The organism is Parabacteroides sp. Marseille-P3160 (assembly GCF_900162725.1).
Taxonomy (GTDB): domain Bacteria; phylum Bacteroidota; class Bacteroidia; order Bacteroidales; family Tannerellaceae; genus Marseille-P3160.
In genome coordinates this window covers 3,755,856-3,813,526 of sequence record NZ_LT799418.1, presented here as the reverse complement: position 1 = coordinate 3,813,526, position 57,671 = coordinate 3,755,856, and the positions used below count along the sequence as shown (strand labels likewise).

The 57,671-nt window shown below is 41.7% G+C and carries 37 protein-coding genes (1 of these 37 only partly in view); 24 read left to right on the top strand and 13 right to left on the bottom strand.

Annotation, left to right across the window (positions count from 1 at the left end):
* From BQ8014_RS15290 to BQ8014_RS15270, 6 genes are all read right to left on the bottom strand, one after another.
* Nucleotides 1-1,171, bottom strand: partial view of a TonB-dependent receptor gene (locus BQ8014_RS15290; RefSeq protein ID WP_234998063.1) — the 5' end (the start) only. Its footprint begins 2,324 nt before the window's first position; only the first 1,171 of its 3,495 coding nucleotides appear in the window; the start codon lies at nucleotides 1,169-1,171; its stop codon lies off the left edge, out of view.
* 262 nt (nucleotides 1,172-1,433) lie between these two features.
* Nucleotides 1,434-2,408 carry a FecR family protein gene (locus BQ8014_RS15285; RefSeq protein WP_080905109.1) on the bottom strand — a complete coding sequence of 325 codons (975 nt, stop codon included), beginning with the start codon at nucleotides 2,406-2,408 and terminating at the stop codon, nucleotides 1,434-1,436.
* 61 nt (nucleotides 2,409-2,469) lie between these two features.
* The gene (locus tag BQ8014_RS15280) at nucleotides 2,470-3,009 is read right to left on the bottom strand and encodes an RNA polymerase sigma-70 factor (protein ID WP_080905108.1); all 540 of its coding nucleotides are present in this window, start codon (nucleotides 3,007-3,009) and stop codon (nucleotides 2,470-2,472) included.
* Between the two features lie 267 nt (nucleotides 3,010-3,276).
* Entirely contained in the window at nucleotides 3,277-3,405 is a 129-nt protein-coding gene (locus BQ8014_RS19885; RefSeq protein ID WP_255376313.1) for a hypothetical protein, read from the bottom strand.
* Between the two features lie 43 nt (nucleotides 3,406-3,448).
* The gene (locus BQ8014_RS15275) at nucleotides 3,449-4,510 is read right to left on the bottom strand and encodes an NAD(P)H-dependent flavin oxidoreductase (RefSeq protein ID WP_080905107.1); all 1,062 of its coding nucleotides are present in this window, start codon (nucleotides 4,508-4,510) and stop codon (nucleotides 3,449-3,451) included.
* A gap of 203 nt (nucleotides 4,511-4,713) precedes the next feature.
* Complete coding sequence (locus BQ8014_RS15270; RefSeq protein WP_080905998.1) at nucleotides 4,714-7,209, bottom strand: glycoside hydrolase family 9 protein; 2,496 nt, start codon at nucleotides 7,207-7,209, stop codon at nucleotides 4,714-4,716.
* 260 nt (nucleotides 7,210-7,469) lie between these two features.
* Here BQ8014_RS15270 and BQ8014_RS15265 point away from each other — a divergent pair, with 260 nt between their 5' ends.
* On the top strand, nucleotides 7,470-10,292 hold the full coding sequence (locus BQ8014_RS15265; protein WP_080905106.1) for an FAD-binding and (Fe-S)-binding domain-containing protein: 2,823 nt from the start codon (nucleotides 7,470-7,472) through the stop codon (nucleotides 10,290-10,292).
* Between the two features lie 447 nt (nucleotides 10,293-10,739).
* The gene (locus BQ8014_RS15260; protein WP_080905105.1) at nucleotides 10,740-12,272 is read left to right on the top strand and encodes a carbon-nitrogen hydrolase family protein; all 1,533 of its coding nucleotides are present in this window, start codon (nucleotides 10,740-10,742) and stop codon (nucleotides 12,270-12,272) included.
* 60 nt (nucleotides 12,273-12,332) lie between these two features.
* On the opposite strand, the gene BQ8014_RS15255 is transcribed toward BQ8014_RS15260, so the two are convergent.
* Together BQ8014_RS15255 and BQ8014_RS15250 are read right to left on the bottom strand one after the other, a co-directional pair.
* Entirely contained in the window at nucleotides 12,333-13,898 is a 1,566-nt protein-coding gene (locus tag BQ8014_RS15255; RefSeq protein ID WP_080905104.1) for a SusD/RagB family nutrient-binding outer membrane lipoprotein, read from the bottom strand.
* Nucleotides 13,899-13,942: 44 nt separating this feature from the next.
* On the bottom strand, nucleotides 13,943-17,299 hold the full coding sequence (locus BQ8014_RS15250) for a SusC/RagA family TonB-linked outer membrane protein (protein ID WP_080905103.1): 3,357 nt from the start codon (nucleotides 17,297-17,299) through the stop codon (nucleotides 13,943-13,945).
* A gap of 242 nt (nucleotides 17,300-17,541) precedes the next feature.
* Here BQ8014_RS15250 and BQ8014_RS15245 point away from each other — a divergent pair, with 242 nt between their 5' ends.
* From BQ8014_RS15245 to sufD, 9 genes are all read left to right on the top strand, one after another.
* The gene (locus BQ8014_RS15245; RefSeq protein WP_080905102.1) at nucleotides 17,542-17,949 is read left to right on the top strand and encodes a hypothetical protein; all 408 of its coding nucleotides are present in this window, start codon (nucleotides 17,542-17,544) and stop codon (nucleotides 17,947-17,949) included.
* On the top strand, nucleotides 17,936-21,547 hold the full coding sequence (locus BQ8014_RS15240) for a hybrid sensor histidine kinase/response regulator transcription factor (protein WP_160150102.1): 3,612 nt from the start codon (nucleotides 17,936-17,938) through the stop codon (nucleotides 21,545-21,547). The genes BQ8014_RS15245 and BQ8014_RS15240 overlap by 14 nt, the downstream gene beginning before the upstream one ends.
* Before the next feature lie 265 nt (nucleotides 21,548-21,812).
* Nucleotides 21,813-22,280 carry a ribosome assembly cofactor RimP gene (rimP, locus tag BQ8014_RS15235; RefSeq protein ID WP_080905100.1) on the top strand — a complete coding sequence of 156 codons (468 nt, stop codon included), beginning with the start codon at nucleotides 21,813-21,815 and terminating at the stop codon, nucleotides 22,278-22,280.
* Between the two features lie 3 nt (nucleotides 22,281-22,283).
* On the top strand, nucleotides 22,284-23,570 hold the full coding sequence (gene nusA / locus BQ8014_RS15230) for a transcription termination factor NusA (RefSeq protein WP_080905099.1): 1,287 nt from the start codon (nucleotides 22,284-22,286) through the stop codon (nucleotides 23,568-23,570).
* Between the two features lie 20 nt (nucleotides 23,571-23,590).
* The gene (gene infB / locus BQ8014_RS15225; RefSeq protein WP_080905098.1) at nucleotides 23,591-26,611 is read left to right on the top strand and encodes a translation initiation factor IF-2; all 3,021 of its coding nucleotides are present in this window, start codon (nucleotides 23,591-23,593) and stop codon (nucleotides 26,609-26,611) included.
* 9 nt (nucleotides 26,612-26,620) lie between these two features.
* Entirely contained in the window at nucleotides 26,621-27,112 is a 492-nt protein-coding gene (locus BQ8014_RS15220) for a CvpA family protein (protein ID WP_080905097.1), read from the top strand.
* Between the two features lie 21 nt (nucleotides 27,113-27,133).
* Nucleotides 27,134-28,579 carry a Fe-S cluster assembly protein SufB gene (gene sufB, locus BQ8014_RS15215; protein ID WP_080905096.1) on the top strand — a complete coding sequence of 482 codons (1,446 nt, stop codon included), beginning with the start codon at nucleotides 27,134-27,136 and terminating at the stop codon, nucleotides 28,577-28,579.
* A gap of 16 nt (nucleotides 28,580-28,595) precedes the next feature.
* A complete protein-coding gene (sufC, locus tag BQ8014_RS15210; protein WP_080905095.1) occupies nucleotides 28,596-29,351 on the top strand; it encodes a Fe-S cluster assembly ATPase SufC in 756 nt (251 codons plus the stop codon).
* Between the two features lies 1 nt (nucleotide 29,352).
* Nucleotides 29,353-30,699 carry a Fe-S cluster assembly protein SufD gene (gene sufD, locus BQ8014_RS15205; protein WP_080905094.1) on the top strand — a complete coding sequence of 449 codons (1,347 nt, stop codon included), beginning with the start codon at nucleotides 29,353-29,355 and terminating at the stop codon, nucleotides 30,697-30,699.
* A 135-nt stretch (nucleotides 30,700-30,834) separates the two neighbouring features.
* Here the strand turns inward: sufD and BQ8014_RS15200 are convergent, their stop codons facing one another.
* The 3 genes from BQ8014_RS15200 to BQ8014_RS15190 are packed head-to-tail and all read right to left on the bottom strand — an operon-like array spanning nucleotide 30,835 to nucleotide 33,041.
* Nucleotides 30,835-31,368 carry an IbrB-like domain-containing protein gene (locus BQ8014_RS15200; protein WP_080905093.1) on the bottom strand — a complete coding sequence of 178 codons (534 nt, stop codon included), beginning with the start codon at nucleotides 31,366-31,368 and terminating at the stop codon, nucleotides 30,835-30,837.
* Nucleotides 31,361-32,650: a DUF3440 domain-containing protein gene (locus tag BQ8014_RS15195; RefSeq protein ID WP_080905092.1), complete on the bottom strand. Its 1,290-nt coding sequence runs from the start codon at nucleotides 32,648-32,650 to the stop codon at nucleotides 31,361-31,363. Before BQ8014_RS15195 ends, BQ8014_RS15200 begins: the two co-directional genes overlap by 8 nt.
* Nucleotides 32,631-33,041: a hypothetical protein gene (locus BQ8014_RS15190; RefSeq protein WP_080905091.1), complete on the bottom strand. Its 411-nt coding sequence runs from the start codon at nucleotides 33,039-33,041 to the stop codon at nucleotides 32,631-32,633. The genes BQ8014_RS15195 and BQ8014_RS15190 overlap by 20 nt, the downstream gene beginning before the upstream one ends.
* 111 nt (nucleotides 33,042-33,152) lie before the next feature.
* Here BQ8014_RS15190 and BQ8014_RS15185 point away from each other — a divergent pair, with 111 nt between their 5' ends.
* The gene (locus BQ8014_RS15185; protein ID WP_080905090.1) at nucleotides 33,153-33,710 is read left to right on the top strand and encodes an RNA polymerase sigma-70 factor; all 558 of its coding nucleotides are present in this window, start codon (nucleotides 33,153-33,155) and stop codon (nucleotides 33,708-33,710) included.
* 62 nt (nucleotides 33,711-33,772) lie between these two features.
* Here the strand turns inward: BQ8014_RS15185 and BQ8014_RS15180 are convergent, their stop codons facing one another.
* Complete coding sequence (locus tag BQ8014_RS15180; RefSeq protein ID WP_080905089.1) at nucleotides 33,773-34,798, bottom strand: phosphotriesterase family protein; 1,026 nt, start codon at nucleotides 34,796-34,798, stop codon at nucleotides 33,773-33,775.
* A 188-nt stretch (nucleotides 34,799-34,986) separates the two neighbouring features.
* On the opposite strand from BQ8014_RS15180, the gene BQ8014_RS15175 reads away from it, so the two are divergent.
* The 12 genes from BQ8014_RS15175 (at nucleotide 34,987) to BQ8014_RS15115 (ending at nucleotide 56,123) form a co-directional block, all read left to right on the top strand.
* Nucleotides 34,987-35,928 carry a FecR family protein gene (locus BQ8014_RS15175; RefSeq protein WP_080905088.1) on the top strand — a complete coding sequence of 314 codons (942 nt, stop codon included), beginning with the start codon at nucleotides 34,987-34,989 and terminating at the stop codon, nucleotides 35,926-35,928.
* A gap of 144 nt (nucleotides 35,929-36,072) precedes the next feature.
* A complete protein-coding gene (locus BQ8014_RS15170; RefSeq protein WP_080905087.1) occupies nucleotides 36,073-39,456 on the top strand; it encodes a TonB-dependent receptor in 3,384 nt (1,127 codons plus the stop codon).
* Nucleotides 39,457-39,467: 11 nt separating this feature from the next.
* Nucleotides 39,468-41,282, top strand: coding sequence for a RagB/SusD family nutrient uptake outer membrane protein (locus tag BQ8014_RS15165; RefSeq protein WP_080905086.1), 1,815 nt, complete (start codon nucleotides 39,468-39,470; stop codon nucleotides 41,280-41,282).
* Nucleotides 41,283-41,317: 35 nt separating this feature from the next.
* On the top strand, nucleotides 41,318-42,268 hold the full coding sequence (locus BQ8014_RS15160) for a metallophosphoesterase (protein WP_080905085.1): 951 nt from the start codon (nucleotides 41,318-41,320) through the stop codon (nucleotides 42,266-42,268).
* A 142-nt stretch (nucleotides 42,269-42,410) separates the two neighbouring features.
* Nucleotides 42,411-44,558, top strand: coding sequence for a hypothetical protein (locus BQ8014_RS15155; RefSeq protein ID WP_080905084.1), 2,148 nt, complete (start codon nucleotides 42,411-42,413; stop codon nucleotides 44,556-44,558).
* Between the two features lie 131 nt (nucleotides 44,559-44,689).
* Nucleotides 44,690-47,146 carry a hypothetical protein gene (locus BQ8014_RS15150; protein ID WP_139785139.1) on the top strand — a complete coding sequence of 819 codons (2,457 nt, stop codon included), beginning with the start codon at nucleotides 44,690-44,692 and terminating at the stop codon, nucleotides 47,144-47,146.
* A 46-nt stretch (nucleotides 47,147-47,192) separates the two neighbouring features.
* Complete coding sequence (locus tag BQ8014_RS15145; RefSeq protein ID WP_080905082.1) at nucleotides 47,193-48,311, top strand: glycoside hydrolase family 99-like domain-containing protein; 1,119 nt, start codon at nucleotides 47,193-47,195, stop codon at nucleotides 48,309-48,311.
* Between the two features lie 29 nt (nucleotides 48,312-48,340).
* Nucleotides 48,341-50,251 carry a glycoside hydrolase family 127 protein gene (locus tag BQ8014_RS15140; protein WP_080905081.1) on the top strand — a complete coding sequence of 637 codons (1,911 nt, stop codon included), beginning with the start codon at nucleotides 48,341-48,343 and terminating at the stop codon, nucleotides 50,249-50,251.
* 153 nt (nucleotides 50,252-50,404) lie between these two features.
* Nucleotides 50,405-51,253, top strand: a complete 849-nt coding sequence (locus tag BQ8014_RS15135) for an endonuclease/exonuclease/phosphatase family protein (RefSeq protein WP_080905080.1) — start codon at nucleotides 50,405-50,407, stop codon at nucleotides 51,251-51,253.
* A gap of 247 nt (nucleotides 51,254-51,500) precedes the next feature.
* A complete protein-coding gene (locus tag BQ8014_RS15125) occupies nucleotides 51,501-51,695 on the top strand; it encodes a hypothetical protein (protein WP_080905078.1) in 195 nt (64 codons plus the stop codon).
* A gap of 182 nt (nucleotides 51,696-51,877) precedes the next feature.
* Nucleotides 51,878-54,649 (top strand): glycoside hydrolase family 2 protein, encoded by a 2,772-nt coding sequence (locus BQ8014_RS15120; RefSeq protein ID WP_080905997.1) that lies wholly within the window; start codon nucleotides 51,878-51,880, stop codon nucleotides 54,647-54,649.
* Nucleotides 54,650-54,668: 19 nt separating this feature from the next.
* Nucleotides 54,669-56,123 (top strand): BNR-4 repeat-containing protein, encoded by a 1,455-nt coding sequence (locus BQ8014_RS15115; RefSeq protein WP_080905077.1) that lies wholly within the window; start codon nucleotides 54,669-54,671, stop codon nucleotides 56,121-56,123.
* Here BQ8014_RS15115 and BQ8014_RS15110 read toward each other — a convergent pair.
* The gene (locus tag BQ8014_RS15110) at nucleotides 56,112-57,179 is read right to left on the bottom strand and encodes a glycosyltransferase family 9 protein (RefSeq protein WP_234998061.1); all 1,068 of its coding nucleotides are present in this window, start codon (nucleotides 57,177-57,179) and stop codon (nucleotides 56,112-56,114) included. The genes BQ8014_RS15115 and BQ8014_RS15110 overlap by 12 nt on opposite strands.
* Between the last annotated feature and the right edge of the window lie 492 nt (nucleotides 57,180-57,671).

Below are 57,671 nucleotides of genomic sequence, written 5' to 3'. Positions count from 1 at the left end.
TAATATATTTAAATGGCGTTACGTAGATAGATTCTCCTTTAGAGTTGGTTACGGCCTTTACCTGCTTGGTTAATGCATTAGCTGATGCATAATCTCCGGCGGCCTGGGGAGATAATCCGTCAAAATAAACGGCATCGTAATACAGGGCGTACCATGTGTTTTCCAATTGTTGATAAGGATTTGCTTTTTTCGGATTAGCAACCGCATTATCGGAAGTACCCCATGCTCCACGGAAATTAATTTGCGGCTTCTCCGATTTCCCTTTCTTTGTTGTAATCACTACTACGCCATTTGCCGCACGTGAGCCATACAATGAAGTCGCTGCAGCATCTTTCAATACAGTCATTGATTCTATATCCGAAGGACTGATTTGGTTAAGATCCCCGTCATAAGGCATCCCGTCTACGATATACAATGGATCCGCCTTTCCTGACATGGAGGCAATGCCACGAATCTCGATACGAGTATTTCCTCCGGGATTCCCTTGTACATTGACAACATTCACCCCGGCGGACATACCTTGTAGCGATTCGGCAAAACCGGTACCCATTACTTTCTCTAACTTGTCGGATTTAACGATAGACGCAGAACCTGTATAGGTGGATTTTTTGGCTGTGCCATAAGCTACTACGACAACTTCATCCAAATCCTGCGTACGGCTGATGAGTTTTACATTTATCTCTGTCTGTCCTTTCCATGCTATTTCTTGTGTCGCTAAGCCTACATAAGAAAATATAAGTACTGCTTCCTTTGTGTTAGCCGGAATAGAAATAGAATATCTTCCGTCGATGTCGGAGACAATTCCATTTGTTGTTCCTTTCATAATGATGCTTGCTCCAATGATAGGATCTCCATTTTCATCAATGATCTGGCCCGTGATTCGCCTTTGCGATTGTTGTACTTGTTGTAATTTTTCTTTTTTAGCTAAAATAATGTATTTGTTTTCAAATTCATACCTTAAATCTTGATTTTTAAAAGCTTCTTGCAAATATTCGTAGACTTTGGCGGATTTCTGTTTGACGTGAACTGTATGTTCTATGTCGACTTCACGGTCACTAAATACCACTAAATAGTCTGTTTGACGTTCTATCTCCTTAATCAATTGCTCTATCGTTAAATCATTGGAGATCAGTGTGATTTTTGCATTCTGTGCTTTGCTGCTTTCAGCCATAAGCTGACATACACAAAAAAATAGAAGTAATGAAGATATTTTCATAACTCGAAAGATGGCTTTAAGTGTTTTTATACACGATAGGGGTAATAACAAAAGATTTATATTCATACCTTTGTTTTGTTAAGTAAATACTTTGTTTTTAATCTCAAGGCTGTTTGCTTTGCATTTAATCGGTGGATGCTGTCACATCTGCCGATTTTTAGCATGTTTTTAATTGTTTTTAGGCCATAGGCATAATAGATTTAGAAGATGATTAATATTATTTACTTGATAATGTTACTTGATTAAGTTCTTCATCTTTATATATCTTGAAATGATGAATTTTCTGAATGATGCGTAATATTTCCAAAACTCCATCCCTTTGTCTGAACTTTCCGGTATAGATGTAGGAAAAAATTTCCGGATCTTTCACGATAATCTTCACATCATAATATAATTCCAATTTTTTGATAATCTGGCGTAATGAGGCAGATTTGAAATTGTAAATCCCTTCTTTCCAAAGCAAATCGTCTTTATCCCTTATGTTTGTTACATTGAATTTCTTGCCTTCGTGAAATAATTGTTGATTCGGTTTCAACAGAATGCTTTCAGTTTCTTTTTGAGGACAATACACTTGTACCGAACCGCTTATTAACGTTGTACTTACGTATGGCGCATCAGGATAACTGTAAACATTAAACTGTGTGCCGAGAGCCTTAATATTTATGGATTGTGTGGATACGATGAACGGATTTTCTTTATCCTTCGCTACGTCAAAATAGGCTTCTCCGGTTAGGGTAACTTTGCGTTCTTTTTCAAAAACGGAAGGATAGCTAAGGGAAGAATTTGCATTCAGCCATACGGTGGTTCCATCCGGCAAAGTAATGCGTGCCCGTTGCCCGGCAGGTACATATAATTCCTGTCGTTTGACTGTTTGCTTTACGTTTGGAGAGGAGGAAACGGCAACATGCCATGTCAGGATCACCACCAAACATATTGCTGCGGCGTAACCGATGGATAATCGTATATAGTAAAGTATTTTCCGTTTCCGGACAGTAGCGATCAGCCGTTTATATCCGGCCTCTCCCTCAGGGATGTTTATGTTTTCCGGGACAAGTGATAGAAGGGCTTTCACATTTTGATATGCGAACATTTCCTTTTTCAAATCTTCTTTGGAATAGGCGTCTTTCAGTAAAGAGATTCTTTCCGGTTCCGTCAACTCCTCCTGAAAATATTTTATAATCCGTTCATCCATTCTTTTGTTTACTTTTAAAGTAAACGAATGAGTAAGTAAAATCCCCCAAAAGAAAATCTTTTTAGTAGTGATTTAATAATAAAAATATCAAAGGAGCATAATTTTTCAATGCGATCCGTAATTTTTTATAGGCTATGGTTAGTTGATTCTCCACTGTTTTGGGAGAAATTTTTAATTCTTCGGCGATCTCTTTTTGTTTTTCGCCTTCGATTTTATGTTTGATGAAAATTGCCCTGCAACGTTCCGGGAGTGATTGAAGAGCCTCTTCCAAGACTTTTTCTATCTCTCTATCCGATATTGATAAGTCAAGTATTTCTAACGAATCCAGCTTCATCCGTAGGGTTAGGAAATATTCTTCCTGTAGATGGTTCGCGGCCTCTTGCTCTAATTTTTTACGCCTGAGGTGATCTATACAACGATTCTTGATGGAGGTAAATAAATAAGCTGTTTGATTTACCGGATCATATTTTTTATCTTTTTCATATAATTCGATAAAGATATCTTGTACGATATCCTCCGCATCTTTTTCTGAAAGTACATATTCACGGGCAAATGATTTCATCCGTGAATACCAATTAAGATAAAAATTATTAAAATCCATGTTCGTCCGGCTTTTCCCTTCCTTTATTTATGGGTTTGTGAGACACAAAGGTATATAATAAAATTTAAAGTAGAAGTTAGGTGCATGGCCTTTGAAAATGTGAATAAAATGAAATAGAAGGGAGTTCCCGTGGATTATTTGATCGATTGTGGCCCCGTTCGATACGAATCAACAAAAAAGTCGCGGGTAAAACTAATATTTTACCTGCGACAAATATAATTTTACCCGCGGCAAGTTTAAGATGCCGCAGGTAATTTTTAAAGAGGTTTATCGTCTTTTTGTTTCCGAATTCTTTTTCTTCTTTTCTTCCTCACTTACCGGAGGATTTGCTGCAATCACTTTCGGTTTTACTTGCTTGGGCTTTTTGGCCTCTCTTGTAAATCTCTTTTCTCCCATAATTTGATTTTATTAAATAGATATACCCACCCTTATCGTATGCCTATTCCATGATTGAATATTCGATCTTCAGTGTGGAAATAATGTCTTTAACACTTGAGATTTTTCTCGCCAGATAAGCGTTACTTCCGGCAAAGGCGTATCCTTTTTTCATATTTCCTTTTGAAGAGTTATATAAGGCATTCATGATGCAATACGGGCTTTTCTGATAGTTGCAAGTCTTGATACAATGAAAAGGGCAACTTTTCGGAATTTCTGTTCCCGACTCTACCTTTCCGATGAATTCATTCCGAATGGCCCGTCCCGGCATTCCGACCGGACTTTCTATCAGTATGATGTCTTCCTTATTGGCATCAATATAGGTTTTTTTGAATGCGTATGATGCATCGCATTCTTCCGATGTAACAAAAATAGTTCCCATTTGTACGCCGGAGGCGCCCAACTGTATGAAACGATGGATGTCCTGCCCCGAATAGATGCCTCCTGCCGCAATGATCGGCATGGATTTATCATTCTTATATTGGGCGATGATTTCTATCACTTCCGGGATAATATGCTCCAGCGAATAATTTTCATCTTCGATCTGTTCTTTCTTAAATCCCAGATGCCCGCCAGCTTTTGGACCTTCCACCACAAGGGCATCAGGCAGATAATTGTAATTAGTCTTCCACTTCTCACAAATTATTTTTGCCGCTCGTGACGACGAAACAATGGGCACTAACTTTGTTTCGCTTGTAGGCGTAAGAAAAGAGGGGAGATTGAGAGGAAGCCCCGCCCCGGCAAATATAATATCTACTTTCTCTTCAATAGCGGTACGCACCATATCCGAAAAATTGCTGAGAGCAACCATAATATTAATGCCAATCAATCCACTGCTTTTTTCCCTTACTTTTCGAATTTCTTCCTTTAATCCCCAGATGCAATCGTTTAGAAAATCAGATGCTTTCCGGTGATAAAGCAATCCTAAGCCCGCGCAAGATATAACCCCGACTCCTCCTTCGTTTGCTACTGCTGCGGCCAAACCCGAAAGAGAGATTCCTACTCCCATTCCTCCTTGAATCACAGGGAGCTTTATATTTAAAGACCCGATACGAAATGATTCCATAAACACCCTGTTTTATTATTTAAAGACTCTAATTTCGCTATTTATTTCGGGAAAGAATTCTTTTTATCCCATTATCTTCCGGCATTAAGCTTTTGGTATTTATAAAGACGTATATTAACCTGCGAAAATAGACTGTTTACTTCGATGGCGGCCATTCTATATCTGAGATATTACCGATATTTCCGGTTTTTCTGTTTCTATGGTCAGTTCTTAAAAGACTCAAACAAGTATCCTTTTTGCTTTAGGTATTGTATGATTCCATCCAGACGAAGGTAGAGTTTATCTGTCCTTATGTCTTGGGTGCCCGGATGAAGGAGGATAACGGCACCATTAAGTCCTTCCTTTCGCTCAAACTGATATAACTGGTCAATCAATTCCTGCGAAGAACGGTAATTCGGCATATCCGGCGTCGTGTAATCGGCGGCCGTAAGTATTCCGGGAGTAAAATTGATTGTTGTTTGTCCTTCATTTTCAATCCATCGGACGCTTTTCCGGTTATACCATTCATAAGGAGGCAGATAGTATTCCACCTGATTGAGATCCACCCCAAATTTGGCTAACTCTTTCATGTTTTGCCGGAAGTCGGAAACCAGGCTGTCTTTGCTGACTAGTAAGGAGTCCCGGTTTTCCCAGGATGCATAGAGTATATGTTTGTCGGAATGTCCGCCTACATAATGCCCTTGCTTGATTATCTGCCGGATGATCGGTTCGTAACGCGGGTTGCGCAGGCAATTGCCGGTAAGAAAGAAAGAGGCTTTCGCCTTATGCTTTTTCAGCGTTTTCAGAATAGAGGAGGCTCCTTCAAACGTTTCGTCGGCGGAGAAAATCAGATAAACGGCTTTTTGATTGGTCCGGTGGCGGACAATCGCTCCCTGAGCGTCTGCCTGATCGTGTTTTTTACCTTGTTGACGGTTTCCGGTCTTTTCCATGGTGGATAGGTAGAAACTGAGGCTGGCCGTACCGTCCATCGTCGGTTCATTGGAAGAATAATCGCCCGAATCGTCATGATAGACGGCCGCGCCCTGTTGGAAGGGGGCATAGGGATCTTCATGTTTCAAATGAATGCCGAGCAGGGATTCATAAGTCGATTTATAGATAGGGCCGTCCACTAATCCCCCGTAAGGGATATCGTTCATCAGTTCCGATACGAAAGAATGGGGCTGGGTAGGCGAATCGCCGGTTGCCGGAAGTCCGCAAATCATGCTTGTTCCCCAGGGATTGCATCCAAACAGCCAATCCCGGAGGGCCGCCTCCATTTCCTTATACGTATCATCACCTGATGTTTGGTAATATAAGCGGGCCTGCGTTATGGCGGCAGCTACCAGATTGTTGGAACACCAAATGAACGGAATACCGTTCAGGAACGGATCATCCTGCTCTTTTGCCCGTTGGGAAAGCGCTTCCAAGCCATGGCGCATGAATTCGGTGTATTTAGCACTGACGCCCGGATTGCCCGATTGGGATAAATAGTAATGTCCAAGGTTTACGAACGGATAGAATTGATAATGGCGGGCCCGTCCCAGCTCCATCCAAGGAGTAATCTCTTCCAATTGCCCCCAATAATCCGCTTCTTTCAACCAATAGGCGTCCCCTTCCTGTTGATAGCGTACTGCTGCCGCCAGTTCCATATCGTCTACCCAGTTATCTTCCTCATAAAAATAAGGAGAAACCGTACAAGCCGTCTGATTATTCCCTGGGACGGCTTTCCCATACAAATAGGCCGGGAGGGCCTTTTCCCGGAGTATTTCACTGAAGGCCGGATCGATCTCTTTAAAAAGGTCAGCTCCTAAAGTAAAGGCGGAAGCAAATTTGGCGGCCGATGAAGAGACGCCGGTCGATCTGTTTTTGTGTTTTCCCAATCCTTGCGGTTTGCCGGTGACCGGATAGACCGGACGTCCGGTTCCTTTTCCCCAGCCATAATCAACATCGTCTTTAGTTGGGATGCGCATTCCGGCGTGATCACGATCATCAGCGATCTGATTGAACATCACAGCCGAGTCCGGATTCATGCGAACCATCCATTCGAGCCCCCAGCGTATTTCGTCAATAATGTCGGGTATTCCATTGCTTCCCTTTTTGCCTGATGCGTCATGGGCATCTTGGAAAATGGTTTTGTCAGGCGTCTGTTGCCAGGCAAACATCATTTGGAAAGTCGCATTGGCTGAGGTTGTCAGATATTGGAGGTAATCCGAAGCGTCATGCCAACCGCCGCGGACATCGATAAACTCGCCGGTACGTGTCGGATGGTCTACAATGTATCCGTCGTGTTGATGGCATTCGTGATCCAGGTAAGGATTGTAGCCGCAGCGTTGCTGCCTCATGTAATTCAAAAGGAAGTCGGCGGTTCCCCTGTATACGTCCGGGGAGATTTTAAACCGGGGGGATCGTACGCCGTTGCATTCGATATAATATTCGCCATCAGCCGTTATCTCCGAAAAGGGAAGACGGTAAGCTTCTTTCATTCCCCACCGGTTAGCATTGGCTGCCTTCCCTTTCCCGGTGAATACGATCTGGTCGCTTTGGGCGTCTTTCAGGAAGAACGATAATTCGTTTTTTCCTTCCTTGGAAAGAAAAACGGCCACTTTCGCAGAATAGGGTAGATATCCCAGTTGGTTTATGCGTATCCATGACTGTTCCTGCGCAAATAGATTTCCACATACGGTTATAAAGAAAAGCAGAAAATGCAGACTCTTTTTCATAATGAAACCTTGATTATATTTGATAAATGATATCCATCCATGCAACGAATGTATAAAGATATGAATATTTCCGTATAAATAACAATAACCCGCACTTTGCCGTCGATTGTATACTGTACGGTATAGGGCGCCGGGACGTATATATGATTGAAGTTTGATAGGCAAAAAAAGAGTGCGCTCTTTTTCATGTAGGGAGTTTGGAGAAAGATATGTATCTTCGTGTTCAATTACATACGTTAGTGTTATAAAACAACAATCTCATGTTACCTCCAGATTATCAGCAATTGCAGGATGAGTTGGCAAAAACGATTGATCCTGATAGAATTATTTCAAATCCCCTACGGCTGCTCGCTTACGGGACGGATGCCAGTTTTTACCGCCTGATCCCCAAATTGGTGGTGCAGGTACATACCGAACAGGAAGCGGTGGAGGTTATTCGCCGGACAAACAGCTTGAAACTTCCCTTGACTTTCCGGGCGGCCGGAACCAGCCTCTCCGGCCAAGCGATTTCGGATTCGGTATTGATGGTCGCTACGCATCACTGGAAGGATTATTCGATCAGCGAGCAAGGTTATAAAATCCGCCTGCAGCCGGGAATCACCGGATCGCGCGCCAATATATTCCTGCATTCTTACGGGCGGAAGATCGGGCCCGATCCGGCTTCGATTCATGCCGCCATGATCGGGGGGATCGCCGCCAACAATGCAAGCGGAATGTGCTGCGGTACGGCGCAGAATTCCTATCAGACGATTGCCGACATCCGGATCATCCTGTATGACGGAACGGTGCTCGACACTTCGGATGAGGTGAGCAAAGCCGCCTTTGGGAAAAAACATCCGGAGATTCTCCGCGAAATCGGACGGATGCGCGATGAAATCAAATCGGACACGGTGCTGACCGAACGCATCAAACGGAAGTATAAGATAAAAAACACGACGGGTTATAGTATCAATGCCTTTGTCGACTATGAAGACCCCTATGAGATCATCAAGCATCTGATGATCGGGTCGGAAGGAACCTTGGCGTTTATATCCGACCTGACTTACCATACGGTGGTCGATGAAAAGTATAAAGCTTGTTCGTTGGTCTTCTTCGATACGATCAAAACCGCCTGTGAGGCGGTACCTTTATTGAAAAAGACGCCGGTTTCCGCCGTGGAACTGTTGGATCGCGACAGCCTGCGTTCGGTTGAGGACGACCCGGATGCGGATCCGTTTTTCCGCACGCTGCCGGAGACGACCTGCGCCTTGCTGATCGATATCCGGGGAAACGAGCAGGTGGAGCTGGAGCAGAAAGAGGCGGCCGTCCGGATCGCTATCCAGTCGATTCCTACGCTTCGCCCTTACGTTTTTACCTCCGACCCGAAAGAGTATAACTTCAACTGGAAGGCGCGGAAGGGCTTGTTGCCCTCTGTCGGCGGTTTGCGCCAAACCGGGACGACCTGCATGATCGAGGATGTCGCCTTCCCGATCGACCGGCTGGCGGATGGGTGCATGGATTTGAAGGACCTCTTCAAAACGTTGGACTACAAAGACGCTTCCCTCTTCGGCCATGCTTTGGAAGGAAACCTGCACATGGTCTTTTCCCAGGATTTTACGACCCCTTCCGAAGTGGACCGTTATGCTAAGCTGATGGACGGGATTGCGGATCTTGTCGTGGATAAATACGGCGGTTCCCTCAAGGCGGAGCACGGAACGGGGCGGAACATGGCGCCTTTTGTCGAACGGGAGTGGGGAGAGGCGGCCTACCGTATCATGGTGCAAATCAAAAATCTTTTCGATCCGCAGCATTTGATTAATCCGGGAGTCATCATTAATCCGAATCCGCTGGCGCATATCCAGAACCTGAAACCCCTGCCGGCGGCCCATGAGTTGGTCGACAAATGCATGGAATGCGGCTTCTGCGAACCCAATTGCGTATCGGAGGGGCTGACGCTTTCCCCCAGGCAACGTATCGTGATCGCCCGGGAAATCTCCCGGTTGAAAGCTACGGGAGAAGATGCGGCGAGGCTGCAGCAGATGCTTAGGGATGCAAAATATTATTCGGACGAAACCTGTGCGACCGACGGCCTCTGCGCTTTGGTCTGCCCGGTGAATATTGATACGGGGAAATATACGAAGGCGATGCGCCATGAGGAGGCGACTGGCCGCGCGAAGAAGATCGCCGCATGGGTCGGCGGGCACATGGGCATGGTGACTGCTTCGGGAAGGACCGCCCTGAATGTAGTTCATTTCTTCCATAAACTGCTGGGAGATTCCCTGATGGGAGGGATCGCCGGCGGAATGCGTACGCTTTCCGGCAACCGGATACCGAAATGGAATCCGGCGATGCCTTGGGGAGCCCGCCGGATCAGGCATTCGGTCGTAAATCGGGGGCAGGAAGACAAGGTTGTCTATTTTCCTTCCTGCATCAACCGCACGATGGGAAAATCCAAGGGCTACAGGGAAGAGGAGGTCGAACTGACCCGCAAGACAGAAGAACTCCTGCAACGCGCCGGATTCACGGTGCTCTATCCCGAGGGATTGGATCATCTTTGCTGCGGAATGGCCTTCAGCAGTAAGGGATTGAAGGAAGAGGGAAGCCGTAAGTCGAAAGAATTGGAAGAGGCGCTCTACAAGGCTTCCGACAACGGACGCTACCCTGTGTTATTCGATATGAGCCCTTGCTTCTATACTTTTCACGAGGCGTATGACCGGGAGAAGCTGAACGTTTATGATCCGATCGAGTTCATGTATCATTTTGTGATGCCGAAGCTAAAGGTGAAATACCTGAAGGAAACGGTTACCGTCTTTCCCGTTTGCTCGGTAAAGAAGATCGAAATGGAAGAGACATTGGTGAAGTTGGCCGGCCTTTGCGCCAAAGAAGTGACGCTGGTGGAAACCAACTGTTGCGGCTTTGCCGGCGACCGCGGCTTTACCTATCCGGAACTGAATGAGCACGGGCAGAGGCATCTGGCCGAACAAATACCTGTAGGTTGTACGGAGGGATACTCCACCAGCCGTACCTGTGAGATCGGATTGAACGAATATAGCGGCATTAACTTCAAATCTATCTTCTATCTGATTGAAGAAGTGACGAGGTGACGCATTCCTTTCCTTTGCCGGAATAAAAAAAGAGATGCTCCAATGTGTGTGTAGAGTATACTCATTTCCATGCCGGGACAGTGACAAAACATTGCGAGGGCAGCGTCTTTTTGTTTCACCGACAGCGATAATCCGAATTTCTTCGGTCGGAAAAAGATCTTTTCCCGGCCGGGCGAAAGTCTTTTTCTGGCCGGACGAAGATCTTCGCCCGGTCAGAAAAAATTGAAGAATTAATACAATGTGAATAAAATCAGTACGTTGAAGTACTCAAATGCCGGCACACAAATCACGCTTTCTCTTGCATCCATCCATAATGCAGGCAAGTGGGTTACAATGTTCCCCAGTCAAATGCGGTAGAAAAGATGCCGTTACTTTCGCGGGTAGGAGTGAAGATTTGCTCTTTTTCGGCTATTATTGCCTATCTTTGCCGCGCAAAAATAATGGAAAATGGAACCGGAAAGGAATATTAATAAAGTTTTTGTGCGTCTCCTGCAAATTGAGGACTACAATCAATTGGCCCAATCTTTTACGCGGGTATATACGGATGGGAGCGATGTGTTTTGGACTTACCATCAAATTGAAACCCTGATACGGATTTTCCCGGAAGGGCAGGTTGTCACGGTGGCGGATGATAAAATCGTCGGCTGCGCGCTATCCATCATTGTCGATTATAATATGGTCAAGGGGGATCACACCTATGCCCAGGTCACCGGGAACGAAACGTTCGATACGCATAACCCGAACGGGAATATCCTGTACGGCATCGAGGTCTTCATCCATCCGGAATACCGTTCGTTGCGCCTGGCGCGGCGGATGTACGACTACCGGAAGGAGCTATGCGAAAAACTGAACCTGAAAGCGATCATGTTCGGCGGGCGCATACCCAATTATCACCTGTATGCCGACGAAATAAAGCCGAAGGAATACATCGATAAGGTGCGCAAGCGTGAGATTTACGACCCGGTGCTGACTTTCCAACTTTCCAACGACTTCCATGTACGGAAGGTGATGACCAATTACCTGCCCAACGATGAAGAGTCCAAGCACTACGCCTGCCTGCTGCAATGGGATAATATCTATTACCAGCCGCCGACGCAGGATATTACCACGCAGAAAACGAGTGTCCGGGTCGGATTGGTCCAGTGGCAAATGCGCCCTTACCGGAATATGGACGGACTGTTCGAACAAGTGGAGTTCTTTGTCGATGCCGTGAGTGATTATAAAAGCGATTTTATTCTTTTTCCGGAGTATTTCAATGCTCCCCTGATGGCGGCCTTCAATCATCTGGGGGAATCCCAGGCGATCCGGGAGTTAGCCCAGTATACCGAGGAAATAAGGCATCGTTTCATTAATCTGGCCATCAGCTATAATATCAACATCATTACGGGAAGTATGCCTCAGCTACGGGGGGAAGAGCTTTATAATGTCGGATTCCTTTGCCGCCGCGACGGAAGCGTGGAAAGCTACGAAAAGATCCATGTGACGCCGGACGAGGTGAAGAGCTGGGGGTTGACGGGAGGGAAGAAGATACAGACCTTCGAGACGGATTCCGCCAAGATCGGTGTCTTGATTTGTTATGATATCGAGTTCCCCGAACTTTCCCGCATCATGGCGGAGCAGGGGATGCAGATCCTTTTCGTTCCTTTCGTGACCGATACGCAAAACGGCTACTCGCGCGTGCGGGTCTGTGCCCAATCCCGGGCGATCGAAAACGAATGTTATGTGGTTATCGCCGGCTGTGTCGGTAACCTTCCCCGCGTGCATAACATGGATATCCAGTATGCCCAGAGTGCAGTCTTTACGCCTTGTGATTTTGCTTTTCCTACGGACGGGAAGCGTGCCGAGGCGACGCCGAATACGGAAATGATCCTGATCTCGGATGTTGAACTGGATTTGCTGAACGAACTGCATACCTACGGTAGCGTCCGCAACCTGCGGAACCGGCGAAGGGATTTGTACGAGTTGAAACTGAAGAAATAAAAAAGCCTGATGAAGATGATTCTTCATCAGGCTTTTCTCTAACAGATAACGCTAAACTCTCTATTTTGCCCAGAATAGTTTATTGTAATAGGTATCGTTTGCCTGAACTTCTGCATATTTGATAGGGTTACTATTCTTTTCATCAGTCGGATAACGCAGACGGTCCGGAACATTCGGGCAATCGGCTGTGGCGTTGTCAACCTGGAAGAAAAGAGCCGGAATGCCTGTCCTCCGAATGTCACTCCATGCCTGAACCATTTGTAGTAAGCTGAAATGCAGCCATTTCTGGGTGCCGATGGCGATTTCTTTGGAAGGATAGGCGTCCCATTTGGAAGCGGCAAAAGCGGCAATTTCCGTATTGGACGGAGCGGTAGTCGGAGTACGGTAAGTAGCCGTAGCGTTGATCTCGTAATATAATTCGATAGAATGCTTGACCCCTGCTTCAAATGCCGCTTTGGCATCCCCGGAAGCATATCCTTTTTGGAAGGCTTCCGCTTTGATAAAGTCTACTTCGGCCGCAGTCATAATTACGCCCGGCATTTCTTCGTTTCGGCTGAAGGTTGCCGTATCTACCGCAGAATAGTAATCGCCTTTGTTGAAGTTGATCGTTTGTTCCGCTTCCGTTTCGGTCGTATTCATGCCAATGTATTGACCGCTTCCGTTCTTATCGTAGATGATATCCAGGCGGGGATCTCCTGTCAGGTTGGTTACCATTGTGGCTGAGGCGCGGTTACATTGTCCGGCCCATGATTCGAAACCTTCACGGATTTCGTCAAGGACTTTAAAGTCAATTCCATATCCGGCCGTTTGGATGATGGTATTTTCATTATTATTCTCGATTACGGGATAAGTGGACGGATCGGATAAGATTTCGTTAATCACGGATTTACCTTTGGAAGTTAATGATCCGTTTTCAGATACCCGTAAAGCCATACGTAAACGCAAGGAATTCGCATATTTTCTCCATAAAGAAAGGTCTCCGCCATTAATGTAATCCTGAGTGGTCAGGTAAGTACTGGTCAATGTGGAGAGATTGGTCATGGAAGCCAACTTGGTATTGATATTCTGCAATTCGTCCAACATCGTTTCATAGATGCTTTCCGCCGTTTCATAAGAGGGGTAAGAATTCGCAACATCACCTGTGATCGCCAAGTAACCGGCTTCACTGAAAGGAACATTTCCCCATAAATCGACAATCTGTTGCAAATGATCGTATAGGTAAATGGTTGAAAGCAGTACGAATACTTCATAGTCCGATTTCTCATCCTCCGGTAAATTATTATACGTATATTCCAATAACCGGTATTGAGTTAAGACATTATAGAAATTCTTCCATCGGTCGTTATTATAAGATTCACCCATACCAAGATACATTCCTTTTTCATTGGTGAAACCCATGGTTTGGGCGAATTTTCCGATTTGTTGGGTCTCGAAAGTAAAATAGCGGTAGTAGGAAGATAATGTATAAGTATTGCCTGCCTGAAAAATTCCTGTCATCAGTTTTTCACAAGAAACGTTTGATGTCTTGGATGGGTCTGGATAACGGTCTGTATAATCCGAATCACTGCAGGCATTGAAAGAGATCATGGCTGCACATGCTAGTATAATTAATAATATCTGTTTCATTTTCTTTAATTTTTTGATTAATCTGTTCCTTTTATATTATACCATTAGAAACTTGCACGTAAGGATAGGCCGAATGTCCGGGTTGTTGCCGTGGAACCTCCGATCACTGTTTGTGATTGCCAGGAAGTACCATCCGTAGCCTCTGCATCCATAGAAGGCATTTTCTTGTAAATGTAAAACAGGTTACGACCATAAACGGATAACGTCAGGTTTTTACAAGCTAATTTGGAGGCGATAACCTTCGGGAGGCTATATCCTAAAGATAGCTCGCGGAATTTCACATAGCTGTTATCTATGATAGACTTCTCGTATGTTACGTAGCCTGATGATCCCCAGCCGTATTGTTCTGCATAATAGAAGTCGGAAGGAACAATGATATCGTTCGCGGAACCATTTTCTTTTACTCCCGGAAGGATCACTCCGTTATCATATACTTTTTCTCCGTTAGGACCGGCGGATGCCCTGGTTGCAATGGTTTTGCCTCCGGCTACGTCATTTCCTTCAAAATAATAAGTCAGACCTCCATGTGCGGCGTCACGATAATCTAAAGATTCTACAATGTTACCGATATTCATCATATATTGGTATGGTTGGTTTAATACAGCCCCTCCGATACGGAAATCGACGGTTGCATCCACAAAGAAATTCTTATAATTGAAAGAAGTTCCGATACCACCTATAGCTTTCGGCATGGCATTTCCTACTTTTTTGCGTTCGGTATAATCCACTATATACAAGCCTTCTTCATCAACTATTTTATTGCCGTTCGCATCTTCTTTGGGGACATAGGCATAGAGATCACCCATCGATTCTCCTACGATGGATTTTAATTCAACTGCCCCGTCCCAAGTCGTGTGGACCAACTCGGTTAATCCATTTTGTAGTTTGTTCACCTTGTTTTTGTTGAATGAAAGGTTCCCTCGAAGATCCCAACGGAAATCTTTCGTCTCAACAGGAGTTCCATAAACCGAAATATCCAGCCCGTTGTTTTGTAATTCTCCTACGTTTAACAAGATCGATGTTCCTCCGGCGGATTGAGGCATTGTTGTTTCAAGAATTTGATCTTTTACTTTGTTTGTATAATAAGAAATTTCAAATCCTAAACGGTTATTGAAAAATTTACTTTCCAAACCGAATTCAAGTTCATGTTTTTCTTCCGGACGAATTGTTTCATTTCCTAATTTTCCATCTACATTATTATAGATATAACCTTCGAATGTACTTTGATTGTAGGCTTGAACAGCTTTGTATATTTCCGGAGCATTACCTACAATACCGTAAGAAACGCGTACTTTCCCATAATCATACCAATCGGGTTTGCTGTCCTTCAATGCTTCCGTAAAGATGAAACTTCCGTTTACAGACGGATAGGTATAGGAGTTATTTCCTTTGGAAAGAGTGGATATCTTTTCTTGGCGAAGGGTTCCTTCCAAGTATAAATAATTATCGTAAGATAAACTCAATGTTCCTAAAAGAGCTGTTTTCATGAATTCCTGCTTTAACATATTGGCATTTTTTGCATTTTTGCTGGCATTGATATGGAACCAGTTTTCTACAGACAAACCTCCGTTCGTACCTACTTCGCTGTTAAATGCTTTTTCCATACGTCCTTGCCAGCCGACATTAGCCGTTAATCCGATTTTATCAGTCAATTGTTTATCATACATCAATAGAACATCGCTATAATAGATTTCATAGCGCTTATTGTTCAGTCCGTAATATCCGGTATATGTTCCGAAAGCAATGGGACTTTCCGTATTCTCCATTTTCTCAATTTTTTCGGAAGTAAAATCGGTCGCTGCACGTCCGCGCAATGTCAAACCGTCAATAATTTTCCAGGTCGGAGTAACACTGGCGATTAAACGGTTATTTTCTTCCGCCTGTTTACGCCCTAAAATATTCCAGAAATATTCATCCAGCAAAGCCCATCCATAGGGTTGCCAAGCAAACGATTCGTCAGGTGTCAATGTTCTATTCGTTCCGTAGGTGTTTTTATAGCCCAAGCTGGTTACCGTTTTTTCACGGATCAAAGCGACATCTTCAAAAGAGCCGAACATACCTCCATAATTGTTGGTCAAACGGGAGATCCGATAGGGGCGGTTTTCAATATCCTGACGAATATAGTTGACGGTATAATCAATTTTTATTTTTTCATTTAAAGAATTACTTCCGACAAGATTGAAATTATGCTTATTATAGGAGCTGTTATACTGTGTCGGACGGTTATCTGCATAAGTATAAGAAAAACGTGTATTGCTTTTTTCACTTCCTTGTGTAATAGCTACATTATAAGTTTGATTAATACCCGTGCGGAAAATGTCTTTCCACTGGTTACGGGTGATGGCATTATACGGGCGATATTCGCCATCCCAATAATATACGTCACTTCCATCGTATTTAGGTCCGAATTGTACGGACGTTCTGCGTATGGATTTTACCTGTTGCCCGTTTACTTCTCTTTGAATAAATCCTCCGCTGGAAATTTCATAAGAATTACTCATATACCTTGCCGGATAACCAGGCCCAAATACAGTTTGAATCTCGGGCATATAGGCCACGTTGTCAAAGCTGACATTAGCACTGAAATCGACTCCTATACCGGAAGTTCCTTTACCGCTTTTCGTCGTGATCATCACGACACCGTTGGCTGCCTCCGAGCCGTATAATGCCGAGGCGGATGCTCCTTTAAGGATAGAAAGGCTTTCAATATCTTCCGGATTGATATCTACCAAACCATTGCTGTTTACGCGCTGATCGGTCCAGTAACCGTCGTTATTGGCCTCTCCATTACGAATAGGTACCCCGTCCACAATAATCAACGGCTGGTTTGTTCCTGTAATAGAGCTTAATCCGCGAATGTTAATGGAAACCGCGGAAGTGCTTCCGCCCGGAGCCGCCTGGATACGTACTCCGGATGCTTTACCATATAAAGAGGTGGCAAAGTTGGGTGTCCCTGTTTTGATCAGATCTTCACTTGAGATCGTACTTACGGCGTAGCCTAATTTTTTAGCGTCTTTCTGGATTCCTAAAGCGGTTACAACAACTTCATTCAAGGCATGAGAATCTTCAATCAATATAATATCCAATGACGTTTGTCCCGTAAATTTAATTAATTGAGTTTGGTACCCAAGGAATGAAACCTGAATCGATTCACCTTCCTTTACTTCTAAGCTGAACTTTCCATCCAAGTCGCTAATGGCCCCGCTGCTCGTTCCCGGAATGACGATGGAAGCGCCTGCTACCGGACCGGAAACATCACGGATCGTTCCGGTAACCTTCTTCTTTTGTTGGGAAATCGCTGTATTTCCAGGATTTGTTTGGCTTTCAGCGTAGCTTACCATCGGCAAACTCAATGAAGCAACTAATAAAAATAAGCTGACTGGTCGTTTGATTTTTAACATAATGATTCTCTTTTTACGATAATATTTTTACGATAAATCAATAAAAACAAAAAAAAATAAATATGGCGTATATATATGATTTAAGGTAAAACTATAGATTTGTACGTTTTATGCCTAGTTTTATTTAGTATTTAACAGTACAATTTTATTGTGCGTATGAAATATTCATATTTTTGTACGAAAAGAATAGTATTGGGGTCGTTTTCGCAATCCGAATCGTTATTTGTTTTTATTTTTCGAGTATGAAAAAAAGCTTTTTATTTGTTTTTTTTAACCTTGCGGTTTGTTTTTTGGCTGCTAAAGATTACCATTTTCAAACCTTGGGAAGTTTACAGGGACTTTCGCAATCTTCCGCTATCTCTATCTGGCAGGACGGATGGGGAAGAATCTGGTTGGGCAATGACGCCCTTAACTGTTATGATGGAGTGAATGTGAAGGTATACAAGTTGTCCGAATATTTCAGGGAGGTGATCGATGCCGATATTCATGCCTTTTGCGGAACGGATTCCCTGCTCTATTTTTTAGCGGAGGACAAGTTGCTTTACTTTAACCTGATTACCGAGCAATTTGTGTTGACCGGTATTCAGACCGATGTCATTTGTAGCGAAGGCGGTGAATTGTATTATGCCAATAAGAATGTATTATATTAGGTATAATCCGGCGAAGAAAGCGGGGGAAACCATCTATTCTTTTACTCCGGATGCCATAGATCCGACTTCCATGGTTTCCCTTGGAAATAAACGTTTCGGCATTGGTACGACAGCCGGCATCTATCTGGTCGATCCGGTGAAAAAGAAAACAATCTCCACCGGTTTGCACGGTGAATTTATATCCTATTTACTGCATGATTCCCATGGGAGATTGTGGGCTGCCTGCCGTTCCAAACAAATTTATGTAGCTAAACCGCAGGAGATGGGGAGGTTCACTCTCTTCACTCCGGTTTGTAAAGACGGCGTTATCCGTGATGAGATTTATTGTATGGAAGAAGATGCAAAAGGGTCTTTCTGGGTTGGAACGCTTTCGGGGCTTTATCGCCTAAGCTTGGAGGAAGGTTCCCGGGAAGCCGTCCTGGATGAATATTTATTGAAGGGATCCAGCATCTTTGACTTGCACTCCGACCGGCAGGGATCTTTGTGGATCGGATCTTATTACGGCGATGTCCGTTATTTCAATCCGGCGATAGACAATTACGACTATTATCCGACGCAGGAAAACGATGTAAATTCCATGCATGGCGTAGTGCTCGGACAAATCGTGGAAGACCGGGCGAATACCTTATATATTGCAACCGAAGGAAGTGGAATAAACATCCTCCGGAAAGGTAACAAGCAGGTTGGCCATATCGTTTCGGCTCCCGGCGGTTTGCCGCACGATAAGATCCGCGCCTTGTGGTATGACAAAGAATATGACCGCCTGTACATGAGTGTCTATATGAAAGGACTTTACTGCCGGGACGGGAGTACCAAACGCATTTATCCTGTGATCGATAGGGTAATGACAGATACTTACCAGCGGATAATCGAAGAAATCATTCCCTATAAGGGCGATTTGATCCTGTTGACTCAGAATGGCTTGTTTAAAATGAACCGGAAAACCCAGGGAATATCTTTCTTCTTCGAGTCGGAGGAATTGAGAGAGATGACTTCGGGCATCGTCCGTACGGTTTTTGTGGATGAAAGGGATGTGATGTGGGTTTCTTCCCATTTGAAAGGATTATTTACGATTAATCTGCGGACAAACCAGGTTTCCGCCTTTTACGGCGACGGACTGAGCGAAAACAGCATCATCCCCAGCGCAATCCTTCAGATAGGAGGAAGTGCCGAAAAAGGTTTGTACTTTATGACTTTACGTTCCGGTCTTTTGCGTTATCATGCCGATAAAAATTCTTTTTCCCTGATTAACCGGGAGAATGGACTGTTGCTGAGCGATATCTGTTATTGCATGACTTTTACCCTGTATGGCAGTCTTGTGGTGACGAGCAACCGGGGATTGACGATACTGAATGTTTCTCCCGACGGAAAGTTACTTTCTCCCCGCCATCTGCCGTTTGGGAAAGCGTTACCGCTGACCGGATTCAGCGGAGATTGCGGTCTCTACGCCTCTCCGCATGAAGACCGGATTTATGTCGGCGGACTTTATGGTTTGTTCTCTTTTTCCGAGCGGGATATGATCAATAGTAATATGGACTATCCGATGTTTTTCTCTTCCCTTTCCGTCAACAACAAACCTGTCAAGGCTTCTACCCCTCTTCTGCCGAAAAGCATCCTCGCGACTAAAAAAATCGTGTTGCCCTATTCCAAGAACTCGATTAGCCTGACTTTTGCTTCTACCAACTACTTGTCTTCCTCTTTTACGACTTATGAATATAAGTTGGAGGGATTAGACAAGTTATGGACACCGGCCGAGCATAATACAATCGTATACAATTCCCTTCGCCCGGGAATTTATCACCTCATTGTCAGGGAAGAAGCCGATCCGGCACGCCGGATTCAATTGGAGATTGTCGTGAAGTCCCCATATTGGCTCTCTCTCCCGGCGATTGCCCTTTATTCCTTTTTGATTTTTGCCCTTATCTACTGGATTGTCCGTTTCTATCGCAGCCGGTCGAGGTTGAAGATATCATTGGCCCTGGAAAAAAAAGAATTGGAACGGATCGAGACAGTCAACAAACATAAAATAGAATTCTTTACCAATATATCCAATGAGTTCCGCACGCCGTTGACCCTGATCGTCGCTTCTTTGGACCGGCTGATGCATGACACTTCCCAGATCGGGAAGGGGCGCATCGAGCGCATCCGGAGACAGGTGGTGAGGCTACAGGAATTGATGACGGAATTACTGGATTTTCGCAAAATGGAATCCGGCAGCTTGCGCCTAAAGGTAAGGACGGCCAATATCTCCCAGTTTGTCCAGGAGATTTTGGGCAGTTTCTCCGAATATACAGCCGAAAAGAAGGTGAATTGCCGGTTTCTCGGGGCGAATGACGGACTTTATATCTGGTTTGATCCGGCCCAGATGCAAAAGGTCTTTTATAATTTGTTGTCGACGGCATTTAAAGCGACACCGCCCAAGGGAGAGGTCGTAATGAGCGTACAGCGTAAAAATAACAAGATGGAGATACGGATCGGCTACCAATTGTCGGACTATGATCTGTCCGGCGTGGAACAGTTCATAGAGGACTTCAATCATCCGGAAGAAAGCAAAAAAGAAGGTATTACTCTGTTTTCCGACCGGGGAATCGGCCTGGCTTTCAGCCGGGGAATCATACAACTGCATAAAGGATCTATCCGGGCTGAAAAGGAGGAGGACAAACTTGTGTTCGTGATTTCACTTCGTTTAGGCAATTCCCATTTCGACCAGGATGAACTGGAAGAATTTCCGGAACCGGTTGCACCGCTCGAGTTGATGGAACGATTGGTCGTCGACCGGGATGCCGAAGAGCTTACCGAAGAGTGGGGGGGCGAATCCAAAGGTAACAAGCTTTTCAAAATGCTCCTGGTGGATAATGATGATGAGATTTTACTCCTCTTGAAAGATTCCCTTTCTTTGATCTATGAGGTGAACATCATTAAAGACGGAGAGCAGGCCTATCAATATGCCATCTCAGAGCAACCCGACATCATCCTGAGCGAAATCAATATTCCCCGTTTGTCCGGACTCGAAATGTGTGAAATGTTGAAGACGAATGTGAAGACGCTCCATATTCCGGTAGTCTTATTGGCTGCCCAACCTTCTTTCGAGCAGAAAGTGGATAGCATCCGGCGCGGTGCCGATGAATATATCGAGAAGCCGTTTGATATGGAACTTCTTTTCCTGCAATGTAATAAATTGGTGCGGAATAGCAAACGCCTGCTTAACCTGGAGAAAAGCATCGAAAACGAACCGCTCATCAGAGGAACCAACCCGAAAGACCGGCTTTTCCTGGAAGCTGCCGATCGCGTCATCCTGCAACATCTTTCGGATCCTAACTTTGACGTGAACTTATGGAGCTGCGAGTTAAAAATCGGGCGCACCCACCTGTTCAACCAGGTCAAACGGATTACAGGGCTGACTCCCAATGATTATGTGCTCCGCCTGAAGATGAATAAAGCCATGCTTTTGCTGGATGAAGAGAAGGTACAGAACCCGATAGCCCAGATAGCCTATCAATTGGGTTTCACGAATCCAGCCTACTTCAGCCGCATTTTCAAAAAGCAATTCGGCGTCACCCCCCGCGAGTTCCGTGACCGTAAAGAGGGCGGAAGTTGACAAAATCCGTATGACTTACGCCCTGTGAGGATTTCCTTCACACTTTTTCGAAGGCTTTTCATATTTAATACGTATAATTAAAGTCTTCCGCCATTTTTACCGGCTTGTCGGGTAGGTTCTGCGTTATTCTATAGAAAATAGTGAATAATCTTTTGTTTCATATTGTTTTGCAAAGTCACGAGGGATTTGTATATTTGCAGGCGATTAAGTGAAGATGAGGAGGGGGCGGGTAGTCCCCTTCTTTTATTGTAACGGGATAAACAATATGATCGATAAGGGCGTAGTGAGACAAATAGTGGAGGAGAAGCTGGCCGGTTCGGATGACTATTTAGTGGATGTCATGGTGAAGGCGGGCAACCGGATTGTGATTGAAATAGACAATGATGAAGGTGTCTGTATCGACGATTGTGTGGAGTTGAGCCGCTATGTGGAAGAACATTTGGACCGCGATGTAGAGGATTATGAGTTGGAAGTCGGTTCGGCGGGAATTACCGCTCCGTTCAAGGTGCTCCGGCAGTACGTAAAAAACATCGGAAACGAAGTGGAGGTGCTGTTGAATGACGGAGTGAAACTGACCGGTATCCTTAAATCCGCTGATGAATCGGGGATTGTGCTTACGGTCGAAAAGAAAGTAAAACCGGAAGGTGTGAAGCGGAAAGTTACCGTGGAAGAGGACCGGACTTATAAAAAAGAAGAAATAAAACAGACAAAATATCTAATTAGATTCAAGTAAATTATGGCAAAGAAAGAGGAAACAATCAGCATGATCGATACGCTGGCGGAATTCAAGGAATTGAAAAATATTGACAAGGATACGATGATCAGTGTGTTGGAAGAGTCATTCCGTAATGTGATTGCCAAAATGTTCGGGACGGATGAGAACTATGACGTGATTATCAATCCGGAGAAAGGAGATTTTGAAATCTGGAGAAACCGGATCGTCGTGGAAGATGATGAACTGACGGATGCCAATTTGCAGACCAAACTGAGTGAAGCGCGTGAGATCGATCCGGATTGCGAAGTCGGGGAAGAGGTTACCGACGAGGTACATTTTGCCAAATTCGGCCGTCGTGCAATCCTGAACCTGCGCCAGACGCTGGCTTCCAAGATACTTGAATTGCAGAAGGATAATTTGTACGCTAAATATAAGGAACGCGTCGGAAGCATTATTGCAGCGGACGTGTACCAAGTCTGGAAGAAAGAAATCCTGTTGCTGGATGACGAGGGAAATGAGTTGCTGCTTCCCAAATCGGAGCAAATCCCTTCGGACTTCTACCGCAAAGGCGAAACGGTACGTGCGGTCATACAACGGGTGGAAAACGTGAACAACAATCCGAAGATCATTCTTTCACGTACGGACAAGGTCTTCCTTCAACGCCTGTTCGAGTTGGAAGTACCTGAAATTAACGACGGACTGATTACGATCAAGGCGATTGCCCGTATTCCGGGCGAACGCGCCAAGGTGGCGGTCGAGTCGTATGACGACCGGATCGACCCGGTAGGCGCCTGCGTCGGAATGAAGGGTTCCCGTATCCATGGAATCGTAAGAGAGTTAAAAAATGAAAATATAGATGTAATTAACTATACATCTAATATATCTTTGTTCATTCAACGAGCCTTGAGTCCTGCCAAAATTTCATCTATTCGGGTGAATGAGGAAGAAAAGAGAGCTGAGGTCTTTCTTCGTCCCGAAGAAGTTTCACTGGCTATCGGAAAAGGAGGATTGAATATCAAGCTGGCTTGTATGTTGACAGAGTATACGATCGATGTCTTCCGTGATGTGGAAGGCGCGGATGAAGAAGATATTTACCTGGATGAATTTGCGGATGAAATCGACTCCTGGGTAATCGATGCGTTGAAAAATATCGGTTGTTATACCGCGAAAGCGGTATTGGCGATGAAACGCGAAGAGATTATCGAACGTGCCGACCTGGAAGAGCAAACGGTAGACGACGTCCTTGCTATCCTGTCGGCCGAGTTTGAGGGTGAGGATGAAGGAGGAGAAGACGAAGCAAAGAAATAAAGAACACGACAAAGTAAAATATGCCTATAAAATTAATTAAAGTAACAAGAGACTTGAACGTAGGAATTACGACGGTCGTCGATTTCCTGCACGGGAAAGGTTTTCCTGTTGAGAGCAACCCCAACATGAAGATCAGTGATGAACAGTATACTTTGCTCGTGAATGAGTTTGGGAAAGATCTGTCCGAAGCGGAACGGAAAAGATTGATGAACCAAATAACCCCGTCGGCGCCTACACCTGCCTCTTCAATCAAACATCCGAAGAAAGAGGAGAAAAAGGAAGAGGAGAAAAAGCCGGAACTGATCAAGACGGAAATACCAAAAGAATTTATTCCCAAAATAGTAACGAAGGGGCACATTGATTTGGATGCTCCTCGCGTGCATATATATAAACAGGAAGACGTTTTGGCCGGCAAACCTTCTCCGAAGGAAGAAGAACAGCCCAAGGAAAAAGCGCCGGAAAAAGAACAGACTGTAGAAAAAGAGGCCGTGGAAACAAAGACAATAGAAGAGCCTGTGCGTAAAGCGGAGGAATCAGAGAAGAAAGTAAAACCTGAAGCCGCCGTCACAGAGCCGGCTGCAGTCGCTGAAAAGACGGAGCCGGTTGCTGCCGCCAAAGAACCGGAGAAAACCGTCGCCAAGGAACCGGAAAAAGAAACCGTACCGCCTCCTTCTCCTTCCGTTGAAAAGCCGGCGGAGCCTGAAGCCGCTTCGGCGGAGGAAGAAACGATCTTTCGTATCGGTACGCCCAAATTCGAATCGAAGATTAAGGTCACCGGAAAGATCAATCTGGATTCATTGAACCAGTCTACCCGCCCTAAAAAGAAGACCAAGGAAGAACGGAAAAAAGAACGGGAAGAGAAACGGGAAAAATTCAACGAACACAAGGCCCGGTCGGCAGCCTCGACATCCGACCAGAATGGAACGGGTCATTCGTCCGCTCCGGGCATTAAGAAGGTTGTAATCCTGAAATCGGCACAGAATGCCGCCGGAGGTTCTGCGGACGCGGACGGAAAGAAGAAACGGAAGCGGATCAAGAAAGACCGGGTGGATATATCCAATACTCCGGGCACGAACGTTCGTCCGACGCATGAACGCCGCACGCAGCATCTGAAGAAACCGGTGAAAGCCGAAGTGAATGAGGAAGATGTACAAAAGCAGATCAAGGAAACCTTAGCCCGCCTGACCAATAAAGGGAGTAAGGCCGGAAAAGGTGCGAAATACCGCCGGGATAAACGGGACGCCGCCGAAAGACGTGAGCATGAACTGTTGGAGCAGGAGGAAAGGGAAAGCCGCATCCTGAAACTGACGGAGTTTGTTACCGCCAACGACTTGGCGAACATGATGGATGTACCGGTTACGCAGGTTATCTCGACCTGTATGAGTATCGGTATTATGGTTTCTATCAACCAGCGCCTGGATGCGGAGACCATCAATATAGTAGCCGACGAGTTCGGCTTCAAGACCGAATATGTGAGCGCCGAAGTAATTGACGCCATCAAGGAAGAGGAAGATAATGAAGATGATTGGGTATCTCGTCCGCCGATCGTGACGGTCATGGGACACGTAGACCACGGTAAGACATCATTGCTGGATAATATCCGTAATGCAAACGTCATTGCTGGTGAGGCCGGAGGGATTACGCAACATATCGGGGCATACAATGTAAAACTGGCTTCCGGGCGGCGCATCACCTTCCTGGATACGCCGGGGCATGAAGCTTTTACGGCCATGCGTGCCCGTGGAGCGAAAGTGACGGATATCGCCATTATCATTATAGCTGCGGACGATAATGTGATGCCACAGACGGTTGAAGCGATCAACCATGCTTCGGCTGCGGGCGTTCCGATCGTTTTTGCCATTAACAAAATAGATAAGCCCCATGCTAATCCGGAAAAGATCAAAGAAGAACTGGCGGGGATGAATTATCTGGTTGAAGATTGGGGAGGAAAGTACCAATGTCAGGAAATTTCGGCCAAGAAAGGGATCGGCGTTCAGGAACTTCTTGAAAAAGTGTTGCTTGAAGCCGATTTGCTGGATCTGAAAGCCAATCCGAAAAGACGTGCCAGCGGTTCCGTCATTGAATCGTCGTTGGATAAAGGGCGCGGATACGTGGCGACCATCTTGGTTGAGAACGGGACTTTGAAGATCGGCGATGTCGTCCTGGCCGGTACGCATCACGGGCGCATAAAGGCGATGTTCAACGAACGTAACCTGCGTGTGGAAACGGCCGGTCCTTCGGAACCGGTACTGATCCTTGGATTAGATGGAGCGCCGCAGGCCGGCGACCTGTTTAACGTGATGGAGACGGAGCAGGAGGCGCGTGAAATTGCAAACCGCCGGGAACAATTGCAACGCGAACTGGGATTGCGTACGCAGAAGATGCTTACGCTGGATGATATCGGACGGCGTATTGCTGTCGGAAACTTCCAGGAACTGAATGTCATTGTCAAGGGAGATGTGGACGGTTCGGTAGAGGCTTTGTCGGACTCCTTGATACGTCTGTCGACCGAAGAGATACAGGTGAACGTGATTCATAAGGCGGTGGGACAAATCTCGGAATCGGATGTGGTTCTTGCGGCCGCTTCCGACGCGATTATTATCGGTTTCCAAGTACGACCGGCCTTATTGGCCCGCCGGATGGCGGAGAAAGAAGGCGTCGAAATACGTTTGTATTCGATCATCTATGATGCGATCAATGAGGTGAAGAGTGCGATGGAAGGTATGTTGTCTCCGGAGATCAAAGAAGAAATATGCGGAAATGTGGATGTCCAGCAAGTATTTAAAATTACTAAAGTAGGGACGGTTGCCGGATGTGTCGTGAAAGAAGGTAAGATCAAGCGAAGCAATAAAGTCCGGGTGATCCGCGACGGTATTGTGATCCATACAGGTGAAATAGCCTCCTTGAAGCGCTTCAAAGATGAAGTGAAGGAGGTTACGGCCGGTTTGGATTGCGGTATTTCCCTTACCAACTATAATGACATTCAGGTAGGCGACATCATTGAAGCTTTTGAGGAGACGGAAATTCGGAAGACTTTATAATTAAAGGATATGAACTGGTTAGACATTAGTTTGTTGTGTCTGGCAGTGATCGGATTGATAAAAGGCCTGTCTGACGGATTAGTCAGACAGGTTATTTCGCTTATAGCCTTATTGGCGGCCATTTATTTTTGTGCGGAAGTGGCGGTCTGGGTAAGAGAGCATTTGCTTAAATCGGATTGGTTCCCACAGGAAGCGGCGATGATCGGGAGTTATGTATTGGCTTTCCTGCTGATCGTAGGCATTGTGGTTTCTACGGGTGAAATTGTCCATCGGGTATTGGAGGTTACTCCGCTCAGTTTATTCAACCATTTGGTCGGTGGAGTTTTCGGCCTGATTGCAACCCTCTTTTTTTTAAGTTTATTTTTGAACTTATTGGAAGTCCTTGATCCCAAATCTTCTTTTATTTCATTGGAAACGAAGGTTGAATCCCGGTTTTATTTTACCGTACGCAATATTGTCCCAACCATTTATCCGAATGACTTGTTTAATAAAGGAGAATAACTATTTAATGATGTATGAGTAATGCAAGATTCCAATAATATACTGAATGAAGTAACAAGCGGAGACTATAAATACGGATTTGTCACGGACGTCGATACGGATACGATTCCCAAAGGACTCAACGAAGACATTATCCGGGCGATCTCCGCGAAAAAAGAAGAGCCTGAGTGGCTCCTTGATTTTCGCCTCAAAGCCTATAGGCATTGGCAGACGATGGAAATGCCCGTGTGGCCGCATTTGTCTATTCCCTCCATCGATTATCAGGATATCATTTATTATGCCGCCCCAAGGAGGAAAGAAGGACCTAAAAACCTGGATGAAGTAGATCCGGAGTTGCTGAAGACATTTGATAAGCTGGGGATTCCTCTGGAGGAACAGAAGATTCTGAGCGGAATGGCTGTGGATGCCGTTATGGATAGTGTTTCCGTCAAGACGACTTTTAAAGACGTGCTGGCAGAAAAAGGAATTATCTTTTGCTCTTTCAGCGAGGCTGTCAAGCATCATCCCGACTTGGTAAAACGCTTCCTCGGCAGCGTTGTGAGTTACCGGGATAACTTTTTTGCGGCGTTGAATTCGGCTGTCTTTTCGGACGGCTCGTTTGTTTATATCCCCAAAGGAGTACGCTGTCCGATGGAGCTGAGTACGTATTTCCGTATTAATGCGGCGAATACGGGACAGTTCGAGCGTACACTGATTGTGGCGGATGACGAGTCTTATGTAAGTTATCTGGAAGGATGTACAGCTCCGATGCGGGATGAAAACCAACTGCATGCCGCGATTGTGGAAATTATCGCCCTGGAACATGCCGAAGTGAAATATTCCACGGTACAGAACTGGTATCCGGGGGATAAAGAAGGGAAAGGCGGTATTTATAATTTTGTAACCAAACGCGGTTTGTGCAAAGGGGAAGGAAGTAAAATTTCCTGGACACAGGTGGAAACCGGCTCTGCGATTACATGGAAATATCCCAGTTGCATTTTGGCCGGGGATAATTCGGTCGGAGAGTTTTATTCGGTTGCCGTAACGAACCATTACCAACAGGCCGATACGGGTACCAAGATGATCCATCTGGGGAAGAATACGCGTAGTACGATTGTCTCGAAAGGAATTTCCGCCGGATTCAGCCAGAACAGTTATCGCGGTTTGGTGAAAGTTGTTCCTCGTGCCGAAGGCGCCCGCAACCATAGCCAATGCGACAGCCTTTTGTTGAGTTCTACTTGCGGGGCCCATACATTCCCGTATGCCGATATTCAGAATGAAACGGCGGTCATAGAGCATGAAGCGACGACAAGCAAGATTAGCGAAGAACAGTTGTTTTATTGTAATCAGCGGGGGATAACGACTGAAGAAGCCGTTGGCCTGATTGTAAACGGATATGCGCGTGAAGTAATGAATAAACTGCCTATGGAGTTTGCCGTAGAGGCTCAGAAGCTTCTCTCTATTTCTCTGGAAGGTAGTGTCGGATAATAAATAAATAAAAAACATGTTAGATATAAAGAATTTGCATGCCAATGTCGATGGCAAGGAAATATTAAAGGGAATTGATCTTTTTGTTAAAGCCGGAGAAATACATGCAATTATGGGGCCGAACGGTTCCGGTAAGAGTACGCTGAGTAGCGTATTGGTCGGAAATCCGGCTTTTGAAGTGACCGAAGGAGAAGTGACTTTCGAGGGAAAGGATCTGCTGGAGCTTTCTCCCGAAGAACGGAGTTGCGAAGGGATTTTCCTCAGTTTCCAATATCCGGTGGAGATTCCGGGGGTAAGTATGGTGAATTTTATGCGATCGGCTGTAAATGAGCATCGTAAGTATAAAGGAGAATCTCCGGTATCGGCTACCGATTTCCTGAAGTTGATGCGTGAAAAGCGTGAATTGGTGGAGATGGACAGCAAACTAACCAGCCGGAGTGTGAACGAAGGCTTTTCCGGAGGAGAAAAGAAAAGAAATGAAATCTTCCAGATGGCGATGCTGGAACCTACATTGGCTATTCTGGATGAAACGGATAGCGGTTTGGATATTGACGCCTTGCGGATTGTAGCAAAGGGTGTGAATCATTTAAAAACACCTCGGAATGCAACGATTGTCATTACCCATTACCAGCGGTTGTTGGAATATATTAAACCGGATTTTGTACACGTTCTTTACAAAGGGCGCATCGTGAAATCTGCCGGTCCGGAACTTGCTTTGGAATTAGAGGAGAAAGGGTATGACTGGATAAAAAAAGAAGTGGAGGGAGAGTAATATGAGAGCCGAACAATCCTATATTGATCTGTTTACACAGTATGAGGACTTGATTTGCAAGCATAGCTCCCCTGTGCTCAACCATTTTCGTAAGGACGCTTTCGAAGCTTTTGAGCGACTCGGATTCCCTTCTTTGAAAGGAGAGGATTACAAATATACGGACGTCGCCCGCTCGTTCGCGCCTGATTATGGGCTGAACCTGAGCCGGAAGCCGGTACCCGTCAATCCGGAAGATGTATTTTGTTGCGATGTTCCCAACTTGAGTACTTCCTTGTATTTCATTGTCAATGATTCTTTTTATGAGAGAAATCAACCGAATGTAGTTTTCCCTCCGGGCGTTTTTGCCGGAAGCCTGAAAAGCTTTGCGGAACAGCATCCGGAACTGGTTTCCCGGTATTATGGCAAAGCCGCCTCTTTTTCAAAGGACGGAGTGATTGCATTGAATACGATGCTTGCCCAGGATGGTTTTGTCCTTTATGTTCCGGAAGGTGTGAAGGTAGAACGCCCGATTCAGTTGATTAATATTTTCAGGAGTGATCGTGATTTGATGGCAAACCGGAGGATGTTGGTAATTATGGAACCTCATTCCGAAGCCCGGCTTTTGGTTTGTGACCATAGCATTGATGATGTAAAGTTCCTGTCGACACAAGTGGTGGAGATTTTTGCCGCTGAAGGCGCTTACTTCGATTTTTATGATTTGGAAGAAAGCAGTGTCTCGACCACCCGGTTTTCTTCGCTTCATGTAGAGCAGGGCGCTTCATCGAATGTTCTGGTGGATGGAATTACGTTGAACAATGGTTTGAGCCGTAACAATTATTATATCGATCTCAACGGAGAAGGGGCCCAAACTTACCTTTGCGGGATGTCTATATTAGACAGGGAGCAACAGGTAGATACGTATACCTATATCAATCATGCCGTTCCTCACTGTACCAGTAATGAACTTTTCAAGAATGTGTTGAACGATCGTTCCGTCGGAGCTTTTAGCGGACGGATCTATGTGGCGAAGGATGCCCAGAAAACGCAGGCTTATCAGAATAATCGTAACTTATGTATGACACGGGAAGCACGGATGTTCAGTAAGCCTCAATTGGAAATCTATGCCGACGATGTGAAATGTTCGCACGGTATGACGACCGGACAAATCGATGAAAATGCCTTGTTTTATATGCAGAGTCGTGGAATCTCCAAAGAAGAAGCACGTTTGATGTTGAGTGTCGCTTTTACGTCCGATGTCATCGACCATGTACGTTTGGATGCTTTGAAGAGCCGTCTACATGAATTGGTAGAAAAACGTTTTCGCGGCGAATTGGCCAGGTGTTCGACCTGTCACAAAATAAAAATGTGAACCGGAGAGGAAAGGCTGTCCCCAAAGTCATGACTTGTACGGGAAAAATTGAGTGCACTCAATATCAAAAAGGAATATACTCGATCAATTGATCGAGTATATTCCTTTTTCAGGGCGGCGCAATGCTCTTTTTAGCTAAAAAATCTTAGCGTGTCTTTCGGGAATGCTAAAATCTTTATCCGCAAATAGAGCGGCTAAACCCGAAATCTGTTTAAGCCTAAGTAGTTCATCCTTATCCATGCCGATATTCTTTATAATCCATGCATCACTCATTCCTGCCTTTTTGAGTTCGCTTACCAGATTGGTCATAAGTTCAATGCTATGTATCCCTCGGGCCCGGTTATGCCTGATGGTTGAAGCCATTCGATTGGACAGATCTTTGTTAATCACCGTTACAGGCAGGCAACCTTTTTCCCGATTATAAATGCGTTGCGATGTTTTTATTACCATATATCTGTGGAATCCATCTACAAGTTCGTATCTGTCTTCTTCAGAACAATAATAGCAGACACACGGCATCGTATACCCGTCTTCCCAAATGGAAAGTTCCAGAAGTTCCATTTCCGGAGGTGCAACTACATTGGGATTATATGCATTTGCTCTTATTTTTTCTATCGGAACCCGTCTGACATTGTAAGCAGGACTAATGTACTCATTATTCTCATTCATTTGTGTTTTTTTGATAAAATTCCATTATGTTTTTTCGCTCTTCGATTTCTTTTTTGGTCATGGCAAATCCCATATATTTACACAGATGATCATTTTTAAGGATACATATGCACATTCGCTTGAAAGTGGGTAAATACTTGAATTCCTGAATATTTATTGTATCCTGATATTCCATCTTTACCGGGGATTTGCTCGTCTTGTAGTTCGAATGCGGCAATACCTCAATTTCAATGCCGCAAGCTTGTAATTTTTCGATAGTCTCACAAGAAAGGCAACCTCCTTTGGTTCGCCAAAAATTAATGCTTACGGATAATTTCTGTAAATAATGCAACCGCGTTTTTTCAGGCAAGGTGGACAAAAGGAAGTGCATATAGCTTTCCCATGTATGGCCCGGTGGAAGGGTGATTTTACTATGTCGTGCCACAGCGCTCGTACTCCCGTAAATAGCAGTAAAATTTACGCCATTCACGCGGCATATCATTTTTCCCCACATGTCAGGATCAATAGCACGGTAAAGCGACAGGCTTTCTTGTGCGGCAGAAATAAACGGGCTGGCTACCCGCTGCCTTTCCAAAGTTACGCCGGCTTGATAATACAGGTCATAAAGCCTGTTGTAATCCCAGCCGAAGCGACCGTTTGCCGTCCATATGTCGGTTGTCAACCAGTCATATATCACATATGCATTATATATATTATCTGATAACTGATGAGTCCATTTTATATTGTGATACATCTGGCACCTTCTGTTGCCGTATATCGTTCTCCATCGATGAAGACTTTCCTGAGTTCGTATGCCAACCAGACAACATGTTCTTTTGCTTTTTTTCAAACGATGATGCCATTGGGCAAACAGGGTCTGAAAATCATAATCCCACATTTCCATAGTATAAAAAGGGAAATCTTCTTTTGTATAACAGCCTGCAGGCATTTCCCGTACCCAAAACTTTCTGCAGGCATCCTCCCAAGGGCGCCAGAAAGTCTGGTACATAGAAGTACAAGTACTTACTTTGAATGGGACGCAAATATGGTATATTTCCAGCAAGTCGGAATTATGTTGAAATACCCGGTCAATATAGCGGATCGTCTCATTATACTGGATTTCATAATCCATATGAAATACTCCGATTTTTCTCTTGATATTGTTTTCCTTCATATATTGCAAACAAAGATTGAGCATAACACCACTGTCTTTACCGCCGGAAAAAGAAATATAGATGTTATCAAACTCGTTAAACAGTATTTTTATCCGGTTCATTGCCCGTTCATAGACGTTTTTTTTCATTTGAGACAACTTTCATTTTAACATATCTTTTCCATTGAAATATCGTTACAAAACCATTTTGCTCAAAAAGAGGGATATGACGTATTTGTGTTACCGATTCGACTTCAAAGTCAGGCCAAAGATCCTGTATGACCTCTTTTAATAATGTCGATAGAACCGTACTTTCGTCATTGGCGATGAAATAGTTATTTATTATCGCTTTTCCCTCTTTTAATTTTACCGGGATAAAGCCGAGGATATTGCCTTCGTTTGTGGCGACGAACCAGCGATATTCAGGAGACGTTTTATATGAGTAATTCAAATTGTAACTTAAGACTTCTTCCTTCATTACCAGATGGGCTATGAGGTTATAAAGTTGTCGGTCTTCTCCTTTCAATTTGATGATATCCATAATAACATAATTGAATGGTATATAATTTACCTTTTCGCAAAATTAGTAAATATTTAATGGATATGGATGTTTTTTTTATTCATATATTTGCCATAAGTTAATCTGGAAATCATGGATAAGGAGAACGAAATCAGTGCATTTAACCAACTCTTTACGACTTACCACGGACGTTTTGTCCATTTTGCGAATTCGTATGTCCGGGAGTTGGCGGTAGCGGAGGATTTCGTACTTGAGGCGTTCATGTACTATTGGGAAAACCAGCAGACCCTCGCTTCGGAATCCAATCCGTCGGCTTATATCCTTACTATTATAAAGCATAAATGTCTTAATTATTTACAACATCTTCAAGTACGGGAAGATGCCTCAGAGAAACTGCGTGTGCATGCCTTATGGGAGTTTAACCTCCGGATATCCACCTTGGAAGCATGTGACCCGAACGAACTGTTTATTGATGAAGCAAAAGAAATCGTTGACCGGACATTGGCGTCATTACCTGAACAAACCCGGCAGGCCTTTCTCTTAAATCGCGAGCATAATCTCTCTTATAAAGAAATCGCTCAGCGTTTAGGATTGAGTATCAGTGGGGTAGAATATCATATCTCTAAAGCTTTGACTCGATTGCGGATTTCATTAAAAGACTATTTCCTGATTATTCTTTTATTCGTTTAAGTAATAGTTTGAACGTTATATTTTATTTTATTGATTCGGATGACTTTATCGATTATTTAATTTCATACTTTTCTGATGCTTATGGCTAACGCACGAGCCGGATTTTTTCTGAAAAGCTTATCAATATCTTTTTCTGTAAATTTTTCCTCTTCCAGTGCAGGGATAAGGTCTTTGAAAACTGTATCGAACGGTCGGAAATTACCTCCGTCCGGTTCTCCTACATGGTACCAGCCCGCATCATGGGAGATCAGTACTTTATGAAGCATCTGGGCCTCTTTCATATCTTTCAGGAATTGAATATATTCTCGGAGGGATTGTGTATTCAGGCCATCAAAGGAAACCCAGCCTCCCTCTTTCGCTACTTGCAAATGTACAGCTCTGTCGTTTTCGTTTTGGGCATGTGTCCAGATCCATGCTTCCGGGCGTACGCCTTTGTTTTTAAGTATTCTCATTTCTTCCAGAGCCGCCTCTCCATTACCGGTGTGTATGGCGATGGTCAAACCTGTGTTCAGATGGGTCAATGCCGCCGCTTCGACCAGTTTGTGTTGCACCTCGGAAAGTGGATAGGCGTCAACGCCTATTTTAATGAAGCCGGGCCTAATGCCGGTACCTTCGATCCCTTCTTTCCATTCCCGCGTCCATCTTGCAGCCAGTTGTCCGGCAGATTCGGAATACGTATGAGGAGGCAAATATTTTCCATTGCCGGCCCCATAGTATCCTGTGTTGGTAATAATATGCAGTCCACTTGCTTTGGAGAGCCGCTGCAAAAGCTTTACATCCCGGCTTAAATAAGCCGGGGTACATTCCACAAACGTATTGCACCCGTTGCGTACGATTTGTTCCAGGTAAGGCAGCGTCTTTGCAAATACTATATCAGCGTCATAACGGGATGGGGTTACTTTATCCGCGCCGATGAAATCAACGAGGATATGTTCATGCGGTAAAATAAGCCCGGTCTTATTTATAGGCACAGCACCATTCACAGTCATTAGGTAATCAGCTTTCTGATTCGTTGCGCTTTTGAATGAGAAAAGTGAAGGTGCACATACTAATAATCCGGTAGTACGGATAAATTCTTTTCTATTCATCTATTTTTGTTTTTTTTACTATAAGACTGCATTCCACTTAATATACAAATCTATAAATAGATAGGATAAAAACAAAAGAATTTGGCAAGTTGCATCAATAAATATTTTAGAAAAAAATAAACAAATGACTGGGGTCTTCTATTTCTAAACTGCTATATATATAAGCGGTTGATTATCTAAAGAAAAAAATGAATAGATCTCTATTGTATAAATATTTTGAAGGGCTTGCCTCTTATGAGGAAGAAGTGATTTTGAAACAGTGGCTTGATAAGTCTCCTGAAAATCGTATTTCTTTTAATGAAGAACGGAAACAGTATGATATAATCTTGCTGACAGGAGAAAAGACATCTCCTGTGATGGTGGAAATGAAAAAGAAGTCAGGAAGGAATGCCACGCTGGAACTTGTAAAGATCGCAGCGATCATTTTGCTTGTCCTTGGAGGGAGCCATTGGTACTATCAACGTCAAATGGACGAAAAATTATCCCGGATGCAATCTATCTTTGTGCCCCCGGGACAGCGAATCAATCTTACATTGCCTGACGGTACGAATGTCTGGCTAAATTCTCGGACTACCCTACAATATCCCATTGCATTTAATAAGAAAGAACGAAAAGTCACTCTAACGGGAGAAGCTTATTTCGAAGTAAAGAAGGATGAAAAAGCCCCTTTCATTGTCCAAACAGCAAACCATAACGTTGAAGTTTTAGGAACCAAATTTGATGTGGAAGCTTACGAAGATGCGGATGAATTTGAAACAACCTTGATGGAAGGCAGTGTGAAAGTGGCTTCCATAAAAGATCCGACCGACGCTTTGCTGCTTACGCCGGAGACTAAAGCCTATCTGGTGGATGGGCGTTTGCAGGCAGTTGCTGTTGATGAGTTCAATCATTATCGTTGGAAAGAGGGACTGATTTGCTTTAAAAATGAATCTTTTTCAAAAATCATGCGTGATTTTGAAAAATATTATGGAATCACGATTAAAATAGAGAGTAGCCGTGTGAATAAACACACTTATACGGGAAAATTCCGTCAGACAGACGGTGTCGAATATGCTTTACGCGTTCTTCAAAAGAATATTCGATTTACATATCAACGAGACGATGATAATCATATCATCTATATTAAGTAAAAATGTTTAACTTTAAATCGACTGTTTGCCTATGAAATGAAAAACTGTTAACCCCAAAAAGAAGCCGATAAATGCGCTAACATTTACCGGCCCTAACTAACACAATTAATTAAAACTGTATTAATCTCAAACACTTACAAAGGTATGAAAAATAACTCTTTGTGTGGACTCTATTATTTAAAAAATCCACAATTTAAACAACTATTTAGAATTATGCGAATAACCACATTTCTATTTTTGGTCTGTGTGTTCTGTTCGTTTGCTGAGAATACGCATTCCCAGAATGCCCGAGTCAGCATTAATCAGCGGAATGCTTCGCTCGACAAAATCATAAATGAAATTGAAAGTCAGACTGACTATCTTTTTATATATAACAATGAGATCGATGTTACCCGTAAAGTCTCAGTAAAAGCCAAAAATAAACCGGTAGTTGAAGTCTTAAACAATCTTTTGGCTGATACGGATGTACGCTATGTTTTGGAAGGTACCCATATTGTGCTTTCGAAAGAACCAAAAGAAGAAATAACAACCGTTCTTCAACAGACACGAAAAATAACAGGAACGGTACAGGATGCAAACGGAGAACCGATTATCGGCGCGAATATAGTGGTTAAAGGGACAAGCAATGGTACAATCTCAGATCTTGACGGGAAATTTACTATTAATGCTCCTGATAATGCCATATTGCAAATTTCTTATATCGGTTTTATCTCGAAAGAAATACCTGTTGACAGTCGAAGTTCTATAACAGTTTCTCTCGTCGAGAAAACATCCGAATTGGATGAAATAGTTGTCGTAGGATATGGAATGCAAAAAAGGCTTAATATTGCAGGTTCTGTATCATCCATTAAAGCAAATGATATTATCAAAACACCAGTGTCCACCGTATCCAATGCTTTGGCAGGTAAATTACCGGGTTTAATTACTTTACAATCAAGTGGATTACCTGGTTCCGACCAAGCGACACTAAAAATTCGAGGTTTTGATGGTCCTTTAGTACTTATCGATGGAGCAGAGGGCGATCTTAATTCTATTGATGCAAATGAAATAGAGTCTGTTTCTATATTGAAAGACGCTTCAGCTGCTATCTATGGAGCCCGGGCAGGAAATGGAGTTCTTTTGATAACAACCAAACGGGGGACTAAAGGAAAACCGGTATTAACCCTTAATACTTCTTTAACCTGGCAAGGTATAACCAATATGCCTAAAAAAGCATCTTCGGGGCAATACGCTGAAATGCAAAGAGAGGGACATATTCAAGGAGGACAACCGGAGGCAACAGCTCCTTTTACATTAGAAGAAATACAAAAATTTTATAATGGAGGCGATCCGCAATATCCAAACACGGACTGGTATGATTTGTTAATCCGAACCTGGTCGCCGCAGCAACAACATAATTTGTCAGTGAGAGGAGGCAGTGATAATGTGAAGTTTTATGGTTTTATCGGATATATGAAACAAGAAACATTCTTCAAAAGAAGCGATGCCAGTTATGAAAGGTATAATATTCGTGCAAACATTGATGCTAACATAACAAGTAATTTGACTGCAAGAATGGATTTCTCTACTATCATAAATTATAGAGATTATACGACAAGAAATTTAGATTCTAATATATGGGGCGATTTTTGGGGAACATTGCCTATCTACCCGGATCATTTTCCTGACCCATCCAAAACGCCTTATGCAGAAGGAGGAGGTACGGGAGGAGCACATATTACGACAGATAGGAATCTATCCGGATATAGTGATAGAAAAAGCCAGGAGATACGTTTCATTGGTGAATTGATTTATGATTTTAAGAGAGTTAAAGGTTTACGAGCAAAAACACTCATTGATTATAAACAGACGTATTCTTCAACGAAGAATTTTTCGAAGCCCGTGCCTTTCTATAAATATGATTATGCGGCTGATATTTATACTTATGCAGGTTCATTTGGTAGTACAGCTAATCTGACATATAATTTACCTAATGATCGTCAAATATTATACCAAACATCATTGTCTTATAATAATGCATTTAACGAGATTCATGATCTAAGTGCATTGGCCCTATTCGAAGCTACTGATTATTATAATAATAATGTGATGGCTGCAAGATCAAACTTTATCACCCCCGCAATTGATGAAATGTTAGCCGGTAGTACAGTTGGTATGACAAATAGTGCGTCAACTAGTGAAATGGGGCGATTGAGTTGGGTTGGTCGTGTGAATTATTCCTATATGAGTCGCTATATAATGGAGGCTACATTGCGAGCAGATGCATCGGCGAAATTTCCTTCGGACTCCAGATGGGGATATTTTCCTAGCGTTTCCTTGGCCTGGCGCCTTGACCAGGAAAACTTTATGAAGACTTTCAATCATTTAGATGCATTAAAGTTGCGGTTAAGTTATGGAGCTTCAGGTAATGATAATGTAAGTAATTTCGCTTATATTACGGGTTATGATATTACAGATAAGAATACAGGCGGTTCGTACCTTTGGGGAGCAAATAGATATTCAGGTATTGTTTCCAAAGGATTAGCAAACCCAAAGCTTACATGGGAAAAGTTGAAAATCTATAATGCGGGAAGTGACTTTTCTTTCTGGAATGGACTTTTTTATGGGTCATTAGATGTCTTTTATAGAAAAAGAACGGGAATTCCAGCTAACCGATTAATCACATTGCCTTCTTCCTTTGGCGCTTCACTTCCGTCTGAGAATTTAAATAGCACTAATACCCGTGGGTTTGAACTTATGTTGGCTACTTCCGGGAATCAGAATGGATTTATCTGGGATTTAAAGACAAATATTTCATGGGCGCGTTCTAAATGGAACCATTACGAAGAACCGGAATATTTAGATTCTGATCAAAGAAGAATTAATATAAAATCGGGAAAATGGACTGACAGAACGTTTGGATATCTATCAGATGGATTATTTGTAAGTCAGGAAGAGATAGATAACCTGACTTATGATCAGGATCAGCGAGGAAATACAACTCTGCGTCCGGGTGATGTCAAATATTTAGATGTTAATGATGACAAGATTATAGACTGGAAAGATCAGGTACAAATTGGGCAAGGCACCGTTCCCACTTGGGTTGTTGGATTTAATCCTTCATTTAATTATAAAAATTTTGATCTTGATTTCTTATTTCAAGGATCTTTAGGCTTTGATGTTATAGCGACCTTAGATAGTAGAACAGAAGAATATTATAATAATAGGTGGACTGAAACGAATAATAATAGATATGCCTTAGTCCCAAGATTAGGCGGAGCATCTTCTAATGGTTGGACTTCTGATTATCGACTTGTTCCAGGAGACTATATCCGTTTGAAATCTGTTAATTTGGGATATACCTTAAAAAATAATATTTTAAAATCTATTGATATTGAAAGTTTGAGATTCTTCTTCTCTGGTGTTAATCTACTTACATGGAGTTCTCTCAATAAATACGGTTTAGATCCGGAAGTTCCGACCGGACGTGGATCAAATTACTATCCTCAGCAACGGAATTTATCGGTGGGATTAATATTAATCTTTTAAAAAAAAGAATTATGGATAATAAAAGACAATATATTAAAAATATTCAAAAATGGTTTCTCTTGAGCTTTATTCTTGTTTTTGCTTCATGTAATGTACTGGATAAAGAGCCATTAGATGTCATTCCGGAAACAATAGTTTGGGATGATGAAATATTAGTCGATGCTTTTCTTACGGGAGCATACTTAAATACAACTGTATTAAATAATGAAGCGGATGACGTTTCTAATACGAGCAAACCATTTTTTTCTATATTTTATATTAATAATGTAAGTGATGAGTCTAAATCAACCTCTAATTTTTCTGGTAATGCCTATCAGTATAGGGTAAATGGACTTAAAATAGGAGGAGGGTTATTAGAATATTGGGAAAAACCTTATAAAGTAATACGTTCTCTGAACGAGATAATCGAACGATTGCCTTCTTCATCAGTTAGTGAATCCTTTAAAAAACAAAAGATTGCAGAAGCTCGGTTTCTTCGTGCCTTTAATTATTTTTATATGGTAAAACGCTATGGGGGAATTCCGTTAATAACGAAAGTTCAACAAATAACGGATTCTGAAGATGCGCTCTATCCTAAAAGGAATACGGAGAAAGAAGTATATGATTTCGTGATATCGGAGGCGAAAGCTGTAAGTGAGTTATTACCTGAGAAGGTTAGCGATACGGAATGGGGAAGACCTTCCAAATATACAGCCTTAGCATTGCTTTCCAGGGCGGCACTTTATGCCGGAAGTATTGCTCAATATGGAACTGTTCAATTGGAAGGTGTTGTTGGTATAGATAATGGGCAAACGAATCATTATTATCAAGAATCCTTTGATGCTTCTGAAGCGATTATAAAAAGCGGATTATATAGGCTTTATAATGAAAATCTTGACAAGGCGGCAAACTTTAGGGAATTGTTTTTAACAAAGAGGAATTCAGAGGTAATATTTGCAGTCCAACATGATGGAAGTGATAGAGATTATAGCGGAGCAGGATGGTGCTATGATTATTTTCAATGTCCTTTTCCCAATGGTTGGGCTAACGGAATCCATGATGCTCCATATTTAGAATTGATTGAAGCTTTTGAATATACTGATGGAAAACCCGGCACATTGGATTTAGACGCATTAAAAGGCCAGTTGTTAACGACGCAAGAGCTTTGGTTAAATAAAGATCCTCGTTTTTTTGCTACATTTTACACTCAGGATACTCAGTGGCAGGACAGAAATCTTGACTTTTATAATGGAATACGAAAAGAGGATGGAACTATCCTAACAACAGGTTCCTATAATGGAGTTTTAGCAAACGGAGATCAAAAAAGTACGCAAACAGGCTTTGGCGTTCTTAAGTATTTGGATGAAAAGAAAGATAATGGAAATAGTTCTACTGCAGGTATTTTTGGCTCATCACAAGATTTTATTATTTTCCGGTATGCTGAGATCCTATTGAATTACGCTGAATCTGCATATGCCTTAGGTAGAGTAGATATTGCGTTAAATGCACTTAATCAAATCCGCGAACGAGCAGGAATTAAAGAATTAAGTACAATTGACAATGAAAAAATACGGAATGAAAGAAGGGTAGAACTGGCTTTTGAAGGACATCGTTACTGGGATTTAAGACGATGGAGAATTGCTGAAGATTATCTTTCAAGGCATATGAGTGGAATCCGCTATATCTTAGATTTTACAACAAGGAAATTTTTGGTTGAAAGAAGATTGAAAGTGGATGGAGCAGTTAATCCGCCTATATTTAAGTCTGAGAATTATTATTTTCCTATCACTATGGATCGAACAGCAAACAATCCAAACTTAGTTGAAAATCCAGGATATAGTAATTAACAGTTAATGTTGACAGTAACTAAAAAAATAAAAAGATGAAAAAGATAAATGTTTTATTATTCTTGTTTTTTTTGCTTTTACAATTAAATGCACAGAAGTTCACAATACCTGTCTTCCCTGATACCCAATGTGAAGTGGATTCTAAACCTGAAATGCTTGAAAGTCAGGTTGATTGGATAATAAAAAACAAAGAAAAATTGAATATACCGCTTGTTTTGCATGTTGGTGATGTAGCAAATTACGACAATTTTACTCATTGGGAAATAGCCGGTGAATATTTTGCTAAATTTGATAAAGCAAGAATTCCATATGCAATAGCATTAGGTAATCATGATACTGAAGCTGTTGGTGAATATAGTGGGAGTGCCGCTCCAGGTAATGTGAATCAAAATTTGCGTAAAACCTTTAAGTTTAACTCCTATTTTCCTACATCACGTTTTATTGCTCAACGGGGGAGATATGAGCCGGGTAAAAGTGATAATGCTTACTATACATTCCGTGTGGGTAATACTAATTGGCTTGTTGTTGTTTTGGAGTTCTGTCCTCGCCAAGGACCTATCAATTGGGCCGGTGACGTGATAAAGGCTTATCATGAATATAATGTTATTTTATTGACACATTATCATCTTAGCGGAAAGGGAGAAATTGTACAAAATAATGCAGGTTATGGAGACTTTAGTCCTCAGTTTGTTTTTGATCGTTTAATAAAGGTGTATCCCAATATACGTTTAGTTCTAAGTGGTCACGTAATGAGTTCTGCATTAAAAGTAGATACAGGTATAAATAACAATAAAATATATCAGATTCTCCAGAATTATCAAGGTGAAGACTTTGGCGGAGGATATTTGCGATTGTTACATTTTGATTTGGAAAAAGGGACAATTTCAGCTGAAATGTATTCTCCATACTATAATCTGATAAAGAAGGATGACTCAAAATATCTCATAGAAAACTTTGAATTTGTCAAACCCGGAAAGAAAAAATAATAATTGTATAAATATTATCAGGCCAAGTAGGGTGGTCTGATAATATTTAAGCTTTTATTTGTTTTATCACTCTATCTTGTTGATTTTTTAGATAATTCCTATCCTCATCCATATAAAACCATAAGAGAAATCTTTTACTTTTATGAAAAAGAAACAATCCATTTTTGCATTCATATTTCTATTCTTTATGGCACTGTCCGTTTTTTGTCAAAATAATAAAATAGACAGAGCTATAGTCTTGAAACGAAATAATCCATTGGTAACTTCTTTTGATTCTTTATCTTCTTTATCTTTAGGAAATGGTCGTTTTGCTTTTACGGTAGATGCAACTGGATTGCAAAGTTTTCCTGAATTATATAGGAATGGAATTCCGTTGGGAACACAATCGGAATGGGGTTGGAACAGCTTCCCTAATGATGAAAAATATAAATTTGAAGAAACATTAATTCATCCAAATTTTGGACATGGGGATAAAGGTTTTTATTCTGTCCAGTTTAAAGAATCTGGGAGGAGACAAAAAGCTTCGGATTATTTCCGAGCGAATCCTCATCGTTTACATTTGGGTATTGTAGGATTTGAAATATTTGATTCATCAGGACAGATAATCGATTATCAAAGTGTAAAATCTGTATCTCAAACATTAGATCTTTATAATGGAACTATTAACAGTTGTTTTGTCATTGAAAGGGATTCTGTTTATGTGCAAACTTTTTGCCATCCCCAAAAAGATGAGATATATGTCAAAATCGTATCCTCTATGTTTTCAAGTGGTCTTTTAAAATTGAAATTACGTTTTCCTTATCCAACGGGAGGACATACCGATGATGCCTGTGACTGGAATCATTCAGAAAAACATCAAACTGAAATATTAGAACAGATTGATAAGTGTCTTATTATAAAGAGAAAAATAGATGATTCCGTCTATTTTGTTCGGATGAACTGGGAGAGTAATATGAAAATAAAAAAGAAGGAAGAACATTATTTTCTTTTTTCTCCTGATAAGAAAGAAATACGTTTTTCTCTGCGTTTTGCAGCTAATGAAAAGGAAATAAGGGATACAAATAATGATTCGTTTGAAAATGCGAGTAAAGAAAATAACTCTTATTGGAATTCTTACTGGAAATATGGTGGATTTGTTGATTTCTCAAAATGTAAGGATCCCAGAGCGAAAGTACTGGAAAGAAGAGTCGTTCTTTCTCAATATTTAATGGCGATACAATGTGCAGGAAATATGCCTCCACAAGAAACAGGACTTACCTATAATAGTTGGTATGGTAAATTTCATTTAGAAATGCATTGGTGGCATACGGCCCATTTTGCTTTATGGAGTCGGATTGGTTTAATGGAAAGAAGTTTGAAATGGTATGTTTCTGTTGAAGAAAAAGCGAGAGAAATAGCAAAAAGGCAGGGGTATGACGGAATAAGATGGATGAAGATGACGGATCCGTCAGGGAATGAAGCTCCTTCCTCTATCGGTTCTTTCTTAATATGGCAACAGCCACATATAATCTATTTAGCAGAACTTCTTTATCGGCAAAAGCACTCGAAGGAGATCGTAAATAAATATAAAAAAACGATATTTGAATCAGCTGAATTTATGGCATCATTTGCTACTTTCGATACCATAAATAATCGATATGTTTTGGCCGGTATTATTCCAGCCCAGGAAATGTTTAGACCGGAAGAGATATTAAATCCTCCGTTTGAACTGGCGTATTGGTATTATGGCTTGAATGTAGCACAGCAATGGAGGCTACGTGCAGGATTGAAAAGAAACGAACAATGGGATCAGATCATAAATAAGCTATCCTCTCTGGCTGCAAAAGACAATCTTTATTTGGCTGCAGAATCTATACCCGCAACCTACCATAATAAGCTTTATACTTCAGATCATCCTTCTGTTTTATGTGCTTATGGTTTTCTTCCTGAGTCTCCCTTGTTTAAAGGTGATATTATGCTGAATACCTTTAATTGGATATTTGATAAATGGAATTGGAGCCATACTTGGGGATGGGATTTTCCTATATTGGCAATGACTGCCGCTCGACTTCGTCAACCCCAAAAAGCGATTGCAGCTTTATTGATGGACGAACGTACAAATATCTATCTTTCAAATGGACATAATTATCAAAATAAAATGCTGCGGATATATCTACCAGGTAATGGCGGCTTACTGACAGCGATTGCTATGATGTGTGCGGGATGGGATGGATGTGATGAAACAAATCCGGGATTTCCCAAAGATGGGAATTGGGATGTGGTTTGGGAGGATTTACAACGAATGCCTTAGTCAAAAACGATTGATAAATAACACGTAATAAGAGCAATATGAAGAATTGGAGATTATTGAATACAGAAAAGAATGTCATATGTCTAATGATATTATTCATGGTCATAACTGCATGCCAACAGCAAAAACGGATGAGTGATAATATAGGATTGGATCCATCTATAAAAAAGTTTAACAATATAACCTTGGAAATGTCACTAAAGCCTTTCAAACAAAATGACAAAGAATATATCCGATATGTCTGCAAGTCCATGTTTGATCAATGGAATCCTTTATTAAAGTATTGTGATACTGTTTCTATTTTGCTCTGGACAGCAGATGGTTCGGAAATACTGGATTATAGCGGAGATTTAAATCAACCTTTGGAATGGGGACGATATATTGGGAATCCCAACACAACGCATGAAGTAAATTCAGGTCCCAGAGAATTGAATTTACATACGAGAGCATATACCTATATGGAAAATACTCCTTCTTTTAATTATGGGGATTTAAAATATATTGTTAGAACATTGAAAACAATAGGTGAGCAAATAACGGGTAAAATAATTCGTGTGGGTGAAACTTTTGATCCCGGGCCTGAGTTTGCCAAATCGGCGTTTAAATATGCGAAACATCCGGAAATATGTATGGCAAATACAATGGGAGCAAAATCATTTGTTTGTTGTTATGCTAGACTAAATGAGGATAGTGGAAAATATGCGGCATTTCCCAATGGCATTCCCCAAGGAACATCATTGGGTTACTATTTAGGAAAGCAAAGCCAGGAAATGATGAAAGATATCGGATTTGATTATTTATGGTTTTCAAATGGATTTGGTTTCGGGATGGAAACATGGAATACAATTGGGGCGATATATGACAGTAAAGTATTTCATGTGGATAAAATGACAGATATACGAAAAAAGATAATTGATTTTTGGACTGATTTCAGAAAAGGATGTCCGGATTATAGAATAGAAACAAGAGGAACAAATTTGTCTGCTGGCATAGACTTAGCCAGAGATGGAGTTGATTTGAAAAGTATATATACCGGTCCATATGATATTTTACCGCCGCCTAATTCACCATGGGCTGCCTTAAATGGAGATTTCGGCTTAGAATTAGCCGGCTATATGTCCAGAATATCGGAAATCCCGGATAATCGGTATCTGTTTAGATATTACATACATGATCCATGGTGGGCAAATAGTCCATGGTTGGATCGATATGGCCGTGAAGCTCATGATATTTATCTCCCGATGGCTGTTAGCCGGATTAATTCCGAAGGTGAGATTACTCTACCAACCCATCTGAATCTCTTAACAGTGGATGATTCCTACGGAAATATGCCAGACCAAGTACCAAACGAGGTTATACCTCATATACTTCAGGCTCGTAGAAAATCCCCAGATAAAGCAGGGCCGATTGTTTGGCTTTATCCTTTTGATGAATATCACGAAAATGCGTTTAAAAAAGACCCAAACCGTTTAGAAGAAATATTTTATGGAGACTGGTTTGTTATTCAGGCTATAAATGATGGTTTTCCAATAAATACCGTAATTTCCACGGCAGGTTTTATCTCTTGTATGCAAAAAAAATCGACGGTTCTTAATGAATCTATCTTAGTGACGACTGTTCCGGAAAAAGGGGCAGAAGTGGAAAAGGAGTTGATGAGATTTGTGGAAAAAGGCGGGAAAGTTATTGTCTATGGTCCGGCAACCCATGCGAGTGAAGACTTTCTCAGGTTCTTGAATATTAAATTGACGGATCCGATAGATGGTCTTGTGACAATAAGTTTGAATTCGGATTTTGATAATTATATTCAACCTTCTCTATTGCATCACAATAAAGACATGTCGGGTGGAGGAATAGAAGTTCTTGTAGAGAATCTACAGCCTGATACCAGAATACTTGCTAAGGTATCAAATCATTCTGTACATAGAGACGTGGCGGTTTTAAGACAATCTCCGGATTGGAAAGGAGGAGCTATCTGTTATGTGAGAGGGACAAATTCTGCTTCTTTTAAAGGAGGTCATTTGTTATCGCAAGATGACATGCCCCGATTTTTTATCGGCGGTTCTTTAATGCGCTATGCACTTGGAGAGATCGGCTATTCAATAAAATACAGTAAGAAGGAACTTAGCAGAAAAAATCCGATAAATTGTATTTCGAAAAACAACAACGGATATTGGTTTAGTGGGTATGTACCTGATCAAACGGTAGAGCAATCGTACAAATTTCCACAAGGTGCGCCTCTTTTTATGGGAACAGAAACGGAATTGAAGAATGGTTATTCGAATTATCATATGCCAAAGTCATGGCATAAGGAATGTCGTGTTTTTGTGGAACAGAAAGAAGGAGTCGTAGCTTGTCATGAACTTGCGCCTGTAGAATATGAAATAAATCGTAAAATAGGTATTTATGGTTTGAAGGGAGCCAATGTACGGATTTATCCGGGAAAAGATGAAACGAATTATAAAGCTATGCCTCATAATAATCATTCTCCAGAAAAGGAAGTTATTCTTGAATCTCGGAAAGGGACAGATTTTGAAGGAAGTTATTATGAATATAAAAATATCACAGGTCAGCTTGTGATTACATGGTAATTATTATCAGTGAATCGATGTCACTTTGAACTTTTAATCCAATATAATGAAAAAGAGATTAATTATCGTATTTCCTATCATTTTAATATTGTTTTTGGGAATAGGATGTAACAAAAAGAAAAACGATAGTGTTAGTGAAAAAAGGGAAATAATGGTTGGAACCTATTATTTTGACGGATGGTCCGGAACAAACAGACATGCAGGTAATCCAGACGCTTTATGGGCAAAAAACGCACCAACTCATTTAAGTGAAAAATTAGCAACCGATTATTCCTCTCGTGAACCTATTTGGGGATGGAGAAACGACTCAATCGAAATAATGGAACGACAAATAGATTTGGCTGCGGAGAACGGCATTGATTTTTTCCTGTTTTGTTGGTATTGGGCTCCGGATAAGGCTCCATTGGATTTAAAAAGGATTCTTTCTGATCCTAAGCATACAAGTTTAGCCTTATATCTTCAAGCAAAAAACAAAAATAGAGTCAAGTTTGCTTTACTTATTGCCAATCATCAAGGCCATGAAATTACGGGCGAAGAGAATTGGCAGGAGGCTGTTTCGCATTGGATGCCTTATTTTAAAGATGATCAATATCTTAAAGTGAGCGGTAAACCTTTACTTGTTCTTTTTAATCCTCAGGGGATTACGGATCAAGGTTTAGCTGATATAAACAGAATTGCAATAACTAATAATTTGCAAGGGCTTTCCATTGCCGGCTGTGGAGATCATACGATAGGAAGATCCGGCTTTGATATTCAAACTTATTACAATATTGTTCCGGGATATTCAGCGAATTCCGAACCTCATGATTATGAGGAATTGGTTGCTGCTGGTATGAAGAAGTGGAATGGCACGAAAGAACAACCTTGCATTCCTACTGTTACTGTCGGATGGGATAAGCGCCCCTGGGAAGGTTCTGAAGGAGGCCTGTATAATACTCCTGAAGGCTGGTATTACACAAACCAAACTCCTGATAAATTGAAAGATTATATTCGGAGTGGCATAAAATGGATAAATGATAACCCGGAGAAAGCCACTCAAGAAAAAATAATTTTTCTTTATGCATGGAATGAACTTGGCGAAGGTGGATATCTTGTTCCGACCAAAGGTGATCCTGACGGACTTTATTTAAAGGCCGTGAAAGAATCAATTGAATATAAAAAATAATAGATTGTCGAACTATAAATTTACGCCGAATGAAAAAATATGTATTTTTTTTTCTGTTGATTGTTTCCTTTTTTCCAAAATGCATTTATTCCCAAAATGCAATAATACAACAACCCTTGTTAAAAGTATTGGATCCTTCGGTAATACAAATCGGAGGGCATCTCGGAGAACGAATTGATGCATGTATTGAACATCGGGTAAAAGAGCAAGATGTACATCATTTAATAGAACCTTTTTATAATAAAACAGAAACCCATCTTTGGCAGAGTGAATTCTGGGGAAAATGGATGCTTGGAGCAGTACTCTCATACCGTTATAAAAATGATCCGGTATTAATGGATTCTATTAAAGTAGGTATTCGAGGATTATTGGAATCACAACTTCCCAATGGCTATATTGGAAATTATGCTGTTGATGCTCAGTTGAAAAGCTGGGATATTTGGGGGCGTAAATATTCTATGCTCGGTCTATTGTCGTATTATGACCTTACTGGGGATAAAGATGTATTAAAAGCATGTTGTAGGATGGCGGACCATTTATTTACTCAAGTGGGAGAGGGGAAGGTTGATATAGTAACTACTGGAAACTATTGGGGGATGGCTAGTAGCAGTATTCTGGAGCCGATGGTTTTCCTTTATCAAAGGACCGGAGAAACAAAATATTTGGACTTTGCAAAATATATTGTTAAACAATGGGAAACGGAGAAAGGACCGAAGTTAATTAGTAAAGCGGAAGCCGGTGTTCCTGTTGCTGCTCGTTCTCCACATCCGGCGAGTATAAATAAGCCGTGGTTCGGACCTGATAATGGACAAAAAGCGTATGAGATGATGTCATGCTATGAAGGACTTGTAGAGCTATATAAAATCACAAGAGAACCTATCTATTTGTCTGCTGTCGAGAAGACGGTAAAAAATATAATAGAGAATGAGATCAATATTGCAGGTTCCGGCAGTGCCTTTGAATGTTGGTATTTTGGTAAGGCATTTCAAACGATGCCTACTTACCATACAATGGAAACATGTGTGATTATGACTTGGATGAAACTATGTCAAACTTTATTATGCTTAACTCAAAATCCAATTTATGCTGATCAGATTGAAACAACTACTTATAATGCTCTCTTAGCTTCGATGAGAGCTGATGCAGGACAGATTGCAAAATATAGTCCATTAGAAGGATTGCGCCATCCGGGAGAGGAGCAATGCGGAATGCATATAAACTGTTGTAATGCAAATGGTCCACGGGCTTTTGCTTTGCTTCCTGAATATGCTGTAATGACCGGTGAGAATAGTATCTTCATTAATCTTTATAGCAATCTGGAAGTTAAGTCTATTTCCCTGGATCAAAAAGGAAAACGAAAGGTGAAGCTTATTCAACAAACAAACTATCCGGTTAATGGACAAGTTCTAATTAAACTGGAGGTGGATAAGCCGGAAAGCTTTACTCTTGCTTTAAGAATTCCGGCTTGGAGTCAAAAGAATGAAGTAAAAGTGAATGATGTACCTTTAGAAATAGTGGAAGCTGGAACCTATTGTAAGATTAATCGACTTTGGAAAACAGGAGATGTAATAACATTGAGTTTAGATGTAAGAGGAAGAGTGGTGAAACAGGATAATCATTTTGCCATTCTTAAGGGACCGGTTGTGTTAGCCCGGGATACACGATTCGCAGATGGTTTTATTGATGAGAGTGCAAAAGTTGATTCTAAAGATGGGTATATTGAATTGAATCAGTCAGCTAACTACTCATCGGATATCTGGATGGTTTTTACGGTTCCTTTAGTGTTAGGAACGGATTTAGAGGGAGAGGCAAAGAAATCGGTTCTTGTTAAATTTTGTGATTTTGCTTCAGCTGGGAATACCTGGGATAAAAATATTAGATATAGGGTCTGGTTACAAGAAACCTTGAATGTCATGAAGAATGAATATAAACCATATTAGAGGAATAATACTAAAATAGAGTTTATGGATTATCAAAAATAATTTCAGGAACGTACTTTCCCTTTGTTTTATATTAAAATGAAATCATGTAAAGTTGTGCTTTACGTATGGTTTATTAATTAATGATCGGTTAAATAATATATCTATTTATTTATGAAAAAGATAATTTGGTCAATCTTGTTTTTCTTTCTAATTTTCTTGTTTTCAACGGCTCAAAAGGCAGATCGATGCACGTTGAATGTGGCAAGCTTTAATATCCGTTATGACAATAACGAGGATGGATCTAATCAATGGAAATATCGAAAAGATTTAGTCATATCCCTTATACGTTTCTATGATTTTGATGTTTTTGGAATACAAGAAGGCCTAATTCATCAGGTAAAAGCAATAGAAGAGATGGGGCTCTATGATCGTATAGGTGTGGGGCGTGATGATGGAAAGGAAGACGGAGAACATGCATGTGTGTTTTATAAGAAGAATCAATTCGAACTTCTTGATTCCGGTGATTTCTGGCTTTCAGAGACACCGGATAAACCCTCTTTGGGTTGGGATGCTTTGTGCCGCAGAGTCTGTTCTTGGGTAAAACTCCGAGAGATAGGATCAGAGAAAGTTTTCTTCTTCTTCAATGTTCATTTTGATCATAGAGGAAATGAAGCCAGAATCAAGTCTGCAGACTTGATATTAAAGACTATTAAGCAAATAGTAGATAAAACCCCTACTATTCTTGTCGGAGATTTTAACGGGACAATCGAATCGAACCATATAAAAATACTGAAAAATGATGGTTTGTTTTCCGATTCAAGAGATATATCCCAAGAACCTCCTTATGGAACTGAGGGAACTATAAACCAATTCCAGGTGAACCCCAAAGTTAAAGCCCGCATAGACTATATTTTTCTTACTAAAAATATAAAGGTGAATAAATATGCGACTTTAAATGATACATATTATGATAGGTTACTCTCAGATCATTATCCTATATTTGCTCGTATTACATTCTGAGATTAATATCTTATATAAAATTAAAAGTATGCTTTTATTCATTGCTTATTAATTAGATTTTTTCCTTAATATGAAATGGAAGCTGTAAAAGAAATACTTACTAGAAGTATTATGAAAAAGATTTATAACATCGGATTCTTTTTGTGTTTTATATTAATTTTTCATCATGGAAATATATTCGGTTCTAACGATGATATAGAACTTTTGAGAAATCGGTTTATTGCGGAATTGTTGGAACCTGAAATTAATGATCAGGAATAATGATCATACGGACGGTATCTTTTCCGAAGGACGTATCTCTTTTCTGAGTGGAATTAGCGCTATCGGTATAAAGTTTCAGAAAGCAAAAGAATTAGGGGCTTCAAAGTCAGCCGAATTATGTTTAAATACCTCTCACTTCGAACCGATGAGAGGAAAGATTTATCTTAAATATGTGCCTTAACCGATTATAATAAACTAAATTATTACATATTGAGAAAATAAATTTTATTTTTGTAATTCCGGTATGGATATGTAAGATAATAGAAGAAAAACACTTTGTATTTCCTATCCCTTAGGATGAATAGATGTGAATCCAAACTTGGTTCAAAATAGTTTGCATTCATTATGAAAAAACAAGAGATTATGAAGAAAAAACTATTTCTGTTTCTTTGCTCGTTAATGCCTTTTTTTTCGTTTGGTCAACATACGGAATCAATGTATCTGTCTGGGACTGGTAGTGATGATACGGTTTTATGGGATTTTTATTGTACTGCTGGAAATCGAAGCGGCCAATGGACGAAAATACCTGTTCCCTCCAACTGGGAATTTCATGGATTCGGACAATTTACTTATGGGCATGATAAAGAACGATTAAATGAGAGTGGCATTTATCGTTATCAATTCATAATCCCTGAAAATTGGAGAAATAAAAAGATTCATATTGTATTTGAAGGTTCTATGACTGATACTGAAGTCCGGATTAACGGGCAAAGTGCAGGAGAAAAGCATCAAGGAGCATTCTATTGTTTTAAATATGATATTACAAAAACGCTGAAGTTTGGAAAAACGAATGATTTAGAAGTCACTGTTCATAAATCGTCATCAAATTATTCCGTAGAAGATGCAGAGCGCATCGCAGATTTTTGGGTTTTCGGAGGAATCTTTCGTCCGGTATGGCTGGAAGCACTTCCTTTGGCCCATATAGAACGAGTTGCGATTGACGCTCGTAGTGATGGAAAGTTCAATATGGATGTCTTTATGGGAGGTCGGGTGAAAAAGGGCGAGGTGACCGCCCAGGTGAAAACATTAGATGGAACTCCGGTTGGAACTCCGGTCAGACAGCCTGTTTTTCAACAAGATTCGATCCGATTGTCATCCTTTTATGTAAATCCTGCGTTGTGGTCTTCTGAATTTCCAAACCGTTATCAGGTCGAAGTAGAACTGTATGTAAACGGTGAAAGAAAACATGTCGTCATGGAAAAATTCGGTTTCCGTACCGTAGAACTGCGTCCGGGAGATGGATTTTATGTTAATGGCACGAAAATAAAATTCAAAGGAGTGAACCGGCATACCCATTGGCCCACTACCGGGCGGGCAAGTAACCGTTCAATTAGCCTGCAGGATGCACTTTTAATTAAGGAGATGAATATGAATGCTGTCCGTATGTCTCATTATCCTCCGGATGAACATTTTTTAGAGATTTGCGACTCGCTTGGACTTTATGTGATAGACGAACTAACCGGGTGGCAATCTGCCTATGATACCCCGGCCGGTAGGAAGTTAGTAAGAGAAATGGTTACGAGGGATGTCAATCATCCTTGTGTTGTTATGTGGTCTAATGGAAACGAGGGAGGCTTTAATTTTGACCTTTTACCTGATTATGCACGTTATGATATTCAGAAGAGGCAGGTTATTCATCCATGGTTGGAGGAGGAAGTGGTGAATACTTTTCATTATATACCTTATGGGGTTGGCAGCCATTTTTTCTTTGAAGGGAATAAGGTTTTTTTTCCGACAGAATTTTTACATGGGTTATATGACGGAGGGCATGGTGCCGGGTTGGATGATTATTGGAAGTTGATGCAAGATAATCCATTAAGCGCAGGTGGTTTTCTTTGGGATTTTGCCGATCAAGGAGTCGTGAGGAATGATAAAAGAAATATTATGGATACGGACGGAAATCATGCGGCAGATGGTATATTAGGGCCATATCGTGAGAAAGAAGGAAGTTTTTATACGATCAAAGAAGTCTGGTCTCCAATCTACTTGGAAGGGACTACTTTCCTACCTCTTTCATTCGACGGTTTTATCAGAGTACAGAATCGTTATCATTTTACCAATCTGAAACAGTGTAGTTTTATTGCTAAATGGATAAAATTCGATTTTCCAACAGGAATTTCAGCTGTTTCGGAAACGAAGGTGATCGCTCCTGATATTGCTCCGGGTATTTCCGGAGCACTGAAGATTGCGCTTCCACAAGATATTCATGAATATGATGCTTTATACCTTACCGCCATAGATCCGTTCGGCAAAGAGATTTATACTTGGACACGGAGAATAACTCCGGCAAGTGTTTATGCTGCAAGATTGGTTGATTTGGGTAACGGACAGGTAAATAAGGAGGCGGACGATGATCAAATCAGATTAAGCTCCAGAAATGTAAGGCTTATTATTGATAAAAGGAAAGGCGTTATTCAGGAAATCAGCGTGAACGGAAAGCGCCTTCCTCTCTCAAACGGTCCTCGATTTACGTATGAGAATTTTGAACTGATAGATGTTCAGCCGATCGTAAAGAAGGATGTTGAGGCAGTCCGGTTTATGTATAAACCCAAGGATAGTGACAAACAGCAGACAAGGAATATCATTCAAATCGGATTGTTGCCTGCCGGTTGGATTGAAATTGCTTACTCTTTTGATGTGGGTGGATTATATGATAATATCGGCATTACTTTCGACTTTCCGGAAGATAGAGTAAAGCGGGTAAGATGGTTAGGAAACGGACCGTACCGTGTATGGAAAAACCGGATGAAGGGAGTGACATTCAATCTTTGGGAGAAGGCTTATAATAATACTGTAACCGGTGAATCTTGGGTATATCCGGAGTTTAAAGGTTATCATTCAAATCTATATGCAGCGGATCTGGTGACGGATGATGGGCTGCTGAGACTTGTTGCTGCATCCGAGGACTTATTCTTGCATTTATTTACTCCGGATAATCCGGAACAAAGGAATAACGATAATACATTGGGCATTTTCCCTAATGGGCAGTTATCCATACTGAATGCGATCAGTCCGGTTGGCACGAAATTCCACAAAGCAAACCAACTGGGACCACAAAGTCAACAGAACAATTTTGTCAGTTCTTCCCATGCAGAACCGTTAAAGGGGACTGTATATATTAAATATATTCCATGAAACAGTAAATAATCCTCATATGAAACACAATAAATTATTTTTATTAGGGGTATACCTCTTTTTATCTTTAAGAATAGGAGTGGTACAAGGGCAGAATCTCAATAATCAACGGATTGACGGGTATAAAGGCATTTGGTTTACTTTAGGGCAGTTTTCTGAATTCGGGGATAAATATTCCGGCGGTTTGGGAACCTATACAGCCAAGCATATTCCTTTGGCCATTTATGCCCCTGAAGTTCAGAAAACTTTTTTTGTCTATGGAGGAATCGCCGAGGGGCGCCCCTCGGATGCGGATAAACCGAACCGAAAGAGCAAAGATTATGGTAATTATCTGTTATGTATGGTCGGCTGTTTTGACCATAAAACGCAAACAGTCTCCAAGCCGGTCGTTGTGCATGATAAAAACGGCGTTTTCGATCCTCACGACAATCCTTCTATCGCAATGGATGATAAAGGCTATATCTGGGTCTTTGTTAGCGGACGAGGTACGGGAAGACCGGGTTATATTTACCGGGGCGAAAAACCTTATAATATCGATCGTTTCGACAGTATCTATTCGGGTGAAATGACCTATCCGCAGCCGAAATATATTCCCGGTAAAGGTTTCCTCTACTTATTCACCAAATATCAGGGGGTAAGATTGCTTTATTTTAACACCAGTGCGGACGGACGGAAATGGGCGGAAGACCAGCAATTGGTTGCAATCAAGCGGAAGGAAGATCGTTATGGAGGGCATTATCAAATCAGCGGTCAAACGGGGAATAAAATCGGTTTTTTCTATAACTGGCATCCGAATGGAAATGTTGATTTGCGTACCAATATTTATTATATGCAAACGACGGATTTCGGAAAGACCTGGACTACAGTGGATGGGAAATCGCTCTCTATTCCGATAACGGAGGTCGATAATCCTACTATGGTACGGGAGTTTTTCAGTAAAGGGGAGAATGTTTATATAAAAGATATCGCATACGATAAGTCAGGCCACCCTGTCGCCTTGTATGTATCTGGAACCGGCTATCAACCGGGCCCTCAAAACGGCTTAAAGAAATGGGCGGTCATTTATTGGAATGGAAAAGAGTGGATTAACCGTGAAATTACGACCTCGGATCATAATTATGATACGGGTAGCCTATGGGTGGAGGATAAAGTCTGGACGGTTATCGGACCGACGGAAAATGGCCCCCAACCTTGGGGAGGCGGGGGTGAAATCGTCATTTGGAAAAGTTATGATAAGGGAGATACATGGCTGAAGTATAAACAAGTAACCCGTAATAGTACCTTGAATCATAATTATGTCCGGAAAGTTGCCCATGGAGTAGACCCTTTCCTTTACTTTTGGGCGGATGGAGATCCGAATAAGATAAGTAAATCCGAGCTTTACTTTGGAGACAGTCAAGGGCATACATGGAAGTTGCCTTACCGGATGAGTTCCGATCAACAGAGTCCGGAAGCTGTAAAGTTAGAGGAATGAAAAATAATTAGTAAAATGCGGATGACATGGCAATCCGCCAGAACAATAGGGAGTGAGTATTTTGTGTATATGTACCATGATCTCCTCTATGCTTGTCCGGGTCGTATCAATGGCAATACTGCCGGGGTTATAGGGAGCGTAGATGTCGATTTTAGTTGTTGAAAAAAGGCCGACGGTAGGAGTTCCGGCACTGCTTGCCAAATGCATGATCCCACAATCGGCGCTGATGAAAATTGCGGACTGGGAGATTACGGCCCCCATTTCCCGGATATCCGTACTATAATAAGTCGGAGCGGAAAAATCTATCTGGGATACATTCTCTTTGGGCAAGACTTCCAATATGGAGAAATGATCTTCATACGTCCTTTTTATGCGAGAGTATAACTCCCGCCACCAATATTTCGGGTAACATTTAGCGCCGGTGGCAAAAGTATAGATGCATATGACCGGTTTATTCGTTTGGGCTATTTCCCTCAGTTTTAAAGCGCCATTGCTTAGCTCCGTTTGGCTTAGCCTCAACGAAAGAACAGGGATCGGTCGTTCTCCGGTAAGATACCCGCCTCTTCCTAAGAAATCCCTTAAATTGTAAACGGCACCTTTCCCCATGTGTTCGTAATCCGGGACCTGTTTTAACTTCTCGGGATTAAAACAGTTGTAAAATTTGATTTTTGACCGGCATAGATTGGTTGCTATACGCCCTGACGATGAATTTACATCGGCGTTTATTACCAAGTCATACCTGCGTTTGCTCAAAGAAAACCAGACCTTGATATAGGCAAGAAGTTGTTTAAATGGTTTAGGGGGCAGTTTTATTATTTGATCGATATTCGAATAGTTTTTGTATAAAACCGGGGCTAAGTTTCCACGCACGAATATATCCAGCTTGCATTGCGGGAAGACGGTCGAAATTTCCTGTATGAGAGGCGTTAAAAGAAGTTGATTTCCTAACCGGCTATTCGGCCTGATGATTAAGATACGTTTGATCAGAGAATTTTTTAGTAGAGAGATGTCCCGGTTGGAGACGCAATGGCTGATTTTGCTTGTTAAAAACCTCATGATAAATCGTCTCACTCCATTGATCTCCCGATGCATATTGGTCATAGTTGTATGAAAATAATTCTTAATTGTTTTTCTCGTAAAAAATATGTAAATATGTAAAATAGTATTCTGCAATATTAAAAAATTACAAAAGTAGGGAAAAAGATAAGAACTTGTTTAAATTTTGCTCGTTAATTTGTTTCGTTCTGTTTTTAGGGTAGTTGATTCGTTTACGAAGCGATAATAGCGGGTTATTTGAGCTGAACAAACGGAGCAAATTCAAAAAAAGGCTAAACCAATAACGAACTAATCTTTAGAAAAAAATGTGGAAATTTTAAACAGGCACTAAAAAAACAAAGGATATCGGCATGGAAAGTTAACTTACCGCAAGACTATTTTTCAAAATACAAATATTTTGAAAAGAAAGTGTACTTTTGTCGAAACAAACGTTTTGCTCATCAAAATGAATATATTGAAAAATTATGCTTTCACTTTTTGCTTATTGGCGGG

Excerpts from the sequence above, each read along its gene's own strand:
- BQ8014_RS15195 (WP_080905092.1), bottom strand. The coding sequence starts at position 32,650 with ATGAAAAAAAACGTCTATGAACGGGCAATGAACCGGATAAAAATACTG.
- BQ8014_RS15190 (WP_080905091.1), bottom strand. The coding sequence starts at position 33,041 with ATGGATATCATCAAATTGAAAGGAGAAGACCGACAACTTTATAACCTC.
- BQ8014_RS15250 (WP_080905103.1), bottom strand. The coding sequence starts at position 17,299 with ATGTTAAAAATCAAACGACCAGTCAGCTTATTTTTATTAGTTGCTTCA.
- BQ8014_RS15145 (WP_080905082.1), top strand. The coding sequence starts at position 47,193 with ATGAAAAAGAGATTAATTATCGTATTTCCTATCATTTTAATATTGTTT.
- nusA (WP_080905099.1), top strand. The coding sequence starts at position 22,284 with ATGGCAAAGAAAGAGGAAACAATCAGCATGATCGATACGCTGGCGGAA.
- infB (WP_080905098.1), top strand. The coding sequence starts at position 23,591 with ATGCCTATAAAATTAATTAAAGTAACAAGAGACTTGAACGTAGGAATT.
- BQ8014_RS15165 (WP_080905086.1), top strand. The coding sequence starts at position 39,468 with ATGGATAATAAAAGACAATATATTAAAAATATTCAAAAATGGTTTCTC.
- BQ8014_RS15170 (WP_080905087.1), top strand. The coding sequence starts at position 36,073 with ATGAAAAATAACTCTTTGTGTGGACTCTATTATTTAAAAAATCCACAA.
- BQ8014_RS15245 (WP_080905102.1), top strand. The coding sequence starts at position 17,542 with ATGAAAAAAAGCTTTTTATTTGTTTTTTTTAACCTTGCGGTTTGTTTT.
- BQ8014_RS15185 (WP_080905090.1), top strand. The coding sequence starts at position 33,153 with ATGGATAAGGAGAACGAAATCAGTGCATTTAACCAACTCTTTACGACT.
- BQ8014_RS15275 (WP_080905107.1), bottom strand. The coding sequence starts at position 4,510 with ATGGAATCATTTCGTATCGGGTCTTTAAATATAAAGCTCCCTGTGATT.
- BQ8014_RS15120 (WP_080905997.1), top strand. The coding sequence starts at position 51,878 with ATGAAGAAAAAACTATTTCTGTTTCTTTGCTCGTTAATGCCTTTTTTT.
- BQ8014_RS15135 (WP_080905080.1), top strand. The coding sequence starts at position 50,405 with ATGAAAAAGATAATTTGGTCAATCTTGTTTTTCTTTCTAATTTTCTTG.
- BQ8014_RS15200 (WP_080905093.1), bottom strand. The coding sequence starts at position 31,368 with ATGAATGAGAATAATGAGTACATTAGTCCTGCTTACAATGTCAGACGG.
- BQ8014_RS15280 (WP_080905108.1), bottom strand. The coding sequence starts at position 3,009 with ATGGATTTTAATAATTTTTATCTTAATTGGTATTCACGGATGAAATCA.
- sufC (WP_080905095.1), top strand. The coding sequence starts at position 28,596 with ATGTTAGATATAAAGAATTTGCATGCCAATGTCGATGGCAAGGAAATA.
- BQ8014_RS15260 (WP_080905105.1), top strand. The coding sequence starts at position 10,740 with ATGGAACCGGAAAGGAATATTAATAAAGTTTTTGTGCGTCTCCTGCAA.
- BQ8014_RS15160 (WP_080905085.1), top strand. The coding sequence starts at position 41,318 with ATGAAAAAGATAAATGTTTTATTATTCTTGTTTTTTTTGCTTTTACAA.
- BQ8014_RS19885 (WP_255376313.1), bottom strand. The coding sequence starts at position 3,405 with ATGGGAGAAAAGAGATTTACAAGAGAGGCCAAAAAGCCCAAGCAAGTA.
- BQ8014_RS15115 (WP_080905077.1), top strand. The coding sequence starts at position 54,669 with ATGAAACACAATAAATTATTTTTATTAGGGGTATACCTCTTTTTATCT.
- BQ8014_RS15140 (WP_080905081.1), top strand. The coding sequence starts at position 48,341 with ATGAAAAAATATGTATTTTTTTTTCTGTTGATTGTTTCCTTTTTTCCA.
- BQ8014_RS15285 (WP_080905109.1), bottom strand. The coding sequence starts at position 2,408 with ATGGATGAACGGATTATAAAATATTTTCAGGAGGAGTTGACGGAACCG.
- BQ8014_RS15265 (WP_080905106.1), top strand. The coding sequence starts at position 7,470 with ATGTTACCTCCAGATTATCAGCAATTGCAGGATGAGTTGGCAAAAACG.
- BQ8014_RS15240 (WP_160150102.1), top strand. The coding sequence starts at position 17,936 with ATGTATTATATTAGGTATAATCCGGCGAAGAAAGCGGGGGAAACCATC.
- sufB (WP_080905096.1), top strand. The coding sequence starts at position 27,134 with ATGCAAGATTCCAATAATATACTGAATGAAGTAACAAGCGGAGACTAT.
- rimP (WP_080905100.1), top strand. The coding sequence starts at position 21,813 with ATGATCGATAAGGGCGTAGTGAGACAAATAGTGGAGGAGAAGCTGGCC.
- BQ8014_RS15155 (WP_080905084.1), top strand. The coding sequence starts at position 42,411 with ATGAAAAAGAAACAATCCATTTTTGCATTCATATTTCTATTCTTTATG.
- BQ8014_RS15255 (WP_080905104.1), bottom strand. The coding sequence starts at position 13,898 with ATGAAACAGATATTATTAATTATACTAGCATGTGCAGCCATGATCTCT.
- BQ8014_RS15270 (WP_080905998.1), bottom strand. The coding sequence starts at position 7,209 with ATGAAAAAGAGTCTGCATTTTCTGCTTTTCTTTATAACCGTATGTGGA.
- BQ8014_RS15175 (WP_080905088.1), top strand. The coding sequence starts at position 34,987 with ATGAATAGATCTCTATTGTATAAATATTTTGAAGGGCTTGCCTCTTAT.
- BQ8014_RS15125 (WP_080905078.1), top strand. The coding sequence starts at position 51,501 with ATGATCAGGAATAATGATCATACGGACGGTATCTTTTCCGAAGGACGT.
- BQ8014_RS15150 (WP_139785139.1), top strand. The coding sequence starts at position 44,690 with ATGAGTGATAATATAGGATTGGATCCATCTATAAAAAAGTTTAACAAT.
- BQ8014_RS15220 (WP_080905097.1), top strand. The coding sequence starts at position 26,621 with ATGAACTGGTTAGACATTAGTTTGTTGTGTCTGGCAGTGATCGGATTG.
- sufD (WP_080905094.1), top strand. The coding sequence starts at position 29,353 with ATGAGAGCCGAACAATCCTATATTGATCTGTTTACACAGTATGAGGAC.
- BQ8014_RS15180 (WP_080905089.1), bottom strand. The coding sequence starts at position 34,798 with ATGAATAGAAAAGAATTTATCCGTACTACCGGATTATTAGTATGTGCA.
- BQ8014_RS15110 (WP_234998061.1), bottom strand. The coding sequence starts at position 57,179 with ATGAGGTTTTTAACAAGCAAAATCAGCCATTGCGTCTCCAACCGGGAC.